This window comes from Streptomyces sp. NPDC018031 (assembly GCF_044327625.1).
Lineage (GTDB): Bacteria > Actinomycetota > Actinomycetes > Streptomycetales > Streptomycetaceae > Streptomyces.
In genome coordinates, this window is record NZ_JBIRFT010000006.1 from 114775 (window position 1) to 172445 (window position 57671).

The 57671-nt window shown below is 75.1% G+C and carries 39 protein-coding genes and 1 pseudogene; 18 read left to right on the forward strand and 22 right to left on the reverse strand.

Going from position 1 to position 57671, the window contains the following annotated elements:
- Window positions 1–1635 precede the first annotated feature (1635 nt).
- A complete protein-coding gene (locus ACH4B3_RS16970) occupies window positions 1636–2076 on the forward strand; it encodes a hypothetical protein (RefSeq protein ID WP_398463628.1) in 441 nt (146 codons plus the stop codon).
- A 134-nt stretch (window positions 2077–2210) separates the two neighbouring features.
- On the opposite strand, the gene sucD is transcribed toward ACH4B3_RS16970, so the two are convergent.
- From sucD to ACH4B3_RS17010, 8 genes are all read right to left on the reverse strand, one after another.
- A complete protein-coding gene (gene sucD, locus ACH4B3_RS16975; protein ID WP_398463629.1) occupies window positions 2211–3095 on the reverse strand; it encodes a succinate--CoA ligase subunit alpha in 885 nt (294 codons plus the stop codon).
- 21 nt (window positions 3096–3116) lie between these two features.
- Entirely contained in the window at window positions 3117–4292 is a 1176-nt protein-coding gene (gene sucC, locus ACH4B3_RS16980; RefSeq protein ID WP_398463630.1) for an ADP-forming succinate--CoA ligase subunit beta, read from the reverse strand.
- Window positions 4293–4688: 396 nt separating this feature from the next.
- On the reverse strand, window positions 4689–4937 hold the full coding sequence (locus tag ACH4B3_RS16985; RefSeq protein WP_398463631.1) for a hypothetical protein: 249 nt from the start codon (window positions 4935–4937) through the stop codon (window positions 4689–4691).
- Between the two features lie 93 nt (window positions 4938–5030).
- Window positions 5031–6311, reverse strand: coding sequence for a hypothetical protein (locus tag ACH4B3_RS16990; RefSeq protein WP_398463632.1), 1281 nt, complete (start codon window positions 6309–6311; stop codon window positions 5031–5033).
- Between the two features lie 96 nt (window positions 6312–6407).
- Entirely contained in the window at window positions 6408–7280 is an 873-nt protein-coding gene (locus ACH4B3_RS16995) for a hypothetical protein (RefSeq protein WP_398463633.1), read from the reverse strand.
- 147 nt (window positions 7281–7427) lie between these two features.
- Window positions 7428–8672 carry a vWA domain-containing protein gene (locus ACH4B3_RS17000; protein ID WP_398463634.1) on the reverse strand — a complete coding sequence of 415 codons (1245 nt, stop codon included), beginning with the start codon at window positions 8670–8672 and terminating at the stop codon, window positions 7428–7430.
- A complete protein-coding gene (locus ACH4B3_RS17005; protein ID WP_398463845.1) occupies window positions 8669–11404 on the reverse strand; it encodes a DUF5682 family protein in 2736 nt (911 codons plus the stop codon). The genes ACH4B3_RS17000 and ACH4B3_RS17005 overlap by 4 nt, the downstream gene beginning before the upstream one ends.
- A 14-nt stretch (window positions 11405–11418) precedes the next feature.
- Window positions 11419–12588 (reverse strand): AAA family ATPase, encoded by a 1170-nt coding sequence (locus ACH4B3_RS17010; protein ID WP_398463635.1) that lies wholly within the window; start codon window positions 12586–12588, stop codon window positions 11419–11421.
- 142 nt (window positions 12589–12730) lie between these two features.
- Between ACH4B3_RS17010 and ACH4B3_RS17015 the strand changes: the two genes are divergently transcribed.
- Both ACH4B3_RS17015 and ACH4B3_RS17020 read left to right on the forward strand, forming a co-directional pair.
- Window positions 12731–14134: an SWIM zinc finger family protein gene (locus ACH4B3_RS17015; RefSeq protein WP_398463636.1), complete on the forward strand. Its 1404-nt coding sequence runs from the start codon at window positions 12731–12733 to the stop codon at window positions 14132–14134.
- Window positions 14135–14917: 783 nt separating this feature from the next.
- Window positions 14918–16723, forward strand: a complete 1806-nt coding sequence (locus ACH4B3_RS17020) for a DUF5691 domain-containing protein (protein ID WP_398463846.1) — start codon at window positions 14918–14920, stop codon at window positions 16721–16723.
- A gap of 659 nt (window positions 16724–17382) precedes the next feature.
- Here ACH4B3_RS17020 and ACH4B3_RS17025 read toward each other — a convergent pair.
- Window positions 17383–17793 (reverse strand): cobalamin B12-binding domain-containing protein, encoded by a 411-nt coding sequence (locus tag ACH4B3_RS17025; RefSeq protein ID WP_197989895.1) that lies wholly within the window; start codon window positions 17791–17793, stop codon window positions 17383–17385.
- A 616-nt stretch (window positions 17794–18409) separates the two neighbouring features.
- Here ACH4B3_RS17025 and ACH4B3_RS17030 point away from each other — a divergent pair.
- Both ACH4B3_RS17030 and ACH4B3_RS17035 read left to right on the forward strand, forming a co-directional pair.
- A complete protein-coding gene (locus ACH4B3_RS17030; RefSeq protein ID WP_398463637.1) occupies window positions 18410–19345 on the forward strand; it encodes a lipase family alpha/beta hydrolase in 936 nt (311 codons plus the stop codon).
- 184 nt (window positions 19346–19529) lie between these two features.
- Window positions 19530–21575, forward strand: a complete 2046-nt coding sequence (locus tag ACH4B3_RS17035; RefSeq protein ID WP_398463847.1) for a peptidoglycan DD-metalloendopeptidase family protein — start codon at window positions 19530–19532, stop codon at window positions 21573–21575.
- Window positions 21576–21896: 321 nt separating this feature from the next.
- Here the strand turns inward: ACH4B3_RS17035 and pcrA are convergent, their stop codons facing one another.
- Window positions 21897–24404 (reverse strand): DNA helicase PcrA, encoded by a 2508-nt coding sequence (gene pcrA / locus ACH4B3_RS17040; RefSeq protein WP_398463638.1) that lies wholly within the window; start codon window positions 24402–24404, stop codon window positions 21897–21899.
- Between the two features lie 321 nt (window positions 24405–24725).
- On the opposite strand from pcrA, the gene sigJ reads away from it, so the two are divergent.
- Window positions 24726–25616, forward strand: coding sequence for an RNA polymerase sigma factor SigJ (gene sigJ / locus ACH4B3_RS17045; RefSeq protein WP_398463639.1), 891 nt, complete (start codon window positions 24726–24728; stop codon window positions 25614–25616).
- A 359-nt stretch (window positions 25617–25975) separates the two neighbouring features.
- On the opposite strand, the gene ACH4B3_RS17050 is transcribed toward sigJ, so the two are convergent.
- Complete coding sequence (locus ACH4B3_RS17050) at window positions 25976–26329, reverse strand: hypothetical protein (RefSeq protein WP_398463640.1); 354 nt, start codon at window positions 26327–26329, stop codon at window positions 25976–25978.
- Between the two features lie 268 nt (window positions 26330–26597).
- Between ACH4B3_RS17050 and ACH4B3_RS17055 the strand changes: the two genes are divergently transcribed.
- The gene (locus ACH4B3_RS17055) at window positions 26598–27674 is read left to right on the forward strand and encodes an NlpC/P60 family protein (protein ID WP_398463641.1); all 1077 of its coding nucleotides are present in this window, start codon (window positions 26598–26600) and stop codon (window positions 27672–27674) included.
- Window positions 27675–27734: 60 nt separating this feature from the next.
- Here ACH4B3_RS17055 and ACH4B3_RS17060 read toward each other — a convergent pair whose 3' ends face one another.
- A complete protein-coding gene (locus tag ACH4B3_RS17060) occupies window positions 27735–28280 on the reverse strand; it encodes an AAA family ATPase (RefSeq protein WP_398463642.1) in 546 nt (181 codons plus the stop codon).
- Between the two features lie 572 nt (window positions 28281–28852).
- Between ACH4B3_RS17060 and ACH4B3_RS17065 the strand changes: the two genes are divergently transcribed.
- Window positions 28853–31111 carry a hypothetical protein gene (locus ACH4B3_RS17065; RefSeq protein ID WP_398463643.1) on the forward strand — a complete coding sequence of 753 codons (2259 nt, stop codon included), beginning with the start codon at window positions 28853–28855 and terminating at the stop codon, window positions 31109–31111.
- Window positions 31112–31284: 173 nt separating this feature from the next.
- Here ACH4B3_RS17065 and ACH4B3_RS17070 read toward each other — a convergent pair whose 3' ends face one another.
- Entirely contained in the window at window positions 31285–32439 is a 1155-nt protein-coding gene (locus ACH4B3_RS17070; protein ID WP_398463644.1) for a hypothetical protein, read from the reverse strand.
- Window positions 32440–32694: 255 nt separating this feature from the next.
- Here ACH4B3_RS17070 and ACH4B3_RS17075 point away from each other — a divergent pair, with 255 nt between their 5' ends.
- Window positions 32695–33402: an N-acyl homoserine lactonase family protein gene (locus ACH4B3_RS17075; protein WP_398463645.1), complete on the forward strand. Its 708-nt coding sequence runs from the start codon at window positions 32695–32697 to the stop codon at window positions 33400–33402.
- Between the two features lie 103 nt (window positions 33403–33505).
- Here ACH4B3_RS17075 and ACH4B3_RS17080 read toward each other — a convergent pair.
- A pseudogene (locus ACH4B3_RS17080) lies at window positions 33506–33616 on the reverse strand (IS5/IS1182 family transposase); the annotation flags it as partial.
- A gap of 113 nt (window positions 33617–33729) precedes the next feature.
- On the opposite strand from ACH4B3_RS17080, the gene ACH4B3_RS17085 reads away from it, so the two are divergent.
- Complete coding sequence (locus ACH4B3_RS17085; RefSeq protein ID WP_398463646.1) at window positions 33730–35415, forward strand: protein kinase; 1686 nt, start codon at window positions 33730–33732, stop codon at window positions 35413–35415.
- 410 nt (window positions 35416–35825) lie between these two features.
- On the opposite strand, the gene ACH4B3_RS17090 is transcribed toward ACH4B3_RS17085, so the two are convergent.
- Window positions 35826–38045: an MMPL family transporter gene (locus ACH4B3_RS17090; RefSeq protein ID WP_398463647.1), complete on the reverse strand. Its 2220-nt coding sequence runs from the start codon at window positions 38043–38045 to the stop codon at window positions 35826–35828.
- Between the two features lie 110 nt (window positions 38046–38155).
- Between ACH4B3_RS17090 and ACH4B3_RS17095 the strand changes: the two genes are divergently transcribed.
- The 5 genes from ACH4B3_RS17095 to ACH4B3_RS17115 all read left to right on the forward strand — a co-directional run bounded on the left by ACH4B3_RS17095 (window position 38156) and on the right by ACH4B3_RS17115 (window position 44176).
- Window positions 38156–39085 carry a TetR/AcrR family transcriptional regulator gene (locus ACH4B3_RS17095; protein WP_398463648.1) on the forward strand — a complete coding sequence of 310 codons (930 nt, stop codon included), beginning with the start codon at window positions 38156–38158 and terminating at the stop codon, window positions 39083–39085.
- 209 nt (window positions 39086–39294) lie between these two features.
- Complete coding sequence (locus ACH4B3_RS17100) at window positions 39295–40494, forward strand: NAD(P)/FAD-dependent oxidoreductase (protein ID WP_398463649.1); 1200 nt, start codon at window positions 39295–39297, stop codon at window positions 40492–40494.
- An 18-nt stretch (window positions 40495–40512) separates the two neighbouring features.
- Window positions 40513–41466 carry a sigma-70 family RNA polymerase sigma factor gene (locus tag ACH4B3_RS17105; protein ID WP_398463650.1) on the forward strand — a complete coding sequence of 318 codons (954 nt, stop codon included), beginning with the start codon at window positions 40513–40515 and terminating at the stop codon, window positions 41464–41466.
- Window positions 41467–41839: 373 nt separating this feature from the next.
- On the forward strand, window positions 41840–43318 hold the full coding sequence (locus tag ACH4B3_RS17110; RefSeq protein WP_398463651.1) for a DUF6882 domain-containing protein: 1479 nt from the start codon (window positions 41840–41842) through the stop codon (window positions 43316–43318).
- 156 nt (window positions 43319–43474) lie between these two features.
- Entirely contained in the window at window positions 43475–44176 is a 702-nt protein-coding gene (locus ACH4B3_RS17115) for a lipoprotein (RefSeq protein WP_398463652.1), read from the forward strand.
- Between the two features lie 457 nt (window positions 44177–44633).
- Here the strand turns inward: ACH4B3_RS17115 and ACH4B3_RS17120 are convergent, their stop codons facing one another.
- The 4 genes from ACH4B3_RS17120 to ACH4B3_RS17135 form a co-directional block, all read right to left on the reverse strand.
- Window positions 44634–45449 carry an NUDIX hydrolase gene (locus tag ACH4B3_RS17120; RefSeq protein ID WP_398463653.1) on the reverse strand — a complete coding sequence of 272 codons (816 nt, stop codon included), beginning with the start codon at window positions 45447–45449 and terminating at the stop codon, window positions 44634–44636.
- 335 nt (window positions 45450–45784) lie between these two features.
- Window positions 45785–46513 carry a LuxR C-terminal-related transcriptional regulator gene (locus ACH4B3_RS17125; protein WP_398463654.1) on the reverse strand — a complete coding sequence of 243 codons (729 nt, stop codon included), beginning with the start codon at window positions 46511–46513 and terminating at the stop codon, window positions 45785–45787.
- The gene (locus ACH4B3_RS17130) at window positions 46510–47820 is read right to left on the reverse strand and encodes a PspC domain-containing protein (protein ID WP_398463655.1); all 1311 of its coding nucleotides are present in this window, start codon (window positions 47818–47820) and stop codon (window positions 46510–46512) included. The genes ACH4B3_RS17125 and ACH4B3_RS17130 overlap by 4 nt, the downstream gene beginning before the upstream one ends.
- Window positions 47821–47972: 152 nt before the next feature.
- Window positions 47973–49760, reverse strand: a complete 1788-nt coding sequence (locus ACH4B3_RS17135) for a serine/threonine-protein kinase (RefSeq protein WP_398463656.1) — start codon at window positions 49758–49760, stop codon at window positions 47973–47975.
- A gap of 134 nt (window positions 49761–49894) precedes the next feature.
- Between ACH4B3_RS17135 and ACH4B3_RS17140 the strand changes: the two genes are divergently transcribed.
- Entirely contained in the window at window positions 49895–51316 is a 1422-nt protein-coding gene (locus ACH4B3_RS17140; RefSeq protein ID WP_398463657.1) for a PspC domain-containing protein, read from the forward strand.
- Window positions 51313–51555: a hypothetical protein gene (locus tag ACH4B3_RS17145; RefSeq protein WP_398463658.1), complete on the forward strand. Its 243-nt coding sequence runs from the start codon at window positions 51313–51315 to the stop codon at window positions 51553–51555. Before ACH4B3_RS17140 ends, ACH4B3_RS17145 begins: the two co-directional genes overlap by 4 nt.
- 374 nt (window positions 51556–51929) lie before the next feature.
- Here the strand turns inward: ACH4B3_RS17145 and ACH4B3_RS17150 are convergent, their stop codons facing one another.
- From ACH4B3_RS17150 to guaA, 3 genes are all read right to left on the reverse strand, one after another.
- Window positions 51930–52499, reverse strand: coding sequence for a DoxX family protein (locus ACH4B3_RS17150; RefSeq protein WP_398463659.1), 570 nt, complete (start codon window positions 52497–52499; stop codon window positions 51930–51932).
- A 316-nt stretch (window positions 52500–52815) separates the two neighbouring features.
- Window positions 52816–54300, reverse strand: a complete 1485-nt coding sequence (locus tag ACH4B3_RS17155; protein WP_398463660.1) for a hypothetical protein — start codon at window positions 54298–54300, stop codon at window positions 52816–52818.
- A 684-nt stretch (window positions 54301–54984) separates the two neighbouring features.
- Window positions 54985–56571 carry a glutamine-hydrolyzing GMP synthase gene (gene guaA / locus ACH4B3_RS17160; protein ID WP_398463661.1) on the reverse strand — a complete coding sequence of 529 codons (1587 nt, stop codon included), beginning with the start codon at window positions 56569–56571 and terminating at the stop codon, window positions 54985–54987.
- A gap of 250 nt (window positions 56572–56821) precedes the next feature.
- Between guaA and ACH4B3_RS17165 the strand changes: the two genes are divergently transcribed.
- Window positions 56822–57190 carry a chorismate mutase gene (locus tag ACH4B3_RS17165; RefSeq protein WP_398463662.1) on the forward strand — a complete coding sequence of 123 codons (369 nt, stop codon included), beginning with the start codon at window positions 56822–56824 and terminating at the stop codon, window positions 57188–57190.
- Window positions 57191–57671: the final 481 nt, after the last annotated feature.

Consider the following 57671-nt stretch of genomic DNA (forward strand, 5'->3'; position numbering starts at 1 on the left):
TCGGGCGGCACGCCCGGCAGCGCCACGAGCCGCTCGTCCCGGCGGGCGAGGCGGGACGACGCCGCGGGAGGCAGGGCGGCCGGGACACCGGAGCAGCCGGCCGCACGGAAGACGGCGGGGACCGCGGGACGCCCCCCGGGCCGCACCGGCGGACGCGACCCCGGCCGGGCGGGCGCGGACCGGGACGCGGACGAGCCACCGGAGCGGACTCCGCCCCCGTCCCCGACCCGGCCCGCCGCCCCGGACGGACCGGACCCGGGCCCCGCGCCGCCACCCGCGCCCGGCACGGAGGACGACGACACCCTCCCGCTCCCCGTGGTGCCGCCCTCCGCGGACGGCCCGGCCGCGGATCGGAGCCCGGCCGGGAACGGCGGCCCGGGCACGACGGAGACGGCGGCCGGGACGGGCAGTCCGGATGCGACGGAGACGGCGGCCGGGACGGGCAGCCCGGATGCGACGGAGACGGCGGCCGCCGCGGGCCCGCCGGACCCGGTCGCTCCGGGCACGGCCGGCACCCCGCCGGAACCGGATGCCGCGAGCGCCCCGGCAGGCGCCGGTTCGGCGAGCACCGCGGACGCTCTGGCGGACCCTGGTACCGCGAGCGCCGGTACCGGGCGCACCGGGGGCACCCCGGTCGCGGCGTTCGAAGCGCTCTACGGGCGGCACGCGCCGTCCCTCGTCCGCCAGGCGTATCTGCTCACCGGCGATCCGCGTATCGCGCGCCGCTCGGTGGAGTACGCGTTCCAGCTGGCCTGGCAGCGCTGGCCCGAGGTCGCCGTGGACCGCGACCCGGCGGGCTGGATACGCGCGGCCGCCTACGAGTACGCCCTCTCCCCGTGGCGCAGGCCACGCCCGGGGCGCTCCAGCCCCGTCGCGGCCCCGGCGGACCGCTCCGATACCGGCGACAGCACCGCGCCGGCCGGCCCCGCCGCCCCGACCGGGGACACCCGGATATCCGCCGGCGACGATGCCGGGGCACCGGCCGACCGCGCTGCCGGGGAGCCGCTCCGTGATGCCACCGGGGAGCCGGCCCGCGGCGGACGGCGCTCCGGCGGGCAGGCCGAACAGACCGATCAGGCCGATCGGACCGAACAGACCGAACAGACGGAGCAGGCCGATCAGCCCCGGCGCACCGGGCTGCCCAGCGGCGCACAGCCGCCCGGCCACCGGCGCCGCGCGGTGAGCCCCGGGGGCGCACGGCCCGGAGACGGACCACCCGAGGAGGGCGGCGCCGGGGGCGCACACCCCGGGCACGAACCGCCCGAAGACGACGGCACCGGGCACGAACCGCACGGAGACGACGGCACCGGGCACGAACTACACAGAGACGGCAGCGCCGGGCGTGAGCCGCGCGTTGACGCAATCACCCGGCACGAACCGCGCGGGCCGCGCACAGGCCGAGGCGCCCGGCGCGAACCGCGCGAAGGCAGGGGCGCGGCGGCGGACGAGCGGACGGGCGGCCGGGGCACCGGGGCCACCGACCCACCTCGGTCCGCCACCCCAGGCGAACCGCCTCCGCCCACCGCCACAGGGGAACCACTTCCGTCCACCGCCGCGGGCGAACCGCCTCGGCCCACCGCCGCCGGGGAACCGCGGCCCCGGACCGACGTCTCGTCCCCGGCGCTCCTGGACGCCGTGCTGCGGCTGCCCCGCCCCTACCGGCGCGCGCTGTTGCTCCACCACGGTGTCGGCCTCGGCCTTCCGGAAACCGCCGCGGAGACCGAGGCCACCACGACGGCCACCGCCAACCGGCTGCGGCACGCCCATGAGGCGCTCGCCGAGCGGTTGCCCGAGCTGCGCGCCGCCGGCCCCGCCGAACGGGGCCGCATCCTGCACCGGCGGCTCGCCGAAGCCGCCGCGGCCCAGCCCCTGACCACCCGGCCGGCGCGGGTCGTGCGGACCGAGGGGGAGCGGGCCGCCCGGCGCTGGACCCGGGCGGCGATCGGCCTGCCGGTGCTGCTGGCGCTCGCCGCCGGCCTCGCGCTCCTGGCCGCCCAGGGCGGCGGGTCCACCCCGGACCCCGGGCCCGCGCAGCCGCCCGCCAGCACGCCGGCCGCCCCCGACCGGGCGCGCTGAAAGGCCGCGGGCCCGCACCCCTGGTGGGGTGCGGGCCCGCGGTCGCGCGGTCTCGCCGCGTTCCGGGACTCACCGTCCTCCCGGCCGTACCCGGCAGGGCACGGCCGGAGGGCCCGGCCGGAACGGTGCCTCGCTCAGCCCTGCAGCGCGGCGCGCGCCAGGCGCGCGGTCTCGGACGGGGTCTTGCCGACCTTGACGCCCGCGGCCTCCAGGGCCTCCTGCTTCGCCTGGGCGGTGCCGGAGGAGCCGGAGACGATGGCGCCGGCGTGGCCCATGGTCTTGCCCTCGGGCGCGGTGAAGCCCGCGACGTAGCCGACGACCGGCTTGGTGACGTTGGCCTTGATGAAGTCCGCGGCCCGCTCCTCGGCGTCGCCGCCGATCTCGCCGATCATCACGATCAGGTCGGTGTCGGGGTCGGCCTCGAAGGCGGCCAGGGCGTCGATGTGGGTGGTGCCGATGATCGGGTCACCGCCGATCCCGACGCAGGAGCTGAAGCCGATGTCGCGCAGCTCGTACATCATCTGGTAGGTCAGGGTGCCGGACTTCGACACCAGACCGATGCGGCCGGGCTTGGTGATGTCGGCCGGGATGATGCCCGCGTTGGACTGACCCGGGGTGATCAGGCCCGGGCAGTTCGGGCCGATGATGCGGGTCTTGTTGCCCTTGGCCTGGGCGTGCGCCCAGAAGTTGGCGGTGTCGTGGACCGCGATGCCCTCGGTGATCACGACGGCCAGCGGGATCTCGGCGTCGATCGCCTCGATGACCGCGTCCTTGGTGAACTTCTCCGGCACGAAGATGACCGTGACGTCGGCGCCGGTCTTCTCGATGGCCTCGGCGACGGAGCCGAAGACCGGGATCTCGGTGCCGTCGAAGTCCACGGTGGTGCCGGCCTTGCGCGGGTTGACGCCACCGACGATGTTGGTGCCGGAGGCGAGCATCCGGCGGGTGTGCTTCTGACCCTCGGAGCCGGTCATGCCCTGGACGATGACCTTGGATTCCTTGGTGAGGAAGATAGCCATGGTGTTGGTGTCCCTCGTCCCTTACTTGGCAGCCAGCTCGGCGGCCTTCTCGGCCGCTCCGTCCATCGTGTCCACCTGCTGCACGAGCGGGTGGTTGGCGTCGGTGAGGATCTTGCGACCCAGCTCCGCGTTGTTGCCGTCGAGGCGCACGACCAGCGGCTTGTTCACGTCCTCGCCCTTGGACTTGAGGAGCTCCAGGGCCTGCACGATGCCGTTGGCGACCGCGTCACAGGCGGTGATGCCGCCGAAGACGTTGACGAAGACGGACTTGACGGCCGGGTCGCCGAGGATGATCTCGAGACCGTTGGCCATGACCTCAGCGGAGGCGCCGCCGCCGATGTCGAGGAAGTTGGCGGGCTTCACGCCGCCGTGGTTCTCACCGGCGTAGGCGACGACGTCCAGGGTCGACATGACCAGGCCCGCGCCGTTGCCGATGATGCCGACCTCGCCGTCGAGCTTGACGTAGTTGAGGCCCTTGGCCTTGGCCGCGGCCTCCAGCGGGTTGGCGGCGTCCTTGTCCTCGAGCGCGGCGTGCTCCGGCTGGCGGAACTCGGCGTTGGCGTCCAGCGACACCTTGCCGTCCAGCGCGATGACCCGGCCGTCGGCGACCTTGGCCAGCGGGTTGACCTCGACGAGGAGCGCGTCCTCGGCGACGAAGGTCTTCCACAGGGTCTGCAGGATCTCGACGACCTGCTCGGCGACCTCGGCCGGGAACTTCGCGGCCTCGACGATCTCGCGGGCCTTGGCCTCGGTCACGCCCTGGGTGGCGTCCACCGGGATCTTCGCCAGCGCCTCGGGCTTGGTGGCCGCGACCTCCTCGATGTCCATGCCGCCCTCGACGGAGGCCATGGCCAGGAAGGTGCGGTTGGTGCGGTCGAGGAGGTAGGAGACGTAGTACTCCTCCGCGATCTCCGGAGCGGTCTCGGCGATCATCACCTTGTGGACCGTGTGGCCCTTGATGTCCATGCCGAGGATGTCGGTCGCGCGAGCGACCGCCTCGTCCGGGGTCGCGGCCAGCTTCACGCCGCCGGCCTTGCCACGGCCGCCGACCTTCACCTGGGCCTTGACGACCGACTTGCCGCCCAGCCGCTCGGTGGCCTCGCGCGCCGCCTCAGGCGTGTCGATGACTTCACCGGCCAGCACCGGTACACCGTGCTTGGCGAAGAGGTCCCTCGCCTGGTACTCGAACAGGTCCACGCGCGTCCGTCCCTTTTCCTGGAAATCGCGGTTCGTTGTCTGCGCGGGCGTGCCGCGGGGGCAGCGTGAGGACGCGATCTTTTACGAGGGCGGCACACGTGCGCCGGGTACGCGGCATGTCCGCCACGCAGGTTATCCCCGCGGAAGGCCCGCCCCTAAATCACAGGTCACACTCACGCGGTGATTACGGTCACAGGTCGCGGTAGGTACCACGCATACCTATACGCCCGGCGACCCGCGTACGACGGCCGGGCAGCCCCCTCCCCAACGGGGGCTGCCCGGCCGTTCGGGGCACCTGCCGTTCGGCCGAACCGCCGATCGGCCGAATGGCGGCAGGTGCCCCGTGGCGGTGCGTCCTGCGACGACGCCGGGTGACCGGCGTCGCCGGTGACCACGTCAGGTGACGTGCATCGTCGGCGACCACGTCGGGTGACCGGCGTCGCCGGTGACGACGTCGGTTGCCGCCGTCGTCAGCGGCCGCCGTCGCCGGCGATCACCGTCATCGGGGCCGCCATCGCCGGTGACCGCCGTCATCGAGCACCCACCGCCGGTGACCGCCGTCGTCAAGCGACGCCCATCGCCGGTGACCGCCGTCGTCGGCGACCGTGGGCGTCGGTTTCCGTGGGCGTCGGTGACCGTGGTCACCGGTGACCGCCGTCGCGCGGCCGCGGGACCGTGGCCGCCGGGCAGACGACCCGGTCCTCGCGGCGGTGCGGAGGGCGACGTGACGGGCGCGCGTCAGGCGCCGAGACCGCCGGCGACCGGCAGCACCGGCAGCGGCGGGATGTTCGCGGCGTCGGTCAGGTCGCCGGGCACGGCCGGCAGCGCCAGGTCACCGGGGACCGAGGGGGTGGCGGGAACGGCCGGCACCGACGGCAGCGCCACCTCGCCCGGGAGCGAGGGCACGCCGGGGGTGGCCGGCACCGACGGCACGCCCGGGACCGCCGGGAGCAGGGCCCGGGAGCCCTCGGCCGCGTCGGTGGCGGTGCCGCGGGCGTCCGCCGCGGCCGTGCCCGCCAGCTCCTGGGCGAACGGGGTGGCGTCGGCGACCACCGCGTTCGCCAGGCCCTGGGCGTCACCGGCCAGGCCGGTCGCGAAGACCCGCGCGTCACCGGTCACCCTGGCGGCGAAGACCCGCGCGTCACCGGTGAGCCGCTGGGCGAACGGGGTGGCGCGGGTGACCGCGTGGTCGGCCAGGGTCCCGGTGTTCCCGACCGCCTGCCCGGCGACCGGGAGCACCCGGACGACGGCCCGGTGCGCCACCGGCGGCAGCACGTCGGCGGCCACGCCGTCGACGGTCGGCCGGGTCTCGGCGATGACGCCCTGCGCCGCGCCGGTCAGCTGCTCCGGACGGACGGCCGCACCCGAGACGGCGGCGAGCAGGTCATCGGCGGTACCCGGAGTGGGCAGCTCGGCCGGCAGCTCCGGGGCGGCGGGCAGCTCCCCGGGGAGGGACGGGACTGCGGGCACCGACGGCGTGGCGGGCACGGACGGAACGGCGGGCACCGACGGCAGGGCGCCGAGGACCGGCAGCGAGGGGACGACACCGGGCACCTCGCCGGTGGGCAGGTCCACGTCCGCGGCCTCGCCCGCCCCGTCGACGGCCTGCGTCGCGGTCTTCCGCAGCTGCTCCACCGCCTCGCCCGCGTCGGACCGGGTGACCGCGCCGGCCCGGCCGGTCACCTCGTCGAGCGCACCGAGGTCGCCGGCGCCGTCGGCCACGTCGACCGCATCGGAGACACCGGAAGCGTCCGGCAGACCGCTGCCCGCGGTGCCGGTGACCTGCCGGGCGGTGCCCTCCACGGCGCTCTTCGCGGTGCCGGCCGCGCCGGTCACCTCGGTGGCATTGGACGGCAGCGCGTCCTCGACGGTGCCCGTCGCACCGGTCACGGTGGTGGTCACACCGTCGGCCGCGGGGACCTCGGGCAGCTCGGTGGCGCCGGCGGCGGCGGTGCCCAGCGCCCACATTCCGGTGGCAGCGGCGGCGACCAGGAGGGAACGGCGGATGTTCTTGCGCATGGTGATGGAAGTCCTTCGAATTCAGGGGAATGGCGGACGGGCAGACCTGTCCCGCCCCCGCGCGGCAGGTCTCGACAGACGGGGGAGAGGTCTGCCCTAGCCGGGGAATTCGAGGACTTCGCGGTACCGCTCCCGGGTGGGAGCGGAGTCGTCGGCGCCAAGCGCGCCGGGCACCAGGCCGAAGCACGCCGTGCCGGCCGGCGGCAGGGCGGCGTGCTGGTCGCCGCCACGCGGCGCGCCGTTGTCACCGGTGCAGTGGGTCACCACGCCGAACGGGGTGCCCGGGAACGGTCCCTGAACGGGGCCGTGATCAGCACTGCCGCCGTCGGCCGCCGACGTGGCGGCCGTGGCCCGCTGCTCGGCGTCCCGGGTCGCGGTGGGAGCCGGGGTCGCCTGCTCCGTCGCGGCGGCGTGGTGGTCAGCGGTGGTCCGGTGGCCGGCGGCGGTGCCGCCGGACTCCGGTGACGGAACCCGTGCCCGCTGCCGGTCCGCTGACTCCCGGTCACCGGCGCCGGTGCCGTCCTGCGCACCGGGCACCACGTCCGGGAGCGGCACCGGCAGCGCGCCGGTGGTGTCCCGCACCAGGTCGTCGACCGGGTCGGTGAGGTCACCGACCCGCTCTTCGACCGGTCGGCGCACCGTGTCCCGGGTGGTGGTCCCGGCGGTACGGGCCGCCTCGGTGGTCGCCTCGGTGGTCGTCTCGACCGCGTCGACCGACGACTCGGCGCCGGTCTCGGTCCGCTGACGCGCGGCACCTGCGGTGACCGGGTCGAGTGCCCCGGCCGCGGTGGTGACCGCGCCGCCCTCCGGCGTGCCGGGCAGCTCCCGCCCGGCGGCCTGCGCGCTGCCGCCGGAGACGAAGCCCAGCACCAGGAACGCCCCGAGGAACAGACCCGCCATCAGCGCCCGTCGCCCCACGGCCGTACGCGGCAGGCGCACGGCCGAGAAGACGACGGACATGACGGACACGAGGGGCCCTCCCAGGAGAACGGGCGAACGACGGCAGCGTCGGCGCACGCGACGGAGATCAGGGGGATCGGACGGACGGACAGTGACACGTCCTTGGCCGATGCCGTGATCCTTGCACGACACACCGGGGGCCGCGCAACCCCGCGGTTACCGTTGCGTCGCCATGTCCGGTATCGGCAGTTGGCGCTTTTCGAGCGCCGCCGCCATCACTTCCGGAAAGAGGTCGGGGGTGCAGGCGAAGGCGGGCGCGCCGAGCGCGGCGAGCGCCGCGGCGTGTTCCCGGTCGTAGGACGGCGCACCGTCGTCGGAGAGCGCCAGCAGCGCCACGAACTCCACCCCCGACGCCTTCATCGCCGCCACCCGGCGCAGCATCTCCGCCCGTATCCCGCCCTCGTGGAGGTCGCTGATCAGCACCACCACGGTGTCCGCGGGCCGAGTGATCCTCGACTGGCAGTAGGCCAGCGCACGATTGATGTCGGTGCCGCCGCCCAGCTGGGTGCCGAAGAGCACCTCCACCGGATCCTCCAGCCGGTCCGTCAGATCCACCACCGCCGTGTCGAAGACGACCAGCCGGGTGGCGAGCGAGCGCATCGAGCCGAGCACCGCGCCGAACACCGAGGCGTACACCACGGACGAGGCCATCGAACCGGACTGGTCGACGCAGAGCACGACCTCCTTGCGGACCCCCCGCGCCGCTCTGCCGTGACCGACCAGCCGCTCCGGAACGACCGTGCGGTGCTCGGGCAGGTAGTTCCTCAGGTTGGCGCGGATGGTCCGGTCCCAGTCGATCTCCCGGTGCCGCGGCCGGCTGACCCGGGCCGAACGGTCCAGCGCCCCGGTGACGGTGGCCCGGGTGCGGGACGCCAGTCGTCTCTCCAGGTCCTCGACCACCTTGCGGACGACGGCCCGCGCGGTCTCCGCGGTCGTCTCCGGCATGGCCTTGTGCAGCGACAGCAGCGTCCCCACCAGGTGGACGTCCGCCTCCACGGCCTCCAGCATCTCCGGTTCCAGCAACAGCGCGGACAGCCCCAGCCGGTCGATCGCGTCCCGCTGCATGACCTGGACGACCGAGGACGGGAAGTACCTGCGGATGTCGCCGAGCCAGCGGGCCACCTGGGGCGCGGACCCGCCGAGCCCGGCCGCCCGCGGCCCGCCGGCCGGGCCGGTACCGCGCCCGCCCGGACCCGGCCGGGCGTCCCGCCCGTACAGCGCCTCCAGGGTGCGGTCCATGGCGGCGTCCCGTCCGCCGAGGGCATGGCCGGTGCCGTCGGCGCGGTCGGCGCCACTCCCCTCGCCGCCGAGTACCAGCCGCCAGCGCCGCAGCCGCTCCTGGTCGTCCGCCCCGCCGGGCACCGCCGTGGCCCCGGCGCTCGCCGTGGTCCGCTCGCTCATTCCGACCCCGCCCTCCTGTCTCGTCCGTCCTGCCGGCCGCCCGGAACGGCGGACCGGCCGCGCCGGGGCAGGCCCAGCAGCAGATGGAGCGTCGGCAGCACCGCGGCCGCCCGGTCCGGGTCGGTGCCCGGGCCGAAACCGGGCGGAACGGCGACCGGCACCCGACCGGCGGCCCCCGCCGGACCGACCGGGCGCCCCGCCGGGCCGCGCCGGACCAGCTCGCCCAGGGTGCGGCGGACCCCCGTCTCGTACCCGGAGAAGGTGCGCCGCAGCAGCGGCAGCACATCGGTGAACGCCGCCGCCGGCACCCCGGTCAGCCAGTCGTCGACCAGCGCCAGCAGCCGCTCGTCGTGGACCAGCAGCAGGCCGCCGCCCGACCCCCCGCCGAGGAACCCCTCGATCCACACCGCCGCCTCGGCCGGCGGGGTACCGGGGGAGAGCGCCAGACTCAGCAGCCGTGCCGACTCGTCCTCGGTGAGGTGACCGTCGTCCAGCAGGAGCCGGGCCGCGCGGCCCCGGATCAGCCCGGACGTACCGTCCCGGCGGGCGAGGGCCCGCAGCGCCCCGGCCCACCGGGCCCGCAGCCCGCTCCCGTCCGGTGCCCGGAAGACCCCGGCGGTCGCCGCACCGCCCCCGGGCGGGGCCTGCACGGCGCCCCCGACCTCGGGCGAGGGCGGACCTGCGACCCCGGCCTCGGGCGAGGGCGGACCGGCGACCCCGGCCTCGGGCGGGCCGGTCATGCCCACCGCCTCGGACAGCATGCCGATCGCCTGGTGCACCCCCTCCAGGTGGCGCCGCATCTCCTCGGCCCCGTCCGCGTCCAGGCCGGCGCAGGCCGCGGGCAGGCCCACCACGATGCGCCCGGCGAGGCCGAGGGCGACTTCGGTGAGCGAGGCGGTGTCGGTCCCCCGCACGTCCCCGTACCGCACCGCCCGCACCAGCGCGGGCAGCGCCTGCGCCAGGTGGGCGACCTCCGCGTCCAGTGCGGCCCGGTCCGCCAGTGCCCGCATCACGACCGGCAGCGCCTCGGCGAGTCCGGCCGGCAGACACCGTTCGGCGAGCTCGGTGACCTCGCCCAGGCTCCGCGCGCCCACCGCCTCGGCCTCGGCCTTCGCGGTGGCTGCGGAGAGCACCGTGGTCCCCCACACCCCCGCCTCCGCGACCCGCACCGACAACTCCGGCTCCCAGCACAGCCGCCAGGTCTCCCGGAACGTGCCGGTGCCGCCCCGCGCGGAGCGCGCCGGCACCCCCCAGTCGATGCCCAGCAGCCGGAGCCGGTGCAGCAGCCTGCTGCGCGCGGCGTCGGTCTCCCTGCGCAGATCCAGGACCAGCTCCCGCTCGGCCGCCTCCGGTTTGAGCCGCAGGGTGCGCTGGGTGCGGGACAGGTCCCGCTGGAGCAGGGCCGCGGGCGCCGCCGCGGGTACCTCGCCGAGCACGTCACCGACGACGAGCCGGTCCCGCACCAGGGCGAGCGGCACGTCGGAGCCCTCGCACAGCACGGCCCGCACCGCGTCCATGGTCTCGGTGAGACCCGCCAGCGGTCTGCCGCGCATCGCGGCGAGCGCCTCCGCGAGCCGGACCGCCTCGATGACGTGGGCGGACGACACCGCGAAGTCCTCGTCGCGGAGGAGACCGGCGACCTTGGTCAGCCAGCGCTCCACCGGCCGGTCCGGAGCGTGGAAGAGATGGCCGTACCAGCCCGGGGAGGCGATCCCGGCACCGTAGCCGCTGTGCCGGGCCAGCCGGCGGTGCGTCCAGGGCACCCAGCTGGTCTCCGTCCTGGTCTTGGGCAGTCCCTTGAGCAGCCGCCGGTCGGCGGTCGCCGTGGTGCGTTCGGCGAGGGCCGGTACGTGCCAGGCGCCGCAGACCACGGCCACGTCGTCGCCGAACTCGCGCCGGGCGTCGCGCAGCCGGAGCCGCATATGGGCCTCCCGCACCGCGTCGCGCGGGTGGCCGCCGTCCCCGAACTCCGACCGCAGCACCGCCATCGCCTCGCCGAGCACCGTGAAGGGCGCCAGCGCCGCCCGGCGCCCGGCGTCACCCACCCCGCCCGGGACGGCCGCCGGTCCCGGGCCCGTCCCCGGGACCGGACCCGCATCCGGCCCCGGGACGGCCGCCGGTCCCGGGGCGGTGCCGGGCCGGGGCCCGGTGCCGGCTCCGGCGCGGTGCTCCACGACGTCCTCCCACCAGCGCTCCGGGTCGTCGTAGCCCGCCGCTTCGGCGAGCACCGCGAGCGGGTCGACACGCGGCAGCACCGGGCGGGCCCCCTCCCCCTCGGGGCCGGGCGGGCCGCCCGCCGGGCCGGCACCGGGTTCGCCGCCGGCCGGCGCGCCGCCGGGCGTGCCCGCCGCCTCCTCCTGGGTGGCGAGGGCCAGTGAGTTGGCCGCCGGAAGGTCGATGAAGCGCACCGGCACGCCCCGGTCGAGCGCCCAGCGGATGGCGACCCACTCGGGAGAGAAGTCGGCGAGCGGCCAGAACGCGGCCCGACCGGGATCGTCCACCGCGTGCGCCAGCAGCGCGACGGGCGGCCGCATGCCCTCGTCGGCGGCGAGCCCCACCAGCGCGTCTCCCTCCGGCGGTCCCTCGATGAGCACCACCCGGGGCCGGCAGGCGTCGAGCGCCGCCCGGACCGCGCGGGCCGAGCCGGGCCCGTGGTGTCGCACCCCCAGGAGCACCGGGCCCGCGCCGGGTGGCGGCCGGTGCGCGGCGGCCCCCCGCGCCCCGGTGGTCATCCGCGCCCCGGTGGTCATCCGCTCACCTCGCGGCAGGCGCGGTAGAAGTCCTTCCAGCCCTCGCGCTCGCGCACCACCGTCTCCAGGTACTCCTGCCAGACCACCCGGTCCGCGGCCGGGTCGCGGACCACCGCGCCGAGGATGCCCGCCGCCACGTCCCCGGCCCGCAGCACTCCGTCGCCGAAGTGGGCGGCCAGCGACAGTCCGCCGGTGAGCACGGAGATGGCCTCCGCCGTGGAGAGCGTGCCGGACGGCGACTTGAGCCTGGTGCGCCCGTCCGCCGTGACGCCTTCCCGCAGCTCCCGGAAGACGGTGACGACCCTGCGGATCTCGTCCAGGCCCTCCGGGACCGGGGGCAGGTCGAGGGAGCGGCCGATCTGCTCGACCCGCCGCGAGACGATGTCCACCTCCGCCTCCGGGGTGGCGGGCAGCGGCAGCACGACGGTGTTGAAGCGGCGGCGGAGCGCGCTGGACAGCTCGTTCACCCCGCGGTCCCGGTCGTTCGCCGTGGCGATCAGGTTGAAGCCCCGGACGGCCTGCACCTCCTCGCCCAGCTCGGGGATCGGCAGCGTCTTCTCGGACAGCACGGTGATCAGCGTGTCCTGCACATCGGCCGGGATGCGGGTCAGCTCCTCGACCCGGGCGGTCATGCCCTCGGCCATCGCCCGCATCACCGGGCTGGGCACCAGCGCCTCCCGGCTGGGCCCGTGGGCGAGCAACCGCGCGTAGTTCCAGCCGTACCGGATGGCCTCCTCGGGGGTGCCCGCGGTGCCCTGGACGAGCAGCGTCGAGTCGCCGCTCACGGCCGCCGCCAGGTGTTCCGACACCCACGTCTTGGCGGTGCCGGGCACTCCGAGCAGCAGCAGCGCGCGGTCGGTGGCCAGGGTGGCGACGGCGACCTCGACGATCCGGCGCGGGCCGACGTACTTGGGCGTGACGACCGTCCCGTCGGACAGGGTGCCGCCGAGCAGATAGGTGGCGACGGCCCATGGCGAAAGCCGCCAGCGGGGCGGGCGGGGCCGGTCGTCCGCCGCCGCGAGCGCCGCGAGTTCGCCGGCGAAGGCGTCCTCCGCGTGGGGCCGGATGGCCGCCGCCCCGCCGCTCGCGGCATCCGACGACCGGTCACTCCCCGTAGTGGGTGCGGTCTTTCCCTCGGTTTCGTTGCCGGGTCCGGGCACAGTCACGGTCACAGCTCCCCCAACTCGTACTCAGGTCCGTTTCCGGGTACGTGAACCACCTTGCACCCGACCACTGACAATCGATTGCCCATCTGACGAACATGCAGGTCAGGGCCGATTGTCAGTGGCACGGCGTAGCGTTTTCGACATGAATCCGCAGGGGGAACGCTGGACGGCGGAACAGGTGCTCGCGCTGGCTCCTGACACCGCATCACGCAAGGCGGGCGGCAAGCTCGCCACAGCCGGCCCGTGGTCCGCGACGGGCGCTTGTGCACAGAGCGTATGGGGGATGTGCCAGGGCGGCGGGGGCGCGCCGTACCGGACCGTCGTCGATCTGGGGGGCCCGACCGGCCCCGGATACACCTGCAGTTGCCCGAGCCGCAAGTTCCCGTGCAAGCACGCGCTGGGGCTGCTGCTGCTGTGGGCGGGGGAAACGGGAGAGGGGAGCGTCGAGGAGGCAGCCGAGCCGCCGGAGTGGGCCGCGGCGTGGCTGAGCGGGCGGCGGGAGGGGGCCGGAGGGCAGACCGCCGGGGCGGCGGGCGCCGCCGACCCGGCCGGTGGCGGCGCCCGGGGGGCGGGCACCGCCGATCCGGTGGCGGCGCGCCGCCGGGCGGAACAGCGGGCGCGGCGGATCGCGGCGGGCGCCACGGAGCTGGAGCAGCGCCTGGCGGATCTGCTGCGGGACGGACTGGCCGCCGCCGGAGACGACTCGCACGCCGGGTGCGCCCCGTGGGACGAGACCGCCGCCCGCATGGTCGACGCGCAGGCGCCGGGGCTGGAGGCCCGGGTGCGCGAGCTGGCGGCGGTGCGCGACTCGGGCCCGGGGTGGCCGGCCCGGCTCCTGGAGGAATGCGCCTTGACCCACCTGCTCAACCAGAGCTACCTCCGTGTCGAGGAACTGCCGCCGGACCTGGCCGCGACCACCCGGTCGCGGGTGGGGCTCACCACGAGCACCGCCGAACTGCTGGCCTCGGGCACGCCGGTCCGGGACCGGTGGCGTGTGCTGGGCCGGCGGGACAGCGGGGACGGCAGGCTCACCACCCGCCGCGTGTGGCTGCGCGGCGAGCACACCGGCCGGATGGCGCTGCTGCTCTCCTTCGGCGCGGCCGGCCGCGCTCCGGAACTGGTGCTGCCCACCGGTCTGGTGCTCGACGCCGACCTCGTCTACTACCCGTCCGCCCGCCCGCTGCGGGCCGTGCTCGGCTCCCGCTACGGGCCGCCCCTACCGCCGCCGGAAGCCGCCGCGCCGCCCGGCACCGGCATACCGCAGGCACTGGCCGGGTACGGCGAGGCGCTCCGCGACGACCCGTGGCTGGACGCCTGGCCCACCGTGCTCGCCGAGGTCACCCCGATACCCGGGCCGGACGGCTGGCAGCTCGCCGACCCGCACACCGCCGCCGCGCTGCCCGTGGACCCGCGCTGCGTGGACCGGACGAACCTGTGGCAGCTCACCGCCGTCTCCGGCGGCGGCCCGGTCACGGTCTTCGGGGAATGCGGACACCGCGGCTTCGCCCCGGTCACGACCTGGGACCCGCAACCCGTACCGCTGTGACGCGGTGGCCCACCGCGGTGGTCGCCCCCGGGACGCGGCGGGGACCCGCCGGACACCCGTAGCGGCCCTGCTTCCGGCGCGCCCGCCGACGCACCGATCGACGCGCCGGTCAACGCACCAGTCGGCGCGGCCGCGCCGGAAGCGGGCGGCACCGCACCGGGCGCTGCCGCCACGACCGCCTGGGGCCGCGGGCGACCTGCCGCAGCCCGGTGCGCAGAGGGACGCGGCCGGCCCGCCCGGAAGCCGCGGCGGCACCCGGCATCGGCACCCGGACGGCTCCACGCCCGCCCGGCCCGCACCCCGCCCGCCCGTATCCGGCCCGCACCCCGCCCGCACCTCGACCGCCCGCATCCGGCCCGGACCCCGCCCGCACCTCGACCGCCCGTATCCGGCCCGGACTTGACCCGCGACCGGCACCGGGCCGACACCGTAGGAAGGGACGCCGTGTTCCGTACCGCGACCGACCCCGCCACCGAAGCCGTCACCACGACCGGCACCATCGCCACGAACGAAGCCGCCACCACGACCGGCACCGCCCGGACCGTCCCGGAGCCCGGCCCGGGCACGCCGACCACCGGGACCGGCACCGGTCCGGCCGACGGCAGGCCCGCCGCCGGCCCCCGGACCGGCCAGGCCGACGGCACCGCCGCGGCCGCCTGCCGCCACGCCGCGTCCGGCGCGGCGGGAGCGGCGGGAGCGGCGGGAGCGGGGGGAGCGGGGGGAGCGGGGGGAGCGGGGGCCGGCCCCGGGACGGGCCCGTCCGGCAGCCGTACGGACGCCGTCCTGAGCGACGGCCACGGCCCGGGAGCCGACCGGCCGGCCGGGGCGGTCGGGGCCGACTGGGACGGCTGGGCCGACTGGGACGACCTGGTTGCGGCCGCACTGCTCGGCACCGACCGGCGCCGTCCACCGGTCCCCGCGCGGCGCGGCCAGGACGCGGCCGGCGCCCTACTGGACGCCGCCGCGGTCAGCACCGTGGCCCGGCGCGCCGGGCTGCGCCCCGCTCCCGCCGGGCCGTTCCCGGAACCCGCGCCGGCCGACCCCCGCCCGGGCCTGCCCACCGCGGCCCGCCGCAGGCTGGCGCTGCTGCTCGCCGACCGCGGCGCACCGGGCCAGTCCAGCCCGCGCGCCGCGCCCGACCTGACCGAACTGCTTCCGCAGTGGCTCGCCATCGCCGACGGCCACGGCTACCGGGCACCCGACGCCCTGCTTCCGGCACTGCTGGACGCCGCCCGGGCCCGCACCGATCTGCGCCCGGAAGCCCTCGCGTTCGCCGGGCCGCGGGCCCGGTGGCTGGCCCGGCTCAACCCGGAGTGGAAGTTCGCGCTGCGCGGCGGTCCGGGCCGCGCCGCGGGGTCGGTGCTGCCGGACCCCGCCTCCCCCGAGGAGGTGCGGCGGCTCTGGCAGGAAGGGCTGTTCGCCGAGCGGGTCTCGGTGCTGGCGGTCGTCCGCCACCAGGACCCCGCGGCGGGTCTGGCCCTGCTCGCCGGCACCTGGGCCACCGAGCGGGCGGAGGACCGGCTGATGTTCCTCGACTCGCTGCGCGACGACCTGTCCCCGGCAGACGAGCCGTTCCTGGAGCAGGCGCTGTCCGACCGCAGCCGGAACGTGCGGTCCACCGCCGCCGAACTGCTCTCCGCACTGCCCGGTTCCGCGCTGGCGCGGCGGATGGCCGAGCGGATGCGCGCCCGGGTGCGGCTGGAGCTGCCCCGGGGCGGTGACGGGCCGCGGATCGCGGTGGACGCGCCGGCGGAGTGCGACAGCGGCATGGAGCGGGACGGTGTGGTGGCGAACCCGCCCGCCGGTCGCGGCGAACGCTCCTGGTGGCTCGGGCAGATGGTGGAGGCGACACCGCTGGAGTGCTGGACGGAGTGGTTCGGCGGCCGGGACGCGGCGGCGGTGGTGGCCCTGCCGGTCGCCGACGGATGGCAGCCCGATCTGCACGCTGCCTGGTGCCGGGCCGCGGTCCGGCAGCGGAACACCGAGTGGTCGCGCGCGCTGCTCGGGGCCCCGACGGTGCCGCTCACCACCCCGCCGGCCTCGGGGGAGGCGGCGCTGGCTGCGGCCTCGCCCGCCGCCTCCTGGCGGGACCCGGCGAAGCTGCTCGCCGCACTGCCGCCGGAGGAGCGGGCCGCCTGGGTCGCCGAGTTCATCGCCGCGCACGGTCTGTCGGACGCGTTCCGGCTGCTGGGGGTGTGCGCGGTCCCCTGGGCGGAGCCGCTGGGCCGGTCCGTGGTGGACGCCCTGGACATCGCACGGGACGCGGGCAGCTACCCGTGGAGCTTCAGCGGGGTGATGGGGCTGGCGGAGAGGTGCCTGGACCCGGCGCAGGCCGACCGGCTGGAGGTGCTCACCGCGCTGCCGGACGAGTCGGCGGACAGTTCGCCGGGCGCGGTGGGGTACTGGTCGGAGGCGTTCCAGCGCCTGGTGGGGACGCTCCGGCTGCGCGCCACCATGCGCTACGAACTGGACGGCCTCGCCGAGACCCCGGACGCCGGGCCGACCGGGCCGACCGCGCCGACCGCGCCGGAACGGCAGCGGGCGGTGCCCGGGCCGGAGGGGTGGGAAGGGGCGGAGGACGAGCGGTGACGCGGCGGGACAGGCGCCCGCGGACACCAGGGGCCGGCCCGCGGAAACCCCGGAGGCCCGCCGGCGGCTTCCGGGAGGACCGACCCGGACGTGCGGCGGACCGGCGACTGCCCGCGGCCCGGCCACCGGCATGGGTGTCCGTCCCCGGGAGAGCCGAAGAGTCCGGCGGGAACGGGCTCCCGCCCGGCCCGAAGGGGCCGGGCCGGGCCCGGTCACCCGAACGGACCAACGGCCCAACGGCCCGAGGAGCCCGGGGCCTCGAAGTGGCGGGGCAGCACCGGTGCCGCGGGCCGTTCATGCCCCCGGGGCCGTTCATGCCCCCGGGGCCGGGCACGGAGCCGGGGCCTGTCAGGGCCGGGCACCGAGCCTGGGCCTGAGGCAACCGGGAGGCCGGGGCGCCCCGCTGCCGGGGCCAAGGTCCGCTGCCGGGGCCGGGCTCCCGGGTGGGCCTCGACGCCTCAGGCTGCGGGCTCAAGATCCCGGGGCCCCGGCGGCGAGGCTTCCGGCGCCGCGCACGGCCCGGCGCGGCTACCTGGTCCGGGCGGGCCCGGACCTGCCGGCGGGCCGGCCGCCCTGGGCGTGCCCGGGCCGGTCGACCGCCGTAGCCGCGGCCGGTCGCGGTAAAGCGGTGGGCCGCGGTCGGGCGGTGCCGGTCGCGGTCAGGCGGCGACCGGGCGGACGTTCTCCCGGACCCACTCCACGATCGCGGTGGTGGTCGCGCCCGGGGTGAAGATCTCCGCGACGCCCTGCTCCTTGAGCGGCGGGATGTCGTCCTCCGGGATGATGCCGCCGCCGAAGACCTTGATGTCCTCCGCCTCCCGCTCCCGCAGCAGTTCCAGCACCTTCGCGAAGAGCGTCATGTGCGCACCGGAGAGGATCGACAGCCCGATGGCGTCGGCGTCCTCCTGGATCGCGGTGTCGACGATCTGCTCCGGGGTCTGGTGGAGACCGGTGTAGATGACCTCCATACCGGCATCGCGCAGCGCCCGCGCGATGACCTTGGCCCCGCGGTCATGGCCGTCGAGCCCTGGCTTGGCCACCACCACGCGGATCGGACCAGTCACTCCCATCACTGCCTCCATGCCTCCATGCACGACAGCCGTCACCGGCCGTAAGCGGTGAACCAACGTGAACGAACGTTATCTCCAGCTTCCCGCACGCAGCAGTTTCGGGGAGAGCAGGGAGGGGGAAATCACACATGGGACATCTGCACAGCACGGCCGCACCGGCCGGCCCGCCGCGTCATCAGGGGACGACGGGGGCGCACCCGGTACGGCCGACGGGAAGCCACAGCGGGGAGGTCGCACCCCGCGCCGCGTGCCGGTCGCGTCGGCCGCGCGGCGCGGTGGTGCGGCGCCCGGCTCTCGGCGCCCGGCCCTCCTCGGACCGCACTCCCCCACCGAGCCGGACCCCGCGCCCACCGCCGAGCCGTCCGTCGGCGGCCTGCCCCTTCAGCCGTCAACCGATGAACCGGTCGCGCCGGATGCCCGCCCGGACGGACCCTCGGGACGATGAGCGTGACCACCGGCCGGAGCGGGCGAGGGAAGCACCGGCCGCGCCCCACCCGCCCCGGCTGCCGTGGCCGTCACCTTCCCGGGAGACCGTCACGTTCCCCGGAGACCGGGACCGTCGACGAGGGCACGCGGAGCGGCGCCGCTTCCGCGCACCGTTGGGAGGTCGGACACGATGGCCCTGCCCTTTCCCCTCTCCTTCTTCGAGCCGCTGCGCTCGTCGACCGCGCTGATCCGGGCGACCGCGGTGGACGCGGCGGTGCTCGCCGGGCACCTGATGCTCTACCCCACCGGCCTGGCTCAGGAGCGGCCCCCCGCCGCGGCGGCCGAGGGCGACGGCCGGGGGCGGGGGCCGGGGCGCGGGAAGCACCGGCCGGTGCTGCTGCTGCACGGGTTCATCGACAACCGTTCGGTGTTCGTCCTGCTGCGGCGCTCACTGCGGCAGGACGGGCGCCACCACGTGGAAGGGCTGAACTACTCCCCGCTGACCTGCGACATCCCGACCGCGGCGGCCCTCCTGGGCGATCACGTCCAGGAGGTCTGCAAGCGCACCGGCCGGCGCCGGGTGGATCTGGTGGGGCACAGCCTGGGCGGGCTGATCGCGCGCTACTACGTGCAGCGGCTGGGCGGTGACGCCCGGGTGCACACCCTGGTCACCCTCGGCACCCCGCACGGCGGCACCCGCGCGGTCCCGCTGCTGTCGGCCCATCCGCTGGTGCGGCAGATGCGGCCGGATTCGCCGGTGATCGAGGCGCTCCGGCAGCCCGCCCCGGGATGCCGCACCCGCTTCATAAGCTTCTGGAGCGACATGGACCAGGTGGTGACACCGGCGGAGATGGCCTGCGTCCGCCACCCCGACCTGGACGCGCGCAATGTCCGTGTCACGGGTATCGGCCATCTCGCCCTCCCGGTGCACCGGACCATCGCCACCGGGGTCCGCCGGGCCCTGGACGGGGACACCACCCCGGTCACCGAAGCGGATGACCCGGACACACCGGACACCGGAGCGGACGGGTCGACCGGGAGCGCGGGGAGTTCGGGAGGCGCGCAGGGCGCGAGGGGCGCGAAACCTGGGGGTGACGACGCTTCAGGGGCCGCTTCGGTTGCGTGATCAGGCAGATAATTACCGAACAGTAATCGAACGCACGGCCAAGTAATGGCACGCACACCGGCGAAAGCCGACCAAATGCCCTTCCCTGCGCCCCCGGAAACCTGCCGAAGATTGTCGGCGTCGCATACCGCCGGGTACAGTCGCCGCTAATTCTCCTGCTGCCGAGGCGAAAGAGAAGTTGGTGGTGAACGACCGTCACCCGTCGGGGAGCTCGATCCCGACCGCTCCCGCTCCCGACGCCTCATACACCCCTTACTACGGGGCGTACGACGACCAGCAGGGGGCCCAGCCGGGCCAGGCCGGGCCCGACGGCTATCCCACCGGCGGCTACGACCAGTTCGGCGGCGACGCGTTCCACGGCACCGAGGGCTACCCGGCCGGCGGCTACGAGCCGGGCGGCTACGACACCACCGCCGCGTACGGGACGGGTACCCACGACCCGCACACCTATGACACCGGCCAGTGGGACGCCTCCGGCCAGTGGGACCTGGGCGCCGCCGCGCAGCAGGCGGTCGGGCACGACACCGGCGGCTACCCGGTCGCCGGCTACGGGACCGACGGCCTCGGCGCGGACAGCTTCGGAACCGGCACCCACGACTCCGGCTCCTTCACCACCGGCTCCTTCCCCACGGGCGCGTTCGACACCGGCGCGTTCGACACGGGAACGTTCGGCACCGGGACGTTCGGCACCGGAGCCTTCGACGGCACGGCCGCCCTCGCCGACGACGGCTTCGGCACCGCGCCCTTCGACAACGGCGGTTACGACACCGGAGGCTTCGCGACCGCGGACTTCGGCTCCGCGGACCAGGACGGAACGGCCTACCGGACCGGCGGGTACGCCACCACCGCGATGTGGGGCGACTCCGACTGCCTCCAGCCCGGAGACGCCGCCCAGGGTGCGGGGCTCACCGCGAGCATCCCGGCCCAGCAGACCACCGACGCCACCGGCCCGTGGGACCCGGCCGGCCACCCGGTCGACGCGGACCCGGCCGGCACCGGCCGGTGGGACACCGCGGACCAGTGGGGCACCGACGCGGGATGGGACACCACCGGGGTGCACGGCGCCGTCGGCGTCGACACCGGGCAGACCCAGACCTGGGACGCGACCGCCTGGGCCAGCGGCGACTCGCTGTACGAACCGCACGCGGCCGGCCCGTCCCACGACTACGCCGCCGACCACGCCGGCGAGCACCCCGCCGAGGCCGACTACACCGGCTACGACGGCTACGCGGACTACGAGGGCTTCGAGGATTCCACGGGCGGCGAAGGGCCGGACGGGATCGCCGGTCCCGGCGGTCCGGACGCGGAAGCCGGCCCGGACGGCGAACACCCGGCCCACCACTTCCCGGCGGACTCCGCCGGGGACCCGGACGGTCACCGGACCGACGCCTCCGGCGAACCGGGCGACGCGGATGACGAGCCGGTCCTGCTCGCCACCGGCCCGCGCCGGGAGACCGCCCGCGCCCGCCGGGGTGGCCGTCGCCCGGGCAACCGCACCGCCTCCCGTCCCAAGCGGTCCGCGCTGCTGACCGTCGCCGTGCCGTCCGTCGCCATCATGGGGGTGACGGCGGTCGCCGCCGCCGCGGTCGGCGGTATGGGGGGCGACGACGGCGGCAAGGACGACTCGACCACGCAGGCCGCGCCCGACGCCGCCTCCGTCAAGCCGTCGGTCGCCAACAGCAAGCTCGACACCCAGCTCGCCGGACTCTCGGACCGGGCCGACGACTTCGCCGATCGCGCCAGCCGCACCCAGGAGCGCATCGACCTCAAGGAGCGTCAGGCCGCCGAGCGGAAGCGCAAGGCGGAGGAGGCGGCGCGCAAGGAAGCGCTGCGTCCCAAGTTCGCGCTCCCGGTCGCGCAGCACGGGCTGAGCGCCCAGTACGGCCAGTCGGGCCTCAACTGGATGTCGCTGCACACCGGTATCGACTTCCCGGTGGGCTACGGGACCCCGGTGATGGCCGCCACGGACGGCACCGTGCGGACCCAGTGGAACAACGCCTACGGGAACATGGCGATAGTGACCTCCCCCGACGGCACCGAGACCTGGTACTGCCACCTGAGCACCACCAGGATCCGCTCGGGTTCCGTGAAGGCCGGTGACGTCATCGCGTACAGCGGCGACTCCGGCAACTCCACCGGACCCCACCTGCACTTCGAGGTGCGCCCCGGCGGCGGCTCCGCGATCGACCCGCTGACCTGGCTGCGCAGCCACGGGCTCGACCCGACGTAGCCGCGCCGCCCCTCGCCGGCCCCGGCGGAGGCATCGGCACCGTTTGACGGTGCCGGGGGCCGTCCGGGGCACCCGCCGCGGCGGACGAGCGTCCCCGCTGCCTCCCGCCCGGCGCATACGGGCCCGCCCACAGCCCGGTCCGCGCCCACTGCCGAGTCCCGGACCGATCGGGGCCGGAGCCCGCCGCCCGACCGGGTCCACGGCCCGACCGGGTCCACGGCCCGACCGGGGTCCGGGTGCAGGTCCGGATCCGGGTTCGGGTCCGGATCCGGGTTCGGATCCGGGTCCGGATCCGGGTCCGGGTCCGGTCCTGCGGGTCGGCTAGAGCTTCTCCACCGGCGCGTAGCGCAGCAGCAGCCGCTTGGGCTTCTCGTCACCGAAGTCGATGGTCGCCTCGGCCGCGTCCCCGCTGCCCTTCATACCGACCACCGTGCCCAGCCCGAACGAGTCGTGCGTGACCCGGTCGCCCACGGACAGCGAGACCACCTGCCGCTCGGTCGCCCGGCGGGTCGCGAAGCCGCTGGGCCCACCGCCCGCCGCACCCCGTGAACGCGCGGCAAGCGAGGACGACAGCGACGAGGTGATGCCGGAGACCGCGCCCATCGATGCCGAGGGCGTGGAGGGGCCGGTGCGCTTCCAGCTCAGGAACTGGTCGGGGATCTCCTCCAGGAACCGGGAGGGCGGGTTGTAGGAGGGCTGGCCCCAGGCGCTGCGCATCGTCGACCGGGTGAGGTAGAGCCGCTCCCGGGCGCGGGTGATGCCCACGTACGCCAGCCGCCGCTCCTCCTCCAGCTCCTTGGTCTGCCCGAGCGCGCGCATGTGCGGGAAGACGCCGTCCTCCATGCCGGTGAGGAAGACCACGGGGAACTCGAGGCCCTTGGCGGTGTGCAGGGTCATCAGGGTGATGACGCCGGTGCCCTCGGTGTCCTCGTCCGGGATCTGGTCGGAGTCGGCGACCAGGGCGACCCGCTCCAGGAACTCGGCGAGGGTGCCGGGCTCCTCCGCGGTGCGCTCCTGCTCGAACTCCAGGGCGACGGCCGCCAGCTCCTGGAGGTTCTCGATCCGGGTCTCGTCCTGCGGGTCGGTGGACGCCTGCAGCTCGGCGAGGTACCCGGTGCGCTCCAGCACCGCCTCCAGGACGGTCGCGGGGCCGGCGCCGGATTCGACGATCGTGCGCAGCTCCTCCAGCAGGGTGTTGAAGCGCTTCACGGCGTTGGCCGAGCGGGCGGCCATCCCGTAGGCGTCGTCCACCCGGCGCAGCGCCTGCGCGAAGGAGATCTTCTCGCGGAGGGCGAGCGCCTCGATCATGGCCTCGGCGCGCTCGCCGATGCCGCGCTTGGGCACGTTGAGGATGCGGCGCAGCGGCACGGTGTCCTCGGGGTTGGCGAGCACCCGCAGGTAGGCCAGGACGTCCCGGACCTCCTTGCGCTCGTAGAACCGCACGCCGCCGACGACCTTGTAGGGCAGCCCGACCCGGATGAAGATCTCTTCGAAGACACGGGACTGGGCGTTGGTGCGGTAGAAGACGGCGACGTCGCCGGCCTTGGCGTCGCCCGCGTCGGTCAGCCGGTCGATCTCGTCGGCGACGAACTGCGCCTCGTCGTGCTCGGTGTCGGCGACGTACCCGGTGATGGTGGCCCCGGCCCCGGCCTCGGTCCACAGGTTCTTGGGACGCCGGTTCTCGTTCCGCTCGATCACGGCGTTGGCGGCGCTCAGGATCGTCTGGGTGGAGCGGTAGTTCTGCTCCAGCAGGATGGTGCGGGCCTCCGGGTAGTCCTCCTCGAACTGGAGGATGTTGCGGATGGTGGCGCCGCGGAAGGCGTAGATCGACTGGTCGGCGTCGCCCACCACGCACAGCTCGGCCGGGTCGAAGTTCTCCGTGCCGGAGCCGACCAGCTCCCGCACCAGGGTGTACTGGGCGTGGTTGGTGTCCTGGTACTCGTCGACCAGGACGTGCCGGAAGCGGCGGCGGTAGTGCTCGGCGACGTCCGGGAACGCCTGGAGCAGGTTGACGGTGGTCATGATGATGTCGTCGAAGTCCAGCGCGTTGGCCTCGCGCAGCCGCGCCTGGTACATCGCGTACGCCTCGGCCAGCGACTTCTCGAAGCCGTCGCTCGCCCGGTCGGCGAAGGTCTCCTCGTCGATGAGCTCGTTCTTGAGGTTGGAGACCTTCGCGCTGAACGACTTCGGCGGGAAGCGCTTGGGATCAAGGTCCAGGTCCCGGCAGACCAGCGCCATCAGCCGCTTGGAGTCGGCGGCGTCGTAGATCGAGAAGGAGGAGGTGAACCCCAGCTTCTTCGACTCGCGGCGCAGGATCCGCACACAGGCGCTGTGGAAGGTCGACACCCACATGGCGTTGGCGCGCGGGCCGACCAGTTCCTCGACGCGCTCCTTCATCTCACCCGCGGCCTTGTTGGTGAAGGTGATGGCGAGGATCGAGCCGGGGTGCGCCCCGCGGGCGCCCAGCAGGTGGGCGATGCGGTGGGTGAGGACCCGGGTCTTGCCGGAACCGGCGCCCGCGACGATGAGCAGCGGGGCTCCGTGGTGCACGACGGCGGCGCGCTGCTGATCGTTCAGCCCCTCCAGCAGCGCCGCCGGGTCCACTGCGGGCCGGGCGGCGCCGTCCCGGTAGTACGGCTCCCTGGCCTGGCTGGGAACGGGCACGTTAAAAGTGTCGCCGAAGAGGTCGTGCGGCACCTCCTCCGCGCCGTGTCCGTGCGGCCCGTGCTCGGGATCCTCCGGGGGTGGCGGAATCTCCTCGCCCGCGGGCCCGGGGACCGTGGCGTCGAGGCTCGCCAGGAACTCGTCGTCAAAGAGGCTGCTGCTCATCGCCCACCGAGTCTAGGCGGAGCCACTGACAGTCCACACCCGATTGCCGGGGAGCGGACCGGGGGCCGCCGCGACGTGCCGCGACGACACCGGCCCGGCCCGCCGCCGCCGGGCCGGGACGGTGACGCACGCCACGGAATCCCCCGTGGCCGCCGGCGCAGCGATCATGGTCGCGCGGACGGGCGCCGGGCCCGGCCGGCACGGGGCGGCCGCGCGCGTCCGGCCCGGGCGCGGACGGACGGCGGAAGCCGCCGGGGCCGTCACATCGGCCGGGCGCCGCGCGTCAGTGCTGTGACGGATCGAGACCAGGGGATGTGACCGATGGACGCCAACGTGTTTCTGGCGGAGCGCTTCGAGGCCCACCGCGGCCACCTGCGGGCGGTGGCCTACCGCATGCTCGGCTCGCTGAGCGAGGCGGAGGACGCGGTGCAGGAGGCGTGGATCAGGCTCAGCAGGTCCGACAGCAGCGCGGTGCAGAACCTCGGCGGCTGGCTGACCACGGTGGTCGGGCGGGTCTGCCTGGACATGCTGCGGTCGCGGACCTCGCTGCGCGAGGAGTCGCTGGAGGCCCGGATACCCGACCCGATCATCAGCCGGGAGGACGCGGTCGACCCCGAGCAGGAGGTGCTGCTGGCCGACTCGGTGGGGCTGGCGCTGCTGGTGGTGCTGGAGACGCTGGGTCCGGCGGAGCGCCTCGCCTTCGTCCTGCACGACATGTTCGCGGTGCCGTTCGACGAGATCGCGCCGATCGTGGGACGCACCCCGGCCGCGGCGCGGCAGCTGGCCAGCCGGGCCCGCCGCCGGGTCCAGGGCACCGTCACCGTCCCCGACCCGGACGTCGCACGCCAGCGGGAGATCGTCGACGCGTTCCTCGCCGCGGCGCGCGACGGCGACTTCGACACGCTGGTGTCGCTGCTCGACCCGGACGTGGTGCTCCGCGCCGACTACGGCGCCGCGCCCGCCCTCGCCCCCCGCAAGGTCCACGGCGCGGTGGCGGTGGCCAACCAGGCGCTCATGTTCCGCCGCCTCGACGGCTCGGCCGGGGCCGCGCGCCCGGCGCTCGTCAACGGGGCCGTCGGCCGGATCGTCTTCCGGGACGACCAGGTGTTCTCGGTCATGGGCTTCACCGTGCGGGACGGGAGGATCGCGGCGATCGACATCCTCGCCGACCCGTCGCGCCTGGACGAACTGGACCTCACGGTCCTGGACTGACCGGGCCGCCACGACGCCCGGACGGGGCCGGACCGGCACGACGCCCTGACCGGCGCCCGGACCGGCGCCCGGCCGGCACGACGCCCGGACGGGGCCGGGCCCGCCTCCGGCGCGGGGGTGGCGGGCGGCCGCCCCGGCCGGGCCCGGCCCCGCCGGATCAGGCTCGGTCTGGCCCGGCGTGGCCTGGCCCGAGCCGGCCTGAACCGGCCCTGACCTGGCCTGACCTCGCCTGACCTCGCCCAAGCCTGCTTGACCCGGCCTGGGCCGACCTGACCCGACCGGCTCACCCGGCTCGACCGACCTGAGCCGGCCAGCTCGACCGGCCTGAGCCTGCCCGACCCCGCCCTGAACCCGCCGGATCAGGTCCAGAGCACCGCGATGAAGATGTTCGCGGTGGTCAGCAGGCCCACCGCGCCGAACAGCGGGTTCGGCACCTTCTCGTCGTCCCGCTTCACGTACACCAGGGCGAGGACCACCACCAGGACGGCCGTCTTCACGGCGATCTTGACGTTGTCGACGCTGTTGTCGTCGGCCTGGTTGAGGCCGACCAGGGTCACTCCGGTCAGCAGCATGGTCAGCGCACCGTGCAGCATCCCCGGGGACATCCGCGCCTCACTCGCGCGCATCGCCTTCGTCTGGGCGAGGAACCCGCCGAGCAGCGCGGCGATGCCGATGATGTGCAGACCGACGAAGACATGTATGAGTGCGTCCATGGACCCGGAGCGTAGCCCCGCCCGTAGCAGGGGCCGACGGCCGGGTGGGGCGTTATCGCCCCTTCGGTCACAGCTGCCCAGAAACCTTCCGGCCGGTCCCGGGCCGGGCGGTCAGGAGCGGTCAGCGAACCGCTGAAACCGATCACTCCCGTCCATCTGCCCGCTTCCGTGTCATTCGGCGGTCTAGCTTCCTCGCCAGGCGGCGGCCCGCTCCCCCGTACGGGCCGCCGCCGCAGTCCGCCGCTCGGAAGAAAGGGACCCCACCGCTGTGGCCTCGCACCGGAAGCCCAGGCAGCGTCCGCCGCTCGGCGGCACCGCCCGCACCGCCGCGACCCTCGCGCTGGCCGGCGCGGCGACCGCCGGCACCGCTCTGGAGGGCTCCGCGCACGCCGAGCCGCTGACCTCCACGGCCCGGGTGAAGGCGCAGGTCGAGCGGTACCACCGGGAGGCCGAGGAGGCGACTGAGCGCTTCAACGGCGCCAAGGAGAACGCCGACCGGGCCGCCGCGGCGTACGAGGCGCTGCGCGACCGGGCCGCCCGCGAGACCGCCCGGCTCAACACCGCCCGCAACGCGCTCGGGTCGTACGCCACCGCCCAGTACCGGTCCGGTGCCGTCGACCCCGGGGTGCAGCTGGCGCTGTCCTCCACCCCGGACGACTACCTGGACCGCGCCTCGGCCACCGCCCGGGTGCACGGCCGCCAGGCGTCGGCGGTGGGCAGACTCGTCCGGCAGATAAGAGGACTGAAGCAGGTGCGGTCCGAGGCGAAGGGCAAGCTCGCCGAGCTGAACCGGTCCCGTGACGCCCTCGCCCTCCACAAGCGCGCCGTGGAGTCCAAGCTGCACGCCGCCGACCGGCTGCTGGACCGGCTCACCGCCGAGCAGCGCCGCCGGGTGCTGGACGGCGACGCCGCCCGGGGCGCTCCCGGCCGGGCGGCGTCCGGCGGCGGCGAGGCGACAGGCCGGCCGGGCCCCGTTCCCCCCGCGCAAGCCCCCTCCGGCCGTGCCGCGCTCGCCGTCTCGTTCGCCTACGGGGCGCTGGGCAAACCGTATGTGTGGGGGGCCACCGGGCCGTCCGGCTACGACTGTTCCGGGCTGACCCAGGCCGCCTGGCGGTCTGCGGGGGTCGCGCTCCCGCGCACCAGCTACACCCAGATCAACGCCGGCCGGCGGGTCGGCCGGGCCGAACTGGCCCCCGGTGACCTGGTGTTCTTCTACGACGGGCTGAGCCACGTCGGTCTGTACATCGGGGGCGGCAAGATGATCCACGCGCCGAGGCCCGGATCGACGGTGCGGATCGCGGGCATCGACGACATGCCGTTCGCGGGCGCCTCCCGCCCGCTCTAGCGGCCGCCCCGGGGGCCGGGCTCCGCGCCCCGCCCGGCAGGGCCGCCCGCGCGAAGCGTCCTAGTGGCCCGCTCCGGCACCGACCCGGGCCAGCACCGCGTCGGCCAGCTCCGGCGGGGTCAGCTCGCCGTCCAGGAACACGGTGTCGCCGGGCAGGACGCCGGCCGCGGCGATGCCCCGCTCGATCCGGTCCTTGCACCAGCGCCGGATCCGCTCGTCCTGCGCGGGGTCGTCCGGGGCGAAGCTCCGGCCGTCGATCCGCCGCTCCAGCACCTCCCGGGGAACCCGGAGGAAGAAGTGGCGCACCTCGACCCCGGCCTCCTTCAGCCGGCCGAATATCTCGCCGGCGTAGCCGGGGTCGAGCAGGGTCATGGGGACGAGGACCGGGCGGCCGTACTCCTCGACCAGCCCCACCGCCAGGTCGGCGACCTGCCGCCGCCACAGCCGGAGGTCCTGGAAGTCGCCGGTGGGCACCTCCACGATCCGGCGCAGCAGAAAGCCGACCATCTCCGGGTCGTAGACCAGGGCCTCGGGCCATCGCGGACGCAGCTCGTCCACCAGCGTGCTCTTCCCGCTGCCGAACGCACCGTTCACCCAGACGATCACAGCGGACCTCCACATCGCGGTCGGCGGGCCCGCGCGTCGGTCCCGGCGTCCCGACCAGCATGCCCGGCGTTCCGGCGTTCCGGCGTGCCGACATCCCGGCGTCCCGGCGTCCCGGCGTCCCGGCGTCCCGACGTCCCGACCAGCATGCCCGGCGCGGGAGATGAGGCCCGACCGCCGGCGCCGATCACGCCCGAAAGATCGCCACGAGCGGCCGGATCCTGCCGGCGGACCGGTCGGACCGCTCCCGTGACCCGCCCCGGGCCGCCCCGGCCGCGCGCCCCCGCCCCGGCCGCGCGCCGCCGCCCGGATGAACGACGGTCGGCGTCTCACCGAACGCCCGGGGTGCCCTGGGTGACGGAGGGATTCGCCCCGTTTCGCGGCCCCGATTCCCCACAACCCGGTCCACAACTCGCCGGTCTCACGAGCAGGAAGAGCAAGAAGCGCGAGCGGCTGGGTGAAACGAGGGAACTCGGATGGCACCACGGACACCGACTGCATCACGGACATCACGAACATCACGGACAACGACCGCACCGCGGACCGGAGCGAGGACGCGGAGACTGACGACCGCGGTGACGGCGGCCCTCGCCCTCGGTGCCGGGCTGCTGGGGAGCGCCGGCCCGGCGGTGGCGGCCCCCACCGCCGACACCCCGGCGGCGATGCCGAGCGTCACCGTCCCCGGCGAGCGGATGGCACTGCCCCGTTCCTCGGGGATCGTGGCGGCCGACGGCACCGGCTACCTGTCGTCCCGGGAGGCCCGGTTCCCGCACGGGCCACTGCTCTGGGTCGCGGACGACGGCCGGCGGGTGGAGAACCTGCCGCCGACCCGTGCCTTCAACGGCGGCCACGGCCTGGAGCAGGTGCCGGGCACCGGAAGCTTCCGCATCCGGCACTACGCGACCGGCGACACGGTCCGCTTCGACCTGCCGGCGACGGACACCGTCACCGGGATCTTCGCCGCCGACCGCCTGGTCACCCTGCGCCGGGCCGACGGCAGGAACACCCTGCACCTGTGGGAGGTCCCGGCCGGCGGCGGCGCCCCGGTGGACCGGCCGATCGGCGGGGTGCCGGACGACATGGGCCCGGCCGTCTACACCCCGGCGTCCGACAGCCGCGGCGCGGCGTTCTGGTGGAAACCGGTGGGGGGCGGCGCCTGGCGCACCGCGCTGCTGGACTTCGCGAGCGCCCGCGTGACGCTGATACCCAGCGACGACTTCGGTGTGCTGGAGTACCCGCGGCTCTCGGCCGACAAGGTCGTCTTCATGGCTGTCGACAAGAAGTTCGACGTGGCCAACGCGTACGTCGTCGACCGCGCCCACCCGGAGCGGCCGGGCACCTCGATCACCTCGCTCGACGGCGTCCGGGACTGGCACACCGAGATGGCCGTGGTGGGCGACTGGCTGGTGTACGTGAAGCCGGACGACAGCAAGGGCACGGTACGGGCGGTGCCGCTCGGCGGGGGCCAGGCCCGGACGCTGCTGGACCGGTCCCGCGGCGTCTTCGTCACCGCCGAGGACGGAAGCCTGCTGGTGGAGGGCGGCAGCGACGCCACGCGCTGGGCCGTGCACCGGGTCACCCCGGGCGCGGACGGCGCGCCCACGACGGCGACCCGGGTGGCGCTGCCGCCGATGTCCGCGTGGGAGGTCGGCGGATTCGCCGTCGACCAGGGGCGGCTGCTGCTCGCCGAGGAGGACACCCAGGGCACCGAACCGTACCCGGGGACCCGGCTGTTCGGCGCCGACCTCACCCTGCCGGCCGACGGCGCGCCGACCGCGTCCACCCCGGCGGACCTCGGTGACCTCGGGTACTGGGTGCCCGGCGACGACTCCGGCGATCCCGGCTCCAGCGGCTACTACCAGTCCTGCTACGGCCCGTGCCTGCGGCTGACCGGAAACGGCGAGGGCACCGTGCTCCACGAGCAGCACGACGTGCCGGACGTGGTGGCGGCGTCCGGCCCGTACTCGGTGGTGCGGTACCACGAGACCCGGCAGGAGATACGGAACGGCACCAAGGTGCTCCGGAGGACCGGCGTGCAGGCCGCGGCGCTGTGGGGGAACACCCTGTGGACACCGGGCGGCACGCCCGGCACGGTGAACGCGGTGTCCCTGCCGTCGCTGGCCCCGGCCGGCTCCGAACGCATCGGCGCCCCCTGCACCCCGCAGGAACTCCAGGTGGTCGGCCGCTGGATCTACTGGTCCTGCGGGCCGGGCCAGGACGCCGGGGTGCACGACCGCACCACCGGGCGCGCCATCGACGTCCCCGGCGGGTACGCCCAGTTGGCGGACGGCTACCTGGTCAGCCAGGACGACCGGGCCCGCAAGTTGATGATCACCTACTTCCCCGGCGCCGTCCCCGAGGACCGGGCCGGCACCCGGGAACTCGCCCCGCTGCCCTTCGCCATGCACGCTCCCGAGGACCGGCGCGGCCGCTACTGGGCGGTCGACCGGTTCGGCGGCCCGGTGGCCTACCTCGACGCCGCCGGGAACGCCGTGGTGACCTGGCCGAAGGTGACCACCTCCGCGCTCGCCGTCATCGCCACGTCGGCGCCGGCGAAGCTGAACACCTCGGCGGGCACCGGCTGGCGGGGCGGCTGGCACACGTCCAAGCCCACCTCGGGCTGGAAACTGACCCTCACCCGTACCGGCGACAGCACCGTGCTCCGCACCTTCACCGGCGGTCGGACCCGCGGCCGGATCGCCGTCACCTGGGACGGCAAGGCCAACGGGACGAAGGTGAAGCCCGGCACCTACCGGTGGACCCTCACCGCCCGGCCCACCGACCGCACCCGGCCGGTGGTGACCTCCGGGGTGGTGACGGTGCACACCGGCTAACCGGCGGGGCGCCCCGCGCCCCGGCACCCCCGCACGGCCCCGCGGCCGGCGCCCACGGCGGGCGCCGGCCGCACGCCGTCCGGCGGCCTCCGGGACGGCGCCGGCCGGCCCCGGCGAGGCTGCCGGAGCGCCGGGCGTCCCACCGGGGCGTCCGGCGGCCGGCCGCCGTCACCTCACCAGCGGGACCGCTGGATGATCTCGTACGGGAAGGAGTTGCCCATGCCGTCGAGGAGTTCGTAGTCACCGACCGCCCAGTGCCGCCCGGTGTGCCCGATCGGCGCCAGGCCGTTGACGGTGTAGCTCTGCGTCATGCCGCCGGGGACGGTCGCCCCCTCCACCCGGGTCCAGCGCCCCCGCTCGTGGCGCCACAGCACCGGCGGGCCCTCCCAGCCGGCCGGGTCGCCGCCGAGCCAGACCCGGCCGCGGCCGTCACCGCTCAGCGCCTCCGGGGACAGCCCGGCGACCGGCCCGGTCACGTCCTTCCACTTCTTCCCGTTCCAGTGCAGCACCCTGGGCTCGTAGCCCTCCTCGCCGATGGGGCTGGCGAAGCCGGTCACCCACACGCTGCGCGCCGACTCCGCGTAGACGTCGGTCAGCCGTACCGGGACGTCCGGCAGCCGCACCTCGCGCCACCGGTGGCCGTTCCAGTGCAGCGCCAGCGGCCGTGACCCCGAAGCGCCGGTGTACGTCCCGCCGACCGCCCACGCGTCGCGCGCCGAGCGGGCGTCGATCTGCACGACGTCCTGGCCCGCGGCCAGCTCGGTCGTCCGCCAGCCGTCCCGTTCCCAGGTGCTGATGCGCCGGCCGCCGGCCAGCCAGGTCCGGCCGCGCTCGGCGGCGATCTCGGAGTAGCCGTAGATCGCCCCGCCCGGCAGCTCCGGCAGGTCCACGCGGCGCCAGCGCTTGCCGTCGTAGTGCGCGGTGACCTCGCCCGACTCGCCCCAGCCGTAGATCCACACGTCACGCGGCGACGCCGCGCTCACCGTCTGCCAGTACCGCACCTCCGGCAGCCCGGCGTCGTGCTCCTGGCGCCACTCCTCGCCGTCCCAGCGCAACACCACCCCGACCGGCACCGCGTCGTGGCTCTCGTGTCCCACGGCCCACGCCGCGTCCCGCCCGGCGGACGCCACCGAACTCAGGTGCGCCGAGGGCGACAGCCCGCCGGCCCGCGCGATCTCCCACCGCTCGGTCGCCGCACCGCCCTTCCCTGCGCCTCCGCGCTCCGCCCCGGTGGCCGGGGTCTGCGCCGCCCCCACCGACGGGGCGACCAGCGCCGAAGCGGCGGCGATCACCGTGATCACCGCGATTCTGATGGACCGACCTCTCATGTTCGTCCTCCCCCTGATGCGGCGTCGCCTCCGCTCGGACCCCACGGGTGACGGGGCGACGCCTCCGGCAGTTCCTGGTATCCGCAAGACACCCGGGGAATGGGCACGGTTGTGCGGAATCGATGACAAACGACTCAGCGCATTTCGGATCAAGGCGGGGGAATTTCCCCACGGCGAACAACGGGTGAACGCCCCCGCTTTCGGCTGTCAGCAGACCACCCTGCCCGAGGGTTCTCCGTCCGCCACAGTGGCCCCATGGGACACGACACGACAGTCATCCGCCTGGACCTGGGGTACTTCGTCCGGCCCGCTTCCGAGGCCGGCGGCACCGAACCGCGGGTGGAACCCGCGCTCGCCTATCTGGTGCGGCACGCCGCCGGACTGCTGCTCTTCGACACCGGGATCGGGGCCGCGGACCCGGGCACGGAGGCGCACTACCGCCCCCACCGACGGCCGCTGCCGGCGGCCCTGGCGTCCGCCGGGGTCACGCCCGCGGACATCGACCTGGTCGTCAACTGCCACCTCCACTTCGACCACTGCGGAGGCAACCCCCTCTTCCCGGGCAAGCCGATCCTGGTGCAGGAGGTGGAGCTGGCGACCGCCCGCCGGGGCGGCTACACCATCGACGACCTGGTCGACTTCCCGGGCGTCCGCTACCAGGAGATCTCCGGCGAGGCCGAGGTGTGGCCGGGCGTGCGGATCGTGCCCACCCCGGGCCACACCGAAGGCCACCAGTCGCTGGTCGTCCGGCAGGGCGACGGCACGGCGACCGTCCTCGCCGGGCAGGCGTACGACTTCGCCTCCGAGTACGGCTCCGCCCGACTGGCCCGGCACGCCGCCCGCCAGGGAGTGGCGGCCCCCCTGCCCGGCTACCGCCCCTGGCTGGACCGGCTCGCCGACTTCGCCCCGCGCCGCGTGCTGTTCGCCCACGACAACGCGGTGTGGGAACCGGCCGCCGACTGACACGACCGGCCCACGCGAAGGGGCCGCCCACCGACGGCCCCGAGCGGCCCGGGCGGCGGCCCCGGGCGGCTCCGGGCGGCGGCCCCGGGCGGCTCCGGGCGGCCTAGCTGCAGGTCAGGAAGGTGTGGACGGCCTGGACGATGGTGCCGATGCGTCGGGTGGCGCATCGGGCTCGGCGGAGCAGTCGCCAGGACTTCAGCTGTGCGAAGGCCCGTCCGTGCTCATGCCGGGTCGGGCATACTTGCGACGCAGCGGGCTGGCGGGGTCGGTGGGGTCGGTGTCGGCCCCGACTGCGCAACTACACCGCGTCAACGGGGGAGTTCGATGATGACCCATGGCATCGGGCCGGGAGTCCGGCTTGCTCAGGGGCGTTTCCTGATCGGTGAGCTGCTCGGCAGGGGCGGGATGGCAGCGGTCTACCGGGCGCACGACGATGCTCTGGGCCGGACGGTTGCGATCAAGACGATGACGACCGTGCCAGGCGGTGATCCGGCCGGGCGGGAACGCTTCCGCCGCGAAGCGCGTGCGGCCGCCGCTCTCAGCCATGCGCACGTGGTGGCGGTCTACGACGTGCTCGAGGAGGACGTGGCCGGCGTACGTGTGCCGTACTTGGTGATGGAGTACGTCCAGGGACGGCCACTGAGTCATTACGTGCCCCCCGGTCCCGGTGGGCTGCCGCTGGCCGAGGCCTTGCGGTTTGTCTCCGAGATCCTGGATGCCCTGGCTGCGAGCCATGCCGCCGGGCTGGTGCACCGGGACGTGAAGCCGGCCAATGTGATGGTCACCGAGGCCGGTTCGGTGAAGGTCATGGACTTCGGGATCGCCCGAGCTCTTGACGCGCAGGTTACCGCCCTGACCGGCACCGGCTTCATCGTGGGGACGCCGCACTACATGGCCCCGGAGCAGTTCACGGCCGGCGGCGCCATCGACCCACGCTGTGATCTCTACGCGGTCGGCGTCATCCTCTTCCAACTCCTCACCGGAAGGGTGCCGTTCGACGCGGAATCGGGGTTCCAGATCGGCTACCAGCACGTCACCGCTGAGCCGCCCGCGCTCAGCGTCCTCGGCGTCCAGGTGCCCGGAGAAGTGCAGGCCTTGCTGACACGGGCGCTGGCGAAGAGTCCGCAGGACCGCTTCCCGGACGCGCGGAGCATGCGCGCACAGATCCTGCAGGTCGCCGGGCGGGACGCGGCCGCCGCCGGCACCCCGGATGGCGGGTACGTTGCCACGGCCCTCGACCGCGCACCCGCCGGCGGGCCTCGCCCGCCCGCTTCGGCCGGGCCCGGCTCGGGCGCTGACATCCCTCATGACGCGCCTCCCTCTCCGCTCGCCGGCCTGCCGACCCGGCCTCAACTCGTCCCGGTCGTACCGTCCTACGCGCCGGACCAGCACCCCATGCCCATCGCCCCGCCGCCCACAGCGCCGGGCGAGGTGACGCGCCGGCTGAAGAGGGGGCTCGGCCACCCGATCATGTGGCTGCTCGCCCTCACCCCGCTGGTGGCCTACGGGATGGTCCTGGGCAAGTTCGACGATCTGTTGACGGCGAGCAATCTGCCGCCCGCCGTCGTGGCGTCCCTCCGCGCGGACATCCCGGGCTGGGCCGTGGACGACTGGTGGCGGACTCCGATGTACGTGGTGCTGCTGTGCGCCCTGGCCCCGCTCCTGTACTTCCGCGCTCGTCTCAGCGCCTCCGGCGCCCCTGCCGTGCGGGCCTGGACGGTGGCAGCGGGCTGCTACTGGCTGGCGGTGTGCGCCGCCTGGGGGCTGCACTTCGCCCAGTTCACTGTCCTGGACGATGCCATCGAACCGGTCGTCCACCAGTACACCGGACTGCACTCGGCCGTCCGCGTCATGGGGATCCTTCCCGACTCGGCCATGCTCCCGGTGACCATCGCGTGTGCCTGCGCGACCCCCGTCGTGCTGTTCCGGACCGCGCTGCGGATCCGCAGGGCGTGGCGAGCGGCACCGCTCGGGCACCTTCCCCCGGACCAGCTGGCAGCGGCTCGAAGTTAGGCGCTCAGCGTCGGCTGGCCGGACACCATGTCGGGGTGTCCCGAGGCGGGCTCACGCTGCGTGATCGCGCCATGGGAACCCCTCTTCCTTCCGCGAACCTCTTCATCCTTCCTTCGGGCATAGATGAGCCGGGAGACAGCTCGACGAGCTCGTACGGGACGTCGAGCATGGAAGGGTACGGAATCGACAGGGCCCCTCGGTCGTCGGCGTGATGAGTGCGATCATCACGCAAACGACTCGGGGTCTGCCCTGTCACACCCCCACCCACCAGGCCATTTCACCCTTCCGGCACAGGATGAAAGCGGTCCGGTCACGCCGGGCTGCCAGAAGACACGTCTGACCACTCGCACCAGACGCGTCCCGCCACAGCCGCCGGGATCATCGGCAGCGTGGCGGGCGGCGCAGGCAACTCACACGTGCACGGGAGTCTTCTCCCCGCTGGTGGAGTCAGTCGGCTCCGACGGCCCCTCCGAAAGCCCCACCCGCGCATGGAGCCTGCGCAGCGCCGGCGGCGCGTACCAGGCCCGGCCGCCCAGGATGCGCATCGCCGCCGGGACGAGCACGCCGCGCACCAGTACCGCGTCGATGACGACCGCCAGCCCGCTGCCGAGGCCGAACATCATCAGGAAGCTGATGTCGCTCGTCCCGAAGGCGAAGAAGCTGACCGAGAGGAGGCCGGCGGCGACGGTGACGATGCGGCCGGTGCGGGCCAGGCCCTGGGTGACGACGGTCTCCCCGTCCGCGCCCGCGTCGTTCAGCTCCTTCATGCGGCTGGTGACGAAGACCTCGTAGTCCATCGACAGCCCGAAGACGACGCAGAAGAGCAGGACGGTCATCGAGGTGTCCAGCGGCTGCGGGGTGAAGCCGAAGAAGTCGGCGAGGTGCCCGTCCTGGAACATCCACACCATCGCACCGACCGCCGCGGCGAGGCTGATCGCGTTGAGCAGCAGGGCGCGCAGCGGCTGGACGACGCTTCCGGTGAAGAGGAAGAGCAGGATGAAGGTGGTGACGATGATGAGCCCGGCGGCGAACGGGAGGCGCACCCCGATGGAGTGCTTGGAGTCGACCAGGGCCGCGTCGCCGCCGCCGACCAGCGCCTCGGTGCCGTGCGGCGGGGTCACCTCGCGGATGTCGTGGACCAGGTCCTGTGCGGCATCCGACTTCGCGGCGGACTCGCCGACGACCACGAGCCGCTGGGCGTCGGGTCGGCCGAGTGAGGCGGGGTCGGCGGCGGGCGGGACGGTGGCCCCGTCGCGGAAGCCGCCGGCGCTGCTGTCGACCCGCGCCACCCCGTCCAGCCGGGAGATCTCCTCGGCGTAGGCGCGCAGCGGGGCGGCGGCGACGGCGTCGGTGGTGACGATCTGGACGGCGCCGTTGTCGTCCTGCCGGAAGTCGCGGTCGAGCTGGGAGGCCACCTGGCGGCTCTCCGCGCTGGTGGGCAGAACCCGCTCGTCGGGGGTGCCGAAGGTGGCGCCGAGCAGCGGACTGGCGAGGAGGAGCAGGACGCCGAGGACGGGGAGGGCGAGGAGCGCGGGGCGCCGCATGACCGCTCCGGCGAGCTTGCCCCACAGCGGTGCGTCGGCGCGGCGGACGGAGGCGGCCCAGGGCAGCTTGCCCTTGTTCACCCGGTGGCCGAGCAGGGCCAGCAGCGGCGGGACGACGAACAGGGCGCTGAGCGCGGCGACGACCACCACCCCGATGCCCGCGTACGCGAAGGAGCGCAGGAAGTAGGGCGGGAACATCAGCAGGGCGGCGAGTGCCGCGACCACCGTGGCGGCCGAGAAGACGATGGTGCGGCCCGCCGTCCGGACGGTGCCGCGGAGCGCGTCCGGCACCGCGGATCCGCTCGCCAGCTGTTCCCGGAACCGGCTGACCAGCAAGAGCGCGTAGTCGATGCCGAGGCCCAGGCCGAGCGCGGTGGCGAGGTTGATGGAGAAGACGGAGACGTCGGTGAGCGAGCCGAGCACGAAGAGTCCGGCGAAGGTGCCGAGGATCGCGATGAGCCCGATGACCAGCGGCAGCAGCGCCGCGACGACGCTGCCGAAGGCGAGTACCAGCAGCAGCAGGGTGAGCGGTACGGCGATGGATTCGGCGATCGCGAGGTCCTTGCCGACCTGGCTGGTCACCTCGTGGCCGACCGCGGCCTGGCCGCCGGCCTGCACGGTCGTCCCGTCACGGGTCCCGGCGTGTTGGTCGATGAGCGCCTCGGTCCGGTCCTCGGTCTCGTCCGCCCCGCCCTTCACCCGGACGAGGACGAGCGCCTTGTCGCCGTCCTCGGAGGCGAGGGCCGGGTTCTTCGTCCCGTCCCAGTAGGAGACGACGCCGTCGACGGCGGGGTCGGCGTCGAGCGCGGCGGTGAGTTCGCGGCCGCGCTCCCGGACCGCCGGGGTGTCCAGGTCGCCGGCGCCGTCGGCGCGGACCAGGAAGACCAGGTCGGTCTCCCCGCCGAACTTCTCGTCGATGACGGTGCGGGCCCGGCTGGACGGGGCGTCGGGGTCCTCGAACCCGCCGCCCTTGAGTTTGCCGAACGCCCCGAAGCCGACCGCTGCCATGACGACGACGGCCACGGCGGCGAGGGCGAGCAGGAGCTTGGCCCTGTGTAGGGCCAGCTCGGCGATCCGGGTGAGCACGATGGCCACCTCCAACGGCGTCGGACGACGCCTCAGTGCGATGTTTATGGCGTTAACATCAACCCTGGCAGCCGGATGTTAATGCTGTCAACATCGGGCAGGATGAAGGCATGGTCGAGAAGTCGGGAAAGCCTCGGAAGGCGCGGGCCGCGAACGGGCCGGGCGCGCCGCAGGAGCGACCGGCGGCCGGCGCGCCGGCAGCGGGCGGCGGACGCGCGGCGGGCGGGGCCCAGGCGGCGTCCGGCCCACGGACGGCGGACGACGGGCGCACCCCGACCGGCCCGCGGACGGCGGACGACGGGCGCACCCCGACCGGCCCGCGGACGGCGGACGACGGGGGTGCCACCGCGGGGACGCGGACGGCGGGTGGGAAGCAGGGCGCGCGGCGGCCCGCCGCGGCCGCCGGGAAGGCCGGGTACCACCACGGCGACCTGCGCAACGCCCTGATCACCGCCGCCGTGGAACTCGCGGTCGACGGCGGTCCGGAGCGGGTGGTGCTCCGGGAGGCCGCCCGCCGGGTCGGCGTCTCCCCGACCGCCGCCTACCGCCACTTCGACGGCCAGGCGGCACTGCTGCACGCCGTCAAGGTGCGCGGGCAGGTCGCCCTCGCCGACGCCCTGGAGCAGGCCGCCGACCAGGTTCCGGAAGCGGCGGACCCGGGCGAGTCGGCAGGGCAGCGGTTCCTCGCGATCGGGCGGGCGTACGTGCACTTCGCCATCGAGCGCCCGGGCCTCTACCGGTCCGCCTTCTGCAGGATCCCCGGCTCCCCGGACGACTCCTGGACCGGCACCGAACCGGGCACCTCGGAACCCCAGTTCCGGTCGTTCAACCTGCTGTCCGCCAGCCTCGACGACCTCGTCGCCACCGGCCGGATGCCCGCCCGCCGCCGGCCCGCCGCCGAGTCACCCGCCTGGGCCATGGTGCACGGCCTGGCCGACCTGATCCTGGACGGCCCGCTCGCGCAACTCCCCGCCGCCGAACGCGAAGCGGTGATCGAGGGCTCCGTGGCGACGCTGCTGGCGGGCCTGGTCGCGCCGTAACCGCCCGGACCCCCCGTCCGCGCCCCCGCGGTACCGAGCGGCCACCACGACTCCCGCCGGCCCCGTCGCTCCGGCGCCGCCCCCGCGCCGGACCGGACGAGTCCGCACTCCCACCCGCCTGTGACCGGCGTCACACCCGACGTCTGTCAGGAATCGGAACGCTGTCCCGCTCAAGCCACCGGGACCAAGCGAACCGATGGGAGCATCACATGAAACACCGCATCGTCGTCCTCGGCGCCGGCTACGCCGGGGCCTACGCGGCCGGGACCCTGGCCCGCCGGCTGTCCCCGGCGGACACCGACATCACCGTGGTCAACGCCAAGCCGGACTTCGTGCAGCGGCTGCGGCTGCACCAACTCGCGGCCGGCCAGGAGATCGAGGCTCCGAAGCTCGCCGACGTCTTCGCGGGCACCGGGATACGGCTGCGCCTGGCCCGGGTCACCGCCGTCGACCCCGAGCGCCGGGTCGTCGCCGTGGCCGACGCCGACGGCGGCGACGAACTCGGCTACGACACGCTCCTCTACGCACTCGGCAGCCACGTCGCCGACCACGGCGTACCCGGCGTGGCCGAGCACGCCTTCGACGTCGCCGGCCGGCCCTCGGCGCTGCGCCTCCGCGAGCGCCTGGACGGCCTGGACAGGAAGGGCGAAGGCGGGAGCGTGGTGGTCGTCGGAGACGGACTGACCGGTATCGAGACCGCCACCGAGATCGCCGAATCCCGGCCCGGCCTGTCGGTGGTCCTGGTCGCCCGCGGCGAACTGGGCTCCCAGCTCTCCCCCGGAGCCCGCGGCCACCTGCGCCGGGCCTGCGACCGGCTGGGCATCACCGTCCTGGAGCACACCGTGGTCGAAGCCGTCGAAGCGACCCGGGTGCTGTGCGCCGACGGCAGCGCCCTGGCGTCCGACGCGACCGTGTGGACGGCCGGGTTCGAGGCCGGCCCCATCGCCGCCGCCGGCGGACTGGAGGTCACCGAGAACGGTCGGATCGTCGTCGACCGCACCATGCGGTCGGTCTCGCACCCGGACGTCTACGCCGTCGGCGACAGCGCCTACGCCGTCGCCGACAACGGCCGGCCGCTGCCGATGTCCTGCGCGTCGGCGGGCTACACCGGCCGGCAGGCCGTCGACGCGGTCGTGGGGAACCTGACCGGCCGTGAGGTCACGAGGGTCAAGCTGGAGTACGTGGGCAACCACATCAGCCTCGGACGGCGGGACGGGATCCTGCAGATGGTCGACGGCGAAGGGCAGGCGAAGCCGAAGTACATGGGTGGCCGGAAGGCGGCACGGGTCAAGGCGGGCATCGTCAGGATGTCGCTGTGGGGCACCGAGCACCCGACGTTCGGCCTGCCCAAGCGCAAGCACCGGCTGACCGCCGCGGCGGATGCGTCCGCCGAGAAGACGGTGGCGTAGTCGCTTAGGGTGTGCCGCGTGGACAACACCGCCACCGACCGCTTCGACGCCAGTCGGTTCGAGGCCAGCCGGAACCGGCTGGCCTCGCTGGCGTACCGGCTGCTGGGTTCCGCCGTCGACGCCGAAGACGCCGTGCAGGATGCGTTCCTGCACTGGCAGGCCGCCGACCGGCAGCGGATCAAGGTGCCGGAAGCGTGGCTGACCAAGGTCGTCACCAACCTCTGCCTCGACCGGCTCCGCTCGGCACGGGCCCGCCGCGAACGCACCGCGGGCGCCTGGCTGCCCGAACCGCTCCTCGACGGCGACCCGATGCTCGGCCCGGCCGACACTTTCGAACAGCGCGAATCGGTGTCCCTGGCCGTACTGACTCTCATGGAACGCCTGTCACCCCTCGAACGGGCCGTCTACGTCCTGCGCGAGGCGTTCTCCTACAGCCACGCCGAGACCGCCGAGATCCTCGACATCAGCGAGTCCGCGAGCCAGCAGCACCTCCACCGGGCCCGGCGCCGGATCACCGCCGAGCGCCGCGGCAGTGGTGAGGTCGACCCGGCATCCGCCCGCAGGATCGTCGAGGAGTTCCTCGCCGCCGCCTCCTCGGGCCGCACCGAACGGCTGGTGGCGCTGCTCACCGACGACGCGACCGCGATCTCCGACGGCGCCGGCCTGGCCGAGAAGCTGCTGCGGTTCGACACTCCGCAGCGCATCGCCGCCGTCGCGCGGGCCGGGTTCACACCCACGCCCGCGAAACGGCGGTTGGCCGGCGGCACACCCGCCATCCACTACGCGCTCGTCAACGGCGCCCCGGCCATCCTCTTCGTGGTCGGCGACCAGCCCGTCGGTGCCGTGACGTTCGACATCGCCAACGACAGGATCGCGACCGTGCGCGGCATCGCCGCCCCCGCCCGCCTCACCCGCCTCGCCGAAGCCTGGCGGGGGCACGAACCGGACGCGCCGCTCGTCAACCGGTGGTGACCCGACTCCGGTGCCGCGCCGGCCGGTTCGCCGCCTGCCCTCCGGTCGCCATCACGGCCGGGTAACCGCCGCGTACCGGCCCCGTCCTGGGCGGAACCAGGGGCGTGCGGGTCGGGTCCCTGCTCACAGAGCCGCAACACGCGCACCACGGGCACCACTTGGCTGCACCGGCATCGCCAGTTCCATCGACACCACTGGCACGGCTGGCACGACTGGCACGGTCTGGCACGACTGGCACGGTCTGGCACCAACAGCACCATGAGCACCACCGGCTTCAGCACCCGCAGCACCCGCAGCACCCGCAGCACCCGCAGCACCCGCAGCACCCGCAGCACCCGCAGCAAACGACGCCTACCTACGGATTGACTCACCCATGTACGGAACCCACGGAACCTTCAGCGACCAGCTCACCGACGCCGCCCGCCCGCACCTCGGCTGGGTCTGCGAGCAACTGGACCTCTTCGACCGGCTGGTACCGCACGGTCCCACGTACTACGACCTGGACGAGCCGACGGTGGCCCGGTCCGGGGTGACCCTGCAGGGCCAGATCCTCGGCACCTACGCCCTGGACGGCACCTGGCTGTGGGCGTGGGGGAACGACGGTTTCCGGGACACTCCGGGGGCCCGGCGGGCGGCGGAGCTGCGGGAGTTCGGGGAGCGTGAGGGCATCCCGGAGCTGACCGAGCGGATGCCGGACCTCAACCACTTCCCCGACCCCCGGCTCGCCGCCGACCACCTGATGCTCATCTGCATGGGGCTGCTGGACGCGCGGGGCGGGGCGGTCGCCGTCATCAACGAGCGGGGGCGGGCGTTCCTGGTCGTGGACGACCCGGCGGTGCCACGCGCCGAGCCCCGCGCGGGACGGTCGGAGCAGCCGCTGCGCAACGGTGCCGCGCTGCTCCCGGGACCTGCACTGAAGACGGTTCAAGGCTGGTTCAAGCGACACTCGATCGAACCCACGTACGGTCCTGGACAGGTGGTCGGGACACTTCCGGGCGGGGATCGGATCACGGTACGCATCGACGGGGAGGAGGTCAGCGATGTCCAGGTGACAGGGGCGGATGGCGGTGCGCCCGGCTCCGCGGCGGCACCGGAGCAGGAGCTGCTCGAACCGCGCCGGACGCCCGGTGCGCATCCGGACCGGATGTTCCCCGAGGCTCTGCTGCCGGTGGCGGCGCGGGAGATCGCGTACTCGATCCGGCGGACCCGGGCGATGGTGGAGTACGCGGACGAGCACCTGGAGTTCGACGGACGGGCACCGCAGTGGGACGAAGCGGCCGGCGAACTGCGCTTTCCGGGCGGCGGGCTGAAAGCGCGGCGGCTCGGCGCCTACGACGCCGACGAGCGGTGGTTCGAATGGGCGGCCGGTACCGAGGAGATACGGGAGCGCCTCCGGGAGGCGGCGGGGCCGGAGGCCGGCGCCGAGCTGCCGGAGCTGGCCGGCGGGCGGCTGGACCTGCGGCCGTATGTGCAGTGCGAGTCGTTCGCGGTGGCGCTGGCGCGGACCGCGGCGGGGGCGGCCGGGTACGCCTTCACCTCGCTGGGCAACGAGTTCTGGGTGGTCACCGACGAACGGCTGCCGGCCCCCGGCACCGACCCCGAGACCACCGGGGAGGAGATCCGGGCGGGGGCGAGCTGGTTGCACGGGATCACCCCGGCGGAAGTGCGGGACGCCACCATGCGGTCGGTCATGCAGGCGTACTGCGACCGCCTCGGCCTCCAGGTGCATCACTACGGCCGCCCGGATTTCCTGAGCGCGGTCTCCGGGCTCTACGAGACGCGGGTGTTCTTCGCACCGGACGGCACGATCACCGGGGCGTCGTGCGGCCTGCTGGGCACCCCGCACGGCTGACCGGCGTGCTCCACCCGGCGGGCCCGCTCTGACCTGCGCCGTCGTCGGAACCCGGTGCTGAAACGTGATCGTCCGAAGCGTGGCCCTCGGTATATGCTTCGGCGAATTTTTCGGCATAGCCGAGCACAGGTTCGAACAAGGGTGGAGAACACCGGCATGCGCAGATCCGGCAGAGCAGTGGTGGGCGCGACGATCGCGGCAATGGTGATCGGTGCGCTCACCGGCTGCTCCGACCAGTCCGGCGACGACGGCGACGGCGACGGCAGGAACAAGAGCCGGAACGGCGGTCAGAGCACGGCCAAGGGCGAGGACACCAAGGTGTCCGTGGCCCGGTCCTCGGGCAAGAAGATCGGTGCCAAGGGGACCACCTGCACGCTGCCGGTGACCTTCGACCTGGCGAAGTCCTGGGAGCCGGACGCGATCGATCAGGCCACGACCGAGGACAAGGAGGTCGCGGAACTCCTCGAAGACCTCACCAAGCAGGGCGAGGTCGAGATGGTCTGCGAGATCGACGCCAAGCCCGCCGGGCACATCGGCTTCATACGGATCTACACCGGCAAGGCGACGGCCGGCGGCGGGGACTCCCGGAAGGTGCTGGAGGGCTTCGTCGCCGACGGGGACAAGCCCAGCAAGGAGAAGTTCCACGCGGTCAAGGTCGCCGGGCTCGACGCCACCGAGGCCACGTACATGACCTACGGCGAGCTCGCCGAGGAGTCCAAGGAGGAGCGGGCGGTCGCCGTGGTGACCCCCAAGGGCGCGGTGGTGATCCACCTCGGCGGGATGGACACCGGAGAGCACCGGGCGATGGTCCCGGCGTTCGAACTGGCCAAGAAGACCATGGCGGTCACGGCCGGCTGAGGCACCACGCCGCCGCCCGGGCGGCGGCCCGCTGCCCGGGACACCCGCCGCACCCGCCCACCTCACCGCCAGGCCCCGCCGCCCCGGCCCCGCCGATCGGGCTCCGGCCGGCTGCCGGGGTCCCGCCGGGCCGCGCCCACCGGCCCGCGACCGGCAGCTGACGGGGGTGGCGCGGCGGACGGGCGCGGCGGCGGACGGACGCGGCGGACGGGCACGGCGGCGGACGGACGCGGCGGACGGGCGCGGCGGCGGACGGACCACGACCGAACGGCGATCGGGCATCGACCGGTGAACGGACGCGGCACGGCGGCGGACAGACGGGCGGACGGCCGTCCGCCGCCCAGGCCGTCCGTCTGCCACGGCGGACGGCCGAAAGCCCAGCGCCCCGCGGCGGACGGCCGTGGGCCCAACGCCCTCGCGGCGGACGGCCGCGGAAGCGCTGGACGGCGCCGCCGGCTCAGACGTCGGACGGCCGCGGCCCGTCCGGCAGCAGCGGCCCGTCGAGCAGCCGCAGCGCGTCCACCGCCGCCGGTGACAGCGTCTGCCGGCGCACCGCCTCGTCGCTCAGTTCGGCGCGGGACAGCCAGGCCACCTCTGCGGTGGATCCGTCGGTCTCGGTGACCCGCGGCGGACCGGGGGCCACCTCCACCGCGTAGAAGAGCGCTACGAGGTGCCAGCTGATGCCCCGCCGGGTGGCCGTGTAGCTGCGGGCCATGAGCAGCCGGGCGTCCAGCAGGGTCAGCCCGGTCTCCTCGTCGAGTTCCCGGGCCAGCGCCTCCAGCGGCTGCTCGCCGGGGTCGATTCCGCCGCCGGGCAGGTGCCACAGCCCGCCCTCGAAGATCGGCGAGGCGTCGGAGAGCCGGGTCAGCAGGATCCGGTCCCGGGCGCCGGGTACCGCCGGGTCCCCGGGTGCGACGGCACCGGGCCGGGGCGCCTGCGCCGCGTCCCCGCCGGCACCGCCGGCCTCACCAGAACCGCCGGACGCCCCGGAACCCCCAGCCTCACCGGGACCGCCGGTCTCCCCAGGACCGCCGGTCTCCCCAGCACCGCCGGTCTCCCCAGCACCGCCGGCCTCGCCGGTACCGTCGGACGCCCCGGTGACCAGGGCGTAGACGGAGACCCGGGACCGTATGCCGGTACCCCCCGCTCCCCCGTCGACGCTGCCGCCGCTGCTCCCTCGGTCGCCGCTGCCGTCGCCGCTCCTCCGGTCGCCGCTGCCGTCACTGCTGTCGCCGCTGACCGTGCCGTCCCGCTCGCCGGTGTCGACCGCCACGCGTTGTCCCCTCCCGCTCGTTCCCCGGGCCACCGGCCCGGACCCGCTCTCCCGCGGCCGCGTGCCGCGCCTGCTGCCGCGCCCCCGTCTCCGGACCGCCGTGCGCGGCCGCGGGCGCCGCCGGTCCGCGCACCCGCGCGGCCCGCGTCCGGCCCTGCCCGCTGCCCGTCCGCTGCCTGCCGTCTCCCGACCGGCCCCTGCCACCGGATAGCTCCTGCCGCCTCCCGGCCGGCCCCTGCCATCGACCGGCTAGCTCCTGCCGTCTCCCGGCCGACCCCTGCCGTCGACCGGCAGCCTCCCGGCCGGCCCCCGGCCTGCCTCTGCCCGCCTGCGGCTCAGACCAGCCGCCGGGCGGTCGCCCAGCGCGTCAGCTCGTGCCGGTTGGACAGCTGGAGTTTGCGGAGCACCGCCGAGACATGGCTCTCCACCGTCTTCACCGAGATGTACAGCTGCTTGGCGATCTCCTTGTACGCGTAGCCGCGGGCGATCAGCCGCAGCACCTCCCGCTCGCGCTGGGTGAGCCGGTCCAGGTCCTCGTCGACCGGCGGGGCGTCGGTGGAGGCGAAGGCGTCCAGCACGAACCCGGCCAGCCGCGGCGAGAAGACCGCGTCACCGTCCCGCACCCGGAAGATCGCGTCTATCAGGTCCGTGCCGGTGATGGTCTTGGTGACGTAGCCGCGCGCGCCGCCCCGGATGACGCCGATGACGTCCTCGGCCGCGTCGGACACGGACAGCGCCAGGAAGCGCACCGGGCTCTCCGGGTCGCCCATCAGGGCGGTGCTGCGGCGCAGCACCTCCACACCGCCGCCACCGGGCAGGTGGACGTCGAGCAGGACGACCTCCGGCCGGGTCGCGCCGATGACGCTGACGGCCTGGTCCACGTCGGCCGCCTCGCCGATCACCTCGACGCCGGTGCGGTCGGTCTGGCCGATCTCGGCGCGCACTCCGGTACGGAACATCCGGTGGTCGTCGACGAGCACCACCCGCACCCGGCGTTCCGTCCCCGCGTCCCCGGCCGCCCCGCCGAGCGGCCCTCCGGCCGCCGCCGGCCCGTTCTCCGTCATGTCGTCGCCGCCCTCTCCATCTCCAGCTCCACTTCCGTGCCCCCGTCCGGGGCGGACCGCAGCCGTGCGGTGCCGCCGTTGCGCTGCATCCGGCCGATGATCGACTCTCGCACGCCCATCCGGTCGCCCGGCACCGACTCCAGGTCGAAGCCCGGCCCCCGGTCCCGTACCGAGAGGAAGACCCTGCGCCCCTCCACCTCGGCGTAGACCTGCACGGGTCCTCCCTCGCCACCGTACTTGGCGGCGTTGACCATCGCCTCGCGCGCGGCCTGGATCTGGGCGCCCAGCCGCTCGTCGAGCGGGCAGTCCCCGACGACCACGACCTCGATGGGCACCCCGTGATGGTCCTCCACCCCGGCGGCCGTACGGCGCACCGCCTCGGCCAGGGTGTCCGGCTCCTCCTCCTCGTCCTTGCCGGTGCCCTCCGGCTTGTACAGCCAGGCGCGCAGCTCCCGCTCCTGGGCCCGCGCGAGCCGGGCCACCTCGCGGGCGTCGTCCGCGTTGCGCTGGATCAGGGTGAGGGTGTGCAGCACGGAGTCGTGGACGTGCGCGGCGACCTCGGCCCGCTCTTGGGCGCGGATGCGCATCAGCCGCTCCGCCGACAGGTCCTGCATCATGCGGATCAGGTACGGGCCGGCCAGCAGCGCCAGCCCCACGATCACCGCCAGCGTCGCCTGCAGCACCGAGCCCAGGTGCTCCGCGGAGCCCTGGATGACGACGATGCCGGTCACGCCGACGCCGACCAGCAGCACCCCGGCCGCCATCCGCGCCACCGGCAGCACCCGCTTGCTGCGGCTGAGCTCCACCCACTGGGCGCGCCGGGCGTTGTCCGCCTGCCGCCAGACCAGGGCCACCCCGGCCCCCATGAGCAGCAGCGGCCAGATGTAGGTGTCGGCGACCCGGCCGATGTGGATGTTCTCCACGAAGATGCCCGCGCCGACGATCACCGCGATCAGCGCGAGGATCTGGCCCTTGTCGGGTTTGCGGGCGAACAGCCGGCGTCTGCCGTCCGGTCCGGGCGCGGTGCCGATCAGGCCCGGGCGCCCGGTGTCCACGCCGCCGACGCCCAGCGGCACCACGAACCAGAAGAGGGCGTACAGGATGACGCCGAAGCCGTCGGCCATCGACAGGGCCACGAACAGCAGCCGCACCCAGGAGACCGGCACCCCGAGGTGCCCGGCCAGCCCGCGCGCCACGCCCCCGAGCCAGCGGCCCTCGGCGCTGCGGTACAGCTTGCGCGGGGGCGGCTCGGTGGCGTCGGGCGGCGGGACGCGGTGCGACCCGGCTCGCGGTGTGGTGGTGGCCATGGAGTCGATCGTCACACGGTCGGCGGGGCCGGGGCATCAGGGTCACCCCTGATCGGACCCGGACGCGGCCTCGGAACCGTCCCCGGTGCCGCCCCCCGGGCGATCCCCGGTGCCGCCCCCGGGGCGATCCCCGGTGCCGTTCCCGCGCCGGACTACTGCCCGGCGCCCCCGGTGGCCCCGGCGCCCTCGTCGTCGGCGAACCGCAGCCCGTCCCGGACGTGGTCGAAGATGCCCCGGTACTGCTGCCACTGGGCCTCGGGCGCGGACAGGTACACGGCGTACTCCTCCAGGCCCGGCTGCCCCCAGCCCAGGTCGATGGCCCGGAACCAGCGGGCCGAGCCCTTGAACTTGAACTCCCAGATCGCGGCGGGTTCGCCGCGGAACCGGGTGCGCTGCAGCCGCAGCCGCTCGCTGACCGGGTACTTGTTCTGGAACATCTGCTCGACGTCCTTGAAGTGCTCCAGCGGGTCGGCGGCGGCCAGGTCCAGGACGTTCAGCTGGAGGTTGACCAGCCCCGTCGGGTCGATGTAGTCGACCTCGCCGGGCCGGCTGTCCGGCTGCCGCACCCAGCCCTCGGGCACCGGGAAGGAGACGCCCAGGGCCTTCTCCTCCACCAGCCGGTAGCCCTCCGGGACGGGCGGCGGCCGGTAGCCGTCGTCCGGGTGTCCCTTGGTGCCGGTGCCGGGGGTCTTCTCGCCCTCGGACTTGGCCCCGGTCTTCACCCCGTCACCGTCGTTCTGGGAGACGAAGTAGAAGGTGCCCGCGGCCACCGCGAGCACGGTCACCGCGGCCACCGCGGTCAGCAGGGCGCCGCGGCCCCGCCGCCCGCCCCGCTCGGGCCCCGGCACCGGGGTGAGGGTGGGGGTCGCCCCGGAGTCGGCCGGGCGGACCGCACCGGAGGCGGCGCCGCCGGCGGCGGCCGGCGGCGGATCGTTCCGCGGGGTGTCCCCGGGGTCGGCCGGCGCCGGTGCGGGCGCGGGTACGGGTGCGGGTGCGGGTGCCGGGGCGGGGTCTTCGGCGGGAGTGGGGGCCGGGGCGGGGGCGGGGGCGGCGAGGGACGCGGTGCCGAACGACACCTCCAGGAACGCCGTCTCGGCCTCCGACGCCGGTGCCCGCAGAGCCCGTTCCACCTGATCCGCCGACGGCCGCCGGTCCGGGTCCTTCGCGAGCAGCGCCTCGATCAGACCGGTGAGCGGGCCCGCGTTCCGGAGCGGTTCCAGCGGGTCCATGGCGATCGCGTACGCCGTCTCCATGGCGGTGGCCCGGCGGAACGGCGGTCGGCCCTCCACCGCCTGATAGAGCGTCGCGCCGAGCGCCCACAGGTCGGAGGCGGGTCCGGGCTTCCGGCCCTTGACGCGTTCCGGGGCGATGTAGTCGATGGAGCCGACCACTTCACCGGTCTTGGTGAGCGTGGACGTACCGGACGCCATCGCGATACCGAAGTCGGTGAGCACCACCCGGCCGCCGGCCCGCGCCTCGTCCTGCGGATCGACCCGCCCCAGCAGCACGTTGCCCGGTTTCACGTCGCGGTGCAGCACACCGGCCGCGTGCGCCGCGCGCAGTGCCGCGATCATCCCGCGCCCGATCCGGGCCGCCTCGGCGGGCGTGATCGGGCCGCCGCTCTTGATCACGTCCCCGAGGGTGGTCGACGGCACGTACTCCATCACGATGCACGGCTGGCCCTCGTGGTCGACCACGTCGTGCACCACCACCACGTTGGGGTGGGTGATACGGGCCGCGCTGCGCGCCTCGCGGCGGGTGCGCTCGTGGACGGTGGCGAGTTCGTCCTCCGAGCGGTGCGGGGAGATGTGCAGTTGTTTGACGGCGACCTGACGGCCGAGCAGCTCGTCCTCGGCCCGCCATACGGTGCCCATGCCGCCACGCCCGATCCGGTCCACCAACCGGTACCGTCCGGCGATCAGCCGCCCCTGGTCCGACACCGCGCTCCCCTCGCCCCAGCCCCGCATGTGTTCGAAACGACACGATAGCCGCCGCGGACTCGGGGTCGATCTCAGGGAAGGCCCAGGGTCGGGACCGGATGCCGGGCGGCGATACGACTTGTCACCATGGACGCATGACCGATGCACACCCCGTCGCGGACGCTCACCGGCGCGACGGGTCCTCCTCCGCCGCACCACCCGGCTCCGGGCCGCAGGGCCCCGGACCGTCCGGGCCGCCCGGCGCGCCCGGGGACGGCCCGGACCCGCAGGGCCCCGCGCCGGGCCCGGTGCCGCTGCGCCGCAGCCCCGGGAACAAGGTGTTCGGCGGGGTGTGCGGGGGGCTCGGCCGGTACTGCGACGTGGACCCGGTCATCTTCCGGGTGGTGTTCTCGGTGCTGGCGGTCACCGGCGGGATCGGCCTCATCGTCTACGGCTTCTGCTGGCTGCTGGTCCCGATGCTCGGCGAGGACGAGCACGAGGGGCGGCGGCTGCTGTCCGGGCGGGTCGAGGGCACGGCGCTGACCGCGCTGCTCTGCGCCCTGGTGGGCTGCGGGCTGTTCCTCTCCATGCTCAACAAGGGCAACATCGTCGGCTTCTCGGTGATGCTGTCGCTGGCCACGGTCGGCGCCGCGTACTGGTCCCGGCACCGGCACCAGGCGGACGGCGAGACCGGTGACACCGACACCGCCGCCCCGCAGACCGCCGCCGGCGGCACCGCGGCGGGCAAGGGCGGCCACGAGGGCGCCCCGCCGGAGACCCAGGCCCCGCCGGCCCGGGGCGGCCCGTCCTGGTGGCGCGACCCGATCGTCAAGGACGGCACCACCGGCCACGTCGGCACCGGCTACCTGTGGGGCCCGGCCGACGGCCCCGACGCCGGCGGGTACGCCACCGGGCGCGCGGCCGCCGCCGCCCGGTCCCGCCCGGCCCCCGAACGCACCTCGATCGGCGGCTGGACCTTCCTCGCCGCCGTCGCGGCCGCCGCGATCGGGATCGGCGCGACCTGGGCCACCCAGCCGCTCGGCACCAGCCTGCAGACCGGATTCGTCGCCGCGCTCGCCGTGTTCGGCGCCGGACTGCTCATCAGCAGCGTGTACGGGCGCACCGGCGCGGGCACCATGGTCGCCGTGGTGCTGACCAGCGGGCTGCTGGCCGGTGCGGCGGCGCTGCCGAAGTCCGTCACCGCCGACTGGAAGCGGCGCACCTGGACGCCGGCGACCGCGGACGCGGTGGCGAGGAACTACGAACTCGGCACCGGCGTCGGCCGGCTGGAGCTGGCCCGTCTGCCGCTGACGGACGGCCGGCGGGTGCGCACCGAGGTGGACGTCGGCGCGGGCCGGCTGGTCGTCACGGTGCCGCGCGACGCACGGGTGGAGCTGGACATCGAGGTGGGCCTGGGCGATGTGCAGCTGCCCGGGGAGAACAGCGGTGACATCGACGTCTCCCCGCTGCGGGACCGCAGGGTCACCCTGGAGCCGATGGGGGGCGGTCCCGCCCGCGGCACGTTGGAGCTGGATCTGGAGGTCGGTATCGGCCAGGTGGAGGTGCTCCGCCCGTGAAGCGGCACACGTTCGAACCCGGGAAGCTCGTCGCTGCGCTGGCGGTGCTCGCAGCCGCCCTGCTGTACGGGATGGACGCGGCCGGGGAGTGGGAGATCCCGGTGTTCGTGCTGGTCCCGGTCATCTGCGGCGGGCTGTGCGTGGCGGCCGTGGTGTCCGGGGTCGCCTACGGCCTCCGCCACCGGTCCCGCGGCACCGGACGCGCGCCCTCCGGCGGGGACGGGCCCGCCCCGGAGTGACACGCCCGGCCGGCCACCGGAGACCGCGGGCACCGGGCCCGGGCCACCGGAGCGCCTGGAACCCGGGCCGGACGCGGACGGGGGCACGGGCGCGCCCCGTGGGCGGGCACGGGCCGGGGATCTCGGGACGTCGGGCCGCGGGCGCGGGGCGTCGGGCCACCGGCGCGGGCGCGGGAGCGGGCCGGGTCATGGGATGTCGGGCCACCGGCGCGGGCGCGGGAGCGGGCCGGGTCATGGGATGTCGGGCCACCGGCGCGCGGGCCCGGGCGCCCGGGGCGTCACCCGCGGCGAGCAGCGGTCTCAGCCGAGGAGCGGGCTTTGGTCCCGGCCCCGGCAACGCGGCGCCCGGGCGTCACCCGCGGCGAGCAGCGGCCTCAGCCGAGGAGCGGGCCGCCGTCCCGGCCCCGGCGGCGTGCCCGCAGCGCGTCCACCGAGAGCGCCGGCGCGCCCGCCAGCACCAGCGGCAGCCAGGCCATCAGGTACACCAGGTCGTTGCCGTAGTAGTACGGATCGGTCTGCCAGCTGACCGTGAGCCAGAGGCTGAGCGAGATGAGCGCCCCGCCGCACGCCGCCAGCCGGGCCAGCACGCCCAGCAGGGTGCCCAGCCCGACCACCAGCTCGCCGATCGCGATCGCGTAGCCGAAGCCTTCCGGGGCCTTGAGCGCCAGGTCGACCAGCCAGGGCACGGCCGAGCTGTCGCGCACCGTTTCCATCACCCCGCCGATCGAGCCGGGCCCCGAGGAGGCGAAGAACCCGGAGGTGGTGAGCTTGTCGATCCCGGCGTAGACGAACGTGACCCCCAGGAAGACCCGCAGCGGCAGCAGTGCGTGGCGGGTGGCCTTCTCCCGCAGACCGTGCCGGGTAGTCGCCCGGATGGTGTCGAGCCGGCTCCGCCGGGCCGGGCCCGCCGCGTCCGTCCGGTCCGCGTGATCCCCGTCCGTCATGACACCCGCCGCCTCTCCATCGTGCCCTGGTCAATTCTGACCGACTCGGGCGGCCGACGGCGCTGCCGGTCGCGGTGGGAGGCGACCGCCGGGAAGCCGACCGGCCCGGGCCGGGTGCCGAGGCCGGCCCGGCGGCGGGGCGGCCGGGGCGGCCGGGGCGACGGGAACCTGGGTGGCCGGGCGGGGCGACGGGAGCCGGGGCGGTGGTCCGGCGCGGGCCGGGAGCCGGCGACCGGCATCCGGCGACCGGGACGAGGCCCTGCCCCGGCAGGGCCGGGGCCTTGGCGGGGCAGGGCCGGGGCGCCCTGGCGAGGGGTCAGTCGAGGACGTCGATCCCGTAGCGGTTGCTCTCCGCGCCGGACGCGGTGATCACCTGCACATCGGTCCGGCCGGGCTCGACGTCGACCGGGACCGGGACGATCAGCACCGAGTCCGCCGGATTGGTGAATCCCCCCGCGACCGGCACCAGCGGCACGTGCACATGCACGGTGCCGATCCGCACCACGGTCCGGGCCAGCCGGTCGGCGGCCAGGGCGCCGGGCGGGACGAACCCGCTGCCCCGGATCTCGATGTCGTCGCCGGTACGGATGGGCCCGTCGAGATCGCCCGCCTGCCGCACCCGTACCACCGACAGCACCGTCGGCCGCCCGCCGTCCGTGTACTTGCCGACCAGGCAGGTCACCGCCGACACCGCCAGCAGGACGGCCAGCGACCAGGGCAGCGCGGGCAGCCGGCCGGGGTCGCGGGCGAGGAGCACGCAGGCGAAGAGCGCGACCGCCGCGTTCAGCAGGACGTACTGCGCGTCGGCGAAGCTGCCGCGTCCCGAGTCGTCGGTGAGCAGGTCGGCCGGGCGCGGGCGGTCGGCCCGCACCTTCTGGGTGCGCTGGGCCCGCACCCGGTTGGCCACCACCAGCCGGGCGAGCACCGCGACCGCCCAGCTCAGCCCGGTCACCGTGAGCAGGGCGGCGGACCGGCCCAGTGCGGGGCCCTCGGCGGACGCGGTCACCGCCCGCCGCACCGCCAGCATCAGCACCGCGTACCCGGCGAAGAGCGCCCAGCCGCAGGCGACGGCGCGGGTGGTGGACAGCCGGTTGTCCTCGCCGATCAGCGGGGCCAGCAGCCCGCCGCCGGCCCGGTGCAGCCAGGCCACGGCGGTCAGCAGCGCGCCGGTGACCACGGCGGCGGCCAGCGCCGCGGTGCGGGCCGCCGTCCAGCCGTCCGAGGCCAGCGCGGACACCAGCTGGGCGATCAGCAGCGCCCCGACCGCCGCCCACAGTGCGACGACCAGCTGCCGCCACACCGAGGCCAGCCAGGCCTGGCACGCCGCCCGGCCGCGCTCGGCGACCGTCCCGGCGGCACGCGTCAGCTCGTCCGACACCCACTGCCGGGACGCCTCGGCCGAGTGTGCGAGGGCGCCGGGCAGGCCCTGTCCGGCCGCGAGCCGGTCCCGCAGGGCGGCGAAGTCGGCCGCGGCCCGGTGGTACGCCTGCCGTGCGCCGCGCGGGCAGCCGCAGCCGGGGCGCTCCTGGGCCGCACCACCGCTCCCGGAGCCACCGCTCCCGGAGCCACCGTCGCCCGGGCGGCCACCGCCCTTGGCGCCGGCGGGGCCGCCGGCGCCCCGGCGGGCGCCGCCCGGCGGGGGAAGGGCCGGCGGCGGAACGGTCGGGGCCGGAGGATACGGCGGGGGCGGGCCGGCCGGGCCGGGATCCTGCGCACCGCCCCGCCTGGGCGGGTGCACACCGCCGGTCGTGGCGTCCTTCGCCTGGTCCACCGCCACGGGGCTCTCCCAACTGTCGAGCATCGGCCAGGAATTGTGCCGCATCCCGGCGGCGCCATGGCGGCTTCAGGCCAATCCGCCCGGGCCCGCCCCGGGCGGCCGCCCGGCACCGGACGGGTCCGCCGGGCACGGACAGCGCCCGGCCCTGCGACGACCCGCCGTGCGCGACGTCCACCGCAGCGGGTCGCACTCGCGCCACGTACGGGTGAGGCCGGGACACCGACGGATTGACGGCTCGCCTCCACGGCCCGCCCCACGGCCCGGCATCGACCAGGTCGCGGGCGGTGCGCTGCGCGGCGCGAACACCGGCACAACAGGGCCCCGGCCCCCGGCATCGGCGGACGGCGGCGGCACACGGGCGGCCTGGCACGCGGCGTCGACGGTGGCGCCACGACCCGAAGGCGGGCGCGGGAGGAGGGCGCCGGAGGGAGATGAGACACCCCGAGGGTGACGGAGGCCCGGGGCGGTGCGCCGGGGGAAGGCGCCCCGGCCCGGTGGCGGGGGCCGGGGAAGGTCGACGCCCTCGGAGGGACGGGGGGCGTCGGGGGGTGCGGCCCTGGGCCGGGGGCGGGCGGGGCCGGGAACGACCGCGCCGCCGCCCGGAGGTCCGGGCGGCGGCGCGGGTGCCGGTCCGCCGCCCCGGTCATGCCGGGGCGGCGGAGGCGGCTGGGGCTCAGGAAGCCCGGTGCCGTACGGCGGGAGCGGCGGTCACTCCCACTCGATGGTGCCCGGCGGCTTGCTGGTGATGTCCAGCACCACCCGGTTCACCTCGTCGACCTCGTTGGTGATCCGGGTCGAGATGCGTGCCAGTACGTCGTACGGCAGCCGGGACCAGTCCGCCGTCATGGCGTCCTCGGAGGAGACCGGCCGGAGCACGATCGGGTGGCCGTAGGTGCGGCCGTCGCCCTGCACGCCGACGCTGCGGACGTCGGCGAGGAGCACCACCGGGCACTGCCAGATGTCCCGGTCCAGACCGGCCGCGGTCAGCTCCTCGCGGGCGATGGCGTCGGCCTCGCGGAGCAGGTCCAGGCGCTCCTCGGTGACCTCGCCGACGATGCGGATGCCCAGGCCCGGGCCCGGGAAGGGCTGGCGCTGGACGATCTCCTCCGGCAGGCCGAGCTCCTGCCCGACCATCCGGACCTCGTCCTTGAACAGCTTGCGGAGCGGCTCGATGAGCCGGAACTCCAGGTCCTCGGGGAGGCCGCCCACGTTGTGGTGGGACTTGATGTTGGCGGTGCCGGTGCCCCCGCCGGACTCCACCACGTCGGGGTAGAGGGTGCCCTGGACCAGGAACTCCACGGCCTCCGCGCCGCTGCCGGCCTCGGCGACGATCTCGGCCTGGGCCTGCTCGAAGACCCGGATGAACTCCCGGCCGATGATCTTGCGCTTCTCCTCGGGGTCGGAGACGCCCGCGAGGGCGGTCAGGAAGCGCTCCTTGGCGTCGACGACCTTCAGCTGCACGCCGGTGGCCGCGACGAAGTCCTTCTCGACCTGCTCGGTCTCGCCCTTGCGCATCAGGCCGTGGTCGACGTACACGCAGGTCAGCTGGTCACCGATGGCACGCTGCACCAGGGCCGCGGCGACCGCGGAGTCCACGCCGCCGGACAGGCCGCAGATGGCGTGCTTGGTGCCGACCTGCTCGCGGATCGCGGCGACCTGCTCCTCGATCACGTTCCCGGTGGTCCAGGACGGCTCGATCCCGGCACCGCGGTAGAGGAAGTGCTCCAGCACCTGCTGGCCGTGCGTGGAGTGCATCACCTCGGGGTGGTGCTGCACGCCGTACAGCTTCTTCTCGTCGTTCTCGAAGGCGGCGACCGGCACCAGGTCGGTGGAGGCGGTGACGGTGAAGCCCTCGGGGGCGGCGGAGCAGGCGTCGCCGTGCGACATCCACACCGTCTGCTCGGCCGGGGTGCCCTCGAAGAGGGTGGAGCCGGTCTTGCTGACGGCCAGCGGCGTGCGGCCGTACTCCCGGGCGCCGGTGTTGTCCACCGTGCCGCCGAGCGTGGTCGCCATCAGCTGGAAGCCGTAGCACATGCCGAAGATCGGCACTCCGGCCTCGAAGATCGAGCGGTCCAGGGTCGGGGCGCCCTCGGCGTAGACCGAGGAGGGCCCGCCGGAGAGGATGATCGCCCTGGGGTTCTTGGCGAGCATCTCGGAGACCGGCATGGTGGACGGCACGATCTCGCTGTAGACCCGCGCCTCACGGACTCGGCGGGCGATGAGCTGTGCGTACTGCGCGCCGAAGTCGACGACCAGAACGGTGTCGGGGGCGGCAGCTGGGGACGCTGATGGCACTTCGGCGGCCTTCCGGCGGTGGAACGTAAGGGGTTGGACTTTCGATTCTAACGGGCTCATACTGTGGGCCATGTCCAAGCAGCTGACCTTCGTCTTTACCTATGGCACCGGCCCGTCCGGCTGCCATGGTCGTGCTGCTTGATCGATTGACCAGCGACTTCCCAGGCGCCCCGGGCCGACAAGGCCCGGGGCGTCTGTCTGTTTCCGGTCCGTGTCGGTCCGCGCCACCGTGACCGAGGAGACGGCACAGATGAGCACCCGGACGATCAGCGAGACCGCCACCGCCACCCCGAGCGCCCCCGCCGCCCCCGCCGCTCCCGCGGCGCCGGCCGGCCCGGCCGCCCCCGCCTCGGCCCCCGCCGCGCCTGAGGCGGGTCCCGGGGCCGGCATCCCGGAGAGCCGCGCCGGGATCGACGAGCTCGACGCGCGGATCATCGCGCTGATCCAGGAGCGGATGGCGGTCTCGGCCGGCATCCAGCGGTCCCGGCTCGCCTCCGGCGGGCGGCGGGTCGACCTCGCCCGTGAGATGCGGATCCTCAGCCGCTACCGCGAGGGGCTGGGCAAGCCCGGCACGGCGCTGGCGATGACACTGCTGGAACTGTGCCGGGGCCGCGTCTGAGCGCGGCACACGCCCGGGTGTTCGGGGCCCGTCACCCGTACGGCGCGTGACCCGCGCCACGAACCGGTCGTTGGTCCGGGTGTCCGCGCCACCCCCGCCCGTACCGGGAGCGGCGGCACGGACGTCCCGCCCACCCGCTCCGTGCCCCCATCTCGGACCCCCACCCACCCTGATACCTCCGCGCGCGGGAACCGGATTCCCGGCCCCCCGACCGTCTCGCGCGTGGCCAGACTCGCCGAAGCGATGAGACGCGACCCCCGCGGTGATGCGGGAGGTGCGCGTCGTGGGACCTCGTTTCGGCGCGGTGACCGGTCGGCAGGGGACAGCAGCCCGGTCATCACCCTGAGAACGGTCGGTCCCGGGGACGCCTGGGACCGACCGTATCCAGCCGGAACCGTTCCGTGGACCGCGCGCCGCGGCCTGCCCACGACGCGGCCTGCCCACGACGACGCCCGGTGCGCGCGGCCGCCCCTCCCCCGCC

Coding starts and splice junctions, on each gene's coding strand:
- ACH4B3_RS17155 (WP_398463660.1), bottom strand. CDS start 54,300: ATGCTCGACAGTTGGGAGAGCCCCGTGGCGGTGGACCAGGCGAAGGAC.
- ACH4B3_RS17000 (WP_398463634.1), bottom strand. CDS start 8,672: ATGAGCGAGCGGACCACGGCGAGCGCCGGGGCCACGGCGGTGCCCGGC.
- ACH4B3_RS17110 (WP_398463651.1), top strand. CDS start 41,840: ATGTACGGAACCCACGGAACCTTCAGCGACCAGCTCACCGACGCCGCC.
- ACH4B3_RS17095 (WP_398463648.1), top strand. CDS start 38,156: ATGGTCGAGAAGTCGGGAAAGCCTCGGAAGGCGCGGGCCGCGAACGGG.
- ACH4B3_RS17030 (WP_398463637.1), top strand. CDS start 18,410: ATGGCCCTGCCCTTTCCCCTCTCCTTCTTCGAGCCGCTGCGCTCGTCG.
- ACH4B3_RS17115 (WP_398463652.1), top strand. CDS start 43,475: ATGCGCAGATCCGGCAGAGCAGTGGTGGGCGCGACGATCGCGGCAATG.
- ACH4B3_RS17130 (WP_398463655.1), bottom strand. CDS start 47,820: ATGGCCACCACCACACCGCGAGCCGGGTCGCACCGCGTCCCGCCGCCC.
- ACH4B3_RS17015 (WP_398463636.1), top strand. CDS start 12,731: ATGAATCCGCAGGGGGAACGCTGGACGGCGGAACAGGTGCTCGCGCTG.
- sigJ (WP_398463639.1), top strand. CDS start 24,726: ATGGACGCCAACGTGTTTCTGGCGGAGCGCTTCGAGGCCCACCGCGGC.
- ACH4B3_RS17125 (WP_398463654.1), bottom strand. CDS start 46,513: ATGACGGAGAACGGGCCGGCGGCGGCCGGAGGGCCGCTCGGCGGGGCG.
- ACH4B3_RS17050 (WP_398463640.1), bottom strand. CDS start 26,329: ATGGACGCACTCATACATGTCTTCGTCGGTCTGCACATCATCGGCATC.
- ACH4B3_RS17005 (WP_398463845.1), bottom strand. CDS start 11,404: ATGACCACCGGGGCGCGGGGGGCCGCCGCGCACCGGCCGCCACCCGGC.
- ACH4B3_RS17100 (WP_398463649.1), top strand. CDS start 39,295: ATGAAACACCGCATCGTCGTCCTCGGCGCCGGCTACGCCGGGGCCTAC.
- sucD (WP_398463629.1), bottom strand. CDS start 3,095: ATGGCTATCTTCCTCACCAAGGAATCCAAGGTCATCGTCCAGGGCATG.
- ACH4B3_RS17140 (WP_398463657.1), top strand. CDS start 49,895: ATGACCGATGCACACCCCGTCGCGGACGCTCACCGGCGCGACGGGTCC.
- ACH4B3_RS16990 (WP_398463632.1), bottom strand. CDS start 6,311: ATGCGCAAGAACATCCGCCGTTCCCTCCTGGTCGCCGCCGCTGCCACC.
- ACH4B3_RS17075 (WP_398463645.1), top strand. CDS start 32,695: ATGGGACACGACACGACAGTCATCCGCCTGGACCTGGGGTACTTCGTC.
- ACH4B3_RS17070 (WP_398463644.1), bottom strand. CDS start 32,439: ATGAGAGGTCGGTCCATCAGAATCGCGGTGATCACGGTGATCGCCGCC.
- ACH4B3_RS17085 (WP_398463646.1), top strand. CDS start 33,730: ATGACCCATGGCATCGGGCCGGGAGTCCGGCTTGCTCAGGGGCGTTTC.
- pcrA (WP_398463638.1), bottom strand. CDS start 24,404: ATGAGCAGCAGCCTCTTTGACGACGAGTTCCTGGCGAGCCTCGACGCC.
- ACH4B3_RS17025 (WP_197989895.1), bottom strand. CDS start 17,793: ATGGGAGTGACTGGTCCGATCCGCGTGGTGGTGGCCAAGCCAGGGCTC.
- ACH4B3_RS17165 (WP_398463662.1), top strand. CDS start 56,822: ATGAGCACCCGGACGATCAGCGAGACCGCCACCGCCACCCCGAGCGCC.
- ACH4B3_RS17150 (WP_398463659.1), bottom strand. CDS start 52,499: ATGACGGACGGGGATCACGCGGACCGGACGGACGCGGCGGGCCCGGCC.